Raw genomic sequence first — 55,286 nt, forward strand, 5'->3', positions numbered from 1 at the left:
TCCGCAAACCGCTCTCGGCTGATGTCACTCGCGTAGGCTTTTCTCGTCGGCATCCCCGCATTTTCAGGGCAGTCGGGATCGTGAACACGCTCTCATTGAGCCGACAATGCAATTGCATTACCATTCGGAACACCTCAGGCCTGACCGGAGTCCACGATGCCCACCGTGCTCGAAACCGAATCCACGCTCACCGACCGCTACCAGACCACCGTCCCGGAAGCCGTCCGGCGCACCCTCAAGCTGGGCAAGCGCGACAAGCTCCACTACACGATCCGCGCCAACGGCGAAGTCGTGCTGACGCGCGCGACCGGCGCGGAGGGCGATGACCCGGCGCTGGGGGCCTTCCTGGGTTTCCTGGCCGCCGACATCACCCGCCACCCGGAGCGCCTGCAAGCCATCGACGCCAGCCTGGTGGCACGCGTCCAGTCGCTGACCGAAGGCGTCGAGGTCGATCTGGATGCGCCGCTGTCGGCGGACGATGAATGAGCGGCGGCGCGACCGCCCCGGCCTTGCAGGTCAACGGCTGGACCGTGTTTGCCCACCCGCTGTTTCTGGCCCAGCTGGAAACGCTGACCTCACAGGTTGAAGCCCTGCGGCGCAAAGATCCCACCGGTTATCTGAAGAAGAACGCCACCAGGCGGCTGGCGGCGATCCGGCAACTGGCCTTCGAGGTCATCCCGCAAGACCCGACACGGCCGGAATACCGCCAGGGCAACACCCTGGGCGACCAGCACCGGCACTGGTTCCGGGCCAAGTTCTTCCAGCAGTACCGGCTGTTCTTCCGCTACCACGCGACCGCCAAGGTGATCGTGTTCGCCTGGGTCAACGACGAGAGCACCAAGCGCGCCTACGAGAGCAGCGACGAGGCCTACCGGGTGTTCCGCAAGATGCTGGACGGCGGGCATCCGCCGGATGACTGGGAGACGTTGCTGGCGGAGGCGCAGGCGGAATAGATCTACCGTTTGCAGCACGGTTTTGAGGCTTGAACGGGCGGGGGATCAGCCCTCAGCACTGACAGCGCGTCAGATCGCCTCAACCTTGCGCCCCCGCGCCTCTAGGCACAGCGCCGTGCTGCCATAGCCGATCGCCAGCCCCTCCAGCTGGGCACTTCTCGAAACTTACCCTGCAGCCCTGAACCCGGCCTACGCCTGCACAAATCCAGCGCGGGCGAGCAGTTGATGTCGGCAGCGCGCCGCTGTCCCCACCGTCGCGGTACCCCGCGACGGGTTTTTTCCCCTCACGCGGGCTGTGCGGACGCACCTGCGCTCTTGACCAGCCACGCCAGCCGGCGCGCGTTGTAGGCCACGCACTGCAGCGTGATGGCCAGCGCATTGCGCGCCAGCGTCATCGCCCGCACGCACTTGCCGCCCTGCTGGCGCAGCGCCGCAAAGACGTGCTCGACCCGCGCCCGCGTGCGGTTGATCGTCTTGTTGCGCTGCTTGAGCCGAACCTTGGCCGTCTGCCCGGGCTTGGCGCGACGCGCAATGCCGTCGGCCAGTCCGTGCCGCTGCAGCACCTAGCGGTTGGCCGCGCTGTCGTAGCCCCGGTCAGCCAGCAGTCGATTGCGCGTGTTCGCCCCCTGCAGCACGTCGGGCAGTTGCTGCCCGTCGTCCGCATTGGCTGCCGTGATCTTCATCTGGCGGATCAGCTTGTAGCGCGCATCCACGTTGCCGTGCAGCTTGTAGCCGTAGTACGACTTGCCGTGCTTGATCGTCCAGCGCGCGTCCCGGTCGGTGTGCGCCAGACGCTTCTTGCTCCAGCCTTCGGGCGCTTCCCCCTTGTTCAGCGCCTCGCGCTCCCGGGCGTTGGCTTGCGTGATCGGCGCCTGCACGATGCTGGCGTCCACGATCTGCCCGCCCCTCGGGATGAAGCCGTGCCGCTGCAACTGCTGGCTCAAGCTCTCGAAGATCGCCCGGCCGCCCAGCCCGCCCGCGGCCAGTCGCTGCCGGAAGCTCCACAGCGTGCGTGCGTCCGGAATGTTCAGCGCGCCCTCCAGCCGGCAGAACCGCTGGAAGCTCAGCCGGTCGAGCACCTGGTGCTCGCACTGCTCGTCCGACAAGTTGTACAGCCCTTGCAGGAACACCATGCGCACCAGCGCCTCGGTCGGGTACGGTGGGCGTCCGCCCTTGCTGCGGTCCGCACGAGGGCAGGCCTTGTCCACCGCCGCAGCCATCCCCGCGAAGTCGATCAGTTCGTCCATCGCCGCCAGCGTCTGCACGTAGCCCTCCAGCTTAGCCTTGCGCTGCTGCGCCACGAACAGGTCGTCCGCGGCCTCTTCAGGAAAGAAGCTCGATGGCTTGATGCGGGGCGTGATCATGGGGCGCCATCTTGCCGCAGTCCGCAGTCCTCGGTTCAGGTGGTGGTCAGGGCCGGTTTCGAGAAGTGCCCCCATGGGATGCGACAATTATTAAACCGGCAATTATCTACATGACATGAATCCACCCAGCTTAACAAACACCTCTCATCGAGAATATTTCATATTAAGACCCATTTTATATAATTGACCAACACGCCACCATCCTGCATAGCCAGGTCTATTCTCGAACATCCGAATTGACTTCATGCGCTGCAAAGACTCTCTAACTGATTTTTCATTAAATTTTGTCTTTTCACACAATTTATCAACCAAGGCCTCATAATCAAAAGGTGTACTTAACCCATCAAATGCAGCAATAAACTTGGCAACTTTCTCCTGATCAGTCTCATGCTCACCAATGCCATGATCTTTATATTCCAAAAACAGAAGATGCAACAATTCCTGCTTTGTTTCACTAATAAACTCCCCTGAAGCATCATCGTATGCCTGATTCAAGAGAGATGAAATAATTCTACCCTCAGAATCCACAGGTTTGCTTGTGATAGCCGCCAAATCATCCAACTTTTTCAGGAAAGACAAGTACAACCGAGGATAAAATGTGGCCTTATTTGTATCATCACCACCAGCATCAGAGAAATAAAGTCTCAAGAATGTGGCTGTAGACAAGTTATTGCGCCTCAGTCGCTGAGGAAATATTCTCAAAAGAAGTTCCGTAGCACTTTGCTCCGACATTGCGCCACGCTCCACCAAACCCCATTGACGATCAATATCTTCACAAACCTCAGGGAATTTAATTTTAATCCAATTCAGAGTTGGAATGCGGGAAATTGCGAAATTTAAAATGGAAACGGCACTCCATTTTAATATAACTTTTCTCCCCTCCATCTGCTGCTCGACATTCTGCAAAGAATCAGAAGCCAAATCCTCCCGAACAAATACTCTGATAGTAATTTTACTCGAGAGAGCGCCATCATTCTGCACAGCCCCCATTAAATCAAAGAGTGCTCCGACAAATCTTTTAATATTAACCGCCGGGACCAATGTCTCAAGACCATCAACAAGAAAAACCTGTGGCTCAGGCAAGCTCACTATCAAAGACTTGATCTTCAATCGATCCGCCAATTCGCTCGGCTCAATGCCTTTCGATATATATTCAGATATTAGTTGCGCAATAGAAACCCCCGCGGGGCGCGCAAGAGCCACACGGAGAAGAGACCACCAAAAAGTGGGCGCATCAAATTTGCATTTTTCTAGCCATGCTTGCGCCTCAATAGATTGACTTTGAAGTGCCAACGATGCTTCTGCATCCGCAGCAACCAAAAGTGGAAGTCCAAGGCGTCGCGCGTACAACTCCCTAACGATCCGAGTCTTTCCTGTACCTTTCCGTCCAAGTACATAAGAATAGGGATTTCCAGAAATAAATAATCTTTCTACTTCTGGAGTATGGATAAATTTACCAAAATCCTTTGCGCCCGACACAGAGGCTATATCATTACTCGGAGAATCAATAACTATAGGGCTAGCTGCTCCTGCTAGATTTCTGCGGCGCCCTAATGGCAATGCGAGAACTTCCCGCAACAAATTCAGTGACCTGATATTGTCAGCCTGAAGTTTTGAAACAATTGGCAAAGATGGCTCAAGCAGCGCGCGATCTAGGTACCAATCAATCCAGTTGAGCGAAAGATCCTCGGCAGTCGCCCCGTCATTCGACGTCTGTATTGCGGCGGCAAGCTCACTCAATAGCTCCTCACGCATGCGAGCCTCGGTTGGCGAGGCGGCCGCAGTTGCCGCCCTGTTGGGGTCAAGCGAAAAGCTGCAAAAAACACCGGGCACAACAGATGTATTCGAAAATATCGAGCGAACCACGTATCGCAATTCCGATGGAATAGCTGCTGTGTTAAAGTCAGTACGTGCAAATATTACCGCCCCCCCTGGCAAACTGCTTATGAGAGGTAATACAGATGAAGCCATGCCAGTCCTGTGATCGACAAGAACAACATCATACTCATCAGTCCTGCTCGCCAAACTTTCTTTTAGCTTGCCCGCCGCACTTTCGAACAATCGAGTATCCAGAGGGGCATTTGCAGCAAGCAGTGCAAAATCAAGGTCAGCTCCAACAACTCTTGGTCGGCATGGCACCAAATCGATACGTCCTTGTGATACTCCTGTATAAGCTCCAGCAATAGGAGAAAGTGATTCAGCCCAACCACAAAGCCCCATCAATGTTTGTGAGAACTGATCGGCAGACACGCCAAACAATAAGTCCAATGACGGGGCCTCGATATCTGCATCGACCAAGAGCACTCGATATCCATCATCTGCCAATGCCTTCGCAAGCATTGCAAGAACGGTTGAACGACCTTGTCCACCTTTGTAGCCATAGAAGTGAACAAATTGTGGCTTACACTGCTGCGACAGATTTTCGTGCTTAGCCACGTCACCAAGAAATGAAGAAACCCATGTTGAATTACGGCCCAATCTTACCCATTTGCTTTTAGCCTCTGCCTCCTCTCGCGTCAGTGCATTTATCGAAATTGGCAGTCTTGATATAAGTCTCTCCAAAAAAACAGGAGAGCCATTATTCTCAATGGCAAGCAATTTCTCCAATTCACCTATTCGAGCCTCAATATCAATGTCATCAAATATGGCACTCACCGCATCGATATGAAGTATAGGAGGAACAAATACAACCTTAACCTCATCCAGCACAGCACCTGCATCATTCAAATTAGGTTTTGTGAGCGACTTCAATAATTCAATTATTCTGGAAATTGACATCACAAATGAACTCCAATAGTAGAACCATGAGTAGTGAGCAGCCCAAGCAAATTATTGCAGGTCACCTCAAGCCCCGATATCAAAGCAGGCGAGGTTTCATTGACCCCGCCCCAATCACCAGAATGCCTACTATACCGGATGTAAGGATAGCTATACGGCGGCACATTACCGACTGCTCCACCCTTTTCTTGGCAAGTAATAGACGCAAGATCCCTCCTCAATTGCAACGAAATTGATTTCAATGCCCCAGAAATGCTAGGCGCCCCAGAGATACTATCAGCCACATTATCTAACATTGTGGGCACATCATGCCCTCCGCGCCCCGCAGGAACGGCAGCATCTTTTAATGCAAGCTCAATTGCCACGAGTATACAATATGTTTTCAACAAGGGGGCCGGGGACGCAAAATTTAAAAATGTTCTTTTGTTAGTCGAAAACGCCATGCTGGAGAACCTCCTATTTTCATTCAACTTGCCATTGAAAAGTAAAAATCATCAACATCAGGGACATCCTTGGGCCGCCCAACGCTTGGCCTGCACATAGACCTTTTCTAGGCCGAGCCGGTCCAGAGAGATGATTCTGTCGATGCCCGCGTCGCCCGAGCCGCCCACGCGCTGCAGATCCGCCCGGTTGGCGCCGTAGCCCATGCGGTGCAGCAGGTCGAGCACCAGGGTTTCAAAAAAGGCCGGCGTCACGGTGGCCAGCGTGTCCAGCAGTTCGGCGGCGACCGAGCGACGGATTTCCTCCAGCGCCAGGCCCAGCCGCTCTTCGGGGCTGGCCACCGGCTGCGCGGCGGCGGTTTCGTCCTCGCCGACATCGACGGCCACCGCGCGCAGGCGCGCATCCAGATGCGACATCGCCAGCGTGCCGACCTGATCGCGGGTCAGCGGCTCGGGATGCTCGGCCACGAAACGCCGGCCGGCCTCGGTCAGTTGCCACCAGCCGCGCCGCGGGCTGTCCGACAGCCCGGCGCGCTTGAGCCGGTCATGCGCCCAGCCGGCGCGGTTCTTGTAGATGAGCTGCGCGCCGCTGGGCACGAGCTGCTGGCGCGCCGCGGCGTCCAGCCCGAGCGCGTCGGCCGCCGCCTCGTGCGCCTCGCGGGCGGGCGCGCCCTCCGGCCGGCCGGCGAGAAAGCGCAGCAGCGGCTCGATGAAGCGGTCGTAGGTCGGCAGCGTGGCCGGTGTTGTCGTCGTCAAGCCGCATCTCTCCCTGCTGGTGCGGTCGCGTCCATTCCCACGGCGTCTTTGTGCGTCAGCCGCAGCGCATCCAGGGCGCGGGCTGCGGGATTCTTCGATCCCGGTGAAGGATCCAGTCTAGGCAGCGGACGGGCACGCGGGGGAAGCGTGACGGCTTGAAATGAGAAATAAGCGGGGATTTCCGGGGCTGTTTTCCCGGGGATGGGGATGGGCGTGGGTGCCCGCCTGCGCGGGCATGACGAGGTGGGAGGGGGACGGGGGTGCGCCCGCCTGCGCGGGCATGACGGGGCGGGCGCGGGGCGGGACGGGGACCTGCGTGGGCGCGGCGTGACGGGCGGGCCGTCAGTCGGGCTTGCGGGGGGGCGGGGAGGCCTGCAGGGCGCGGCGGGCTTTCAGCTCGATCAGGCGCTGCACCAGCAGGCAGACGGCGCGGGCCTGGGTGTGGTCGATGTCGACGTTCTCGATGATCGAGCGCTTGAAGACGATGCCGTTGATGATGCCGCTGTGCTCGACGAAACCCAGCGTCAGCGTGCGGTTCAGCAAGTAGTAGAGCAGCGAGACCAGCAGCGCCAGCACCAGCCCGCCGATCATCGCGGTGAAGGCGTCGCCGGCCTGGCCGGACTGCGACAGGCGCAGACCCAGCGCCAGCCCGCCCGCCAGCACCAGCACGAACAGCAGCAGCGCCCGCTTCCAGGGCTTGTGATAGCCGTAGTAGCTCGAGCAGATGCCCTCGAGCGGAATGACGCGCGACTCGGTGCCGGCCAGCGAGGACTGCGTGAAGACCATCCGCTCCAGCCCGACGGTGATCGTCGTGCTCGGATCGATGCGCAGCCTCGCCAGCAGCCAGGAGACCAGGCCGCCCTGCCGTCCCTCGATCAGCACATGGTTGCGGTCGTCGTCCACCGGCGCCGAGCCGGCTTTCCAGCGCTTGAGAACGAGCGGCCCCATCGCCTCACTTCTCCGTCAGCTTGATCGTCACGATCTCTGCACCGCCCAGGCCGAGCAGCGTCGGGTTGGTGATGGTGAGCTGCCCCTTGCTGCTCATCGTGCAGGTCTGCACGTAGGTCTTGATGTTGCTGACCGCGCTGCAGTTGCCGCCGACCCACTGGATGTTCACGCCGTTGTTCGACGCGGTGATCTCGGCCTGATAGGTGCCGGCGTCCAGCGCATACGAAACATAGCTGCCGTCCGCGATCGTCTCGCTGGTGTCGAGCACGACGTTGTCGTCGCTGGCACCGCAGGCTCCGAGCACGGCGGCCAGCGCAAGGCCGCCCAGCAGGCGCAAGGAAGAAAGGCGGGGAAAGGAGGAAAGGCTCATGATCGTCGGTCCCTGTGTGTATCTCCGCGGCATCCAGACCGATCCGGCGCCGCGGAGCTCAGGCGACGGACCTCGCAAGATCGGTCAAGCTCCGTCGGGAACGACGCATGCACACACGGCCGCCTGCGCTCGACGCGCAGCCGACCCGCGCACCGTGCCTCGGCACGACTGCGCTCCCTCCCTGGATTGGCTTGCTGGCTCTTGTAAATCTGCGATCGAGCTTATCCAAGCCATAGCCAAAAGTGAACAATCCGCCGGCCGCCGCCCCATGAACAAGGGGGCGGCGGTGCCTCCATCGGCCGTGCCGGCGTCAGTTCACCCGGACCATCTTGTCGCGCAGCGCCGCCGGCACGTCCTGCAGCAGCACGATCGAGATGCTGCCGTCGGTGGCGCGGTTGTTGTGGCTCTGCGCGGTGCTGGCGCTCATCTGCGCGGAGATGGCGTCCGGCGACAGCGTGTACATGCTGCCGCTCAGCGGGTCGACGACGAACCAGCCGATCAGGCCGCCGAACAGGAAGTTGCCCGCCAGATACCAGCCGTTGGGCGCCGAAGTGACCGGGATGGTCTGGGTCTGATAGCCGTCCTTCGTGATCACGACCTTGAAGCTCTTGCCGCCCCAGTAGCGGCCGGTGCTCTTGGGCAGCGTCACCGAGGTCGGGGTGCGGCCGCGGAAGATCTCGGTGCCGCCCTCGTCGGTGATCGAGATCGAGGCGTCGCTGGGCGTGCTGGCGATCGGGACGAGCTGGGTCGGCTGGCCCATGATGGTGGCGCAGGCCGACAGCGACAGGGCCAGCGCGATGGCCGACAGGGTGCGCAGGGGGGACGAGATCATGTGATGCAGGCGTGAAGTCAATGCGTTTCTCCGCGATCGATCCGCAGCCGACGACGCGGCCACCGCGGAGCCCGGCAGCCGGCATCGCAAGCCCGCCAGGATCGCCGGCCCGCACGCACGCCGCGCAGGCCCCACGCCACCGCCCGCGCGCAGACACGCCGGCGGCCTTCATGCCGGCGGGGCGCCGGCATGTCCTCCCTGATGGACTTGTTATCTTCTGGAATCAGCGATCGAGCTTAGCCATTCGATAGCTGAACGTAAACAATCGTGAAGCGTCGTCCCCCATGAACGCGGGGACGCGCAGTGGCTGCGCGACCTCAGCCCTGCAACTGCACCGCCCGGCCGACGTACAGGATCGGCCCGGTCGGGCGGCCGATCGGCGAGCCGCCCTCGGGCTCGAGGGTGATCTCGAAGAGCTGTTCGGGGCGCAGGTCGGGCAGGCGCTCGAGCGGCAGCTCGATGGCGCCGCCCGCGTCGGTGCGCACCAGGCCCAGCGAGCTGGGGCCGGCGGCGCCGGGGGCCTTGGTCCAGAACTGCAGCGTGCGGCCCGGCGGCGGCGCCTGGGGCGGCACGACCGGGCGCAGCCGCAGCCGGCCCTGCCCCGCCGCGTCGACCCGCACCTCGACCACCCAGCCGTTGCCGCCGCCCTGCGGCGCCTGCAGCACCGCGACGAACTGCTGCTGCGCGGCCGGCGGCGCCATCAGCCGCGGCACCAGCCCCGAGCCCAGCAGCACGCAGCCGGCCAGCGCCAGCCCGCTGAGCGACTGCCACAGGCCCAGGCGCTGCCACCAGGGCGGCGTCGCGGCCGGGGCACGCGCGGCGGCGGCCCCCGGCGACAGGCGCGCCTCGATGCGCCGCCACAGCCCGGCCGAGGGCTCGGCCGGCGCCACCCGGGCGCTTAGCGCCAGGAAGCGGTCCTGCCAGTGCGCGACCTCGGCGCGCAGCGCGGCGTCACCGCCGAGCGCCCGCTCGAAGGCCTCGCGCTCGTCCGGCGCCAGCGTGCCCAGCACGTATTCGCCCGCGGCGGCGCTGCGGTCCTCGGGGGTCTGCAGATTCAGCATGGGGACAGGCACTCCCTCAGCGCCAGCAGGCTGCGGCGGATCCACGACTTGACCGAACCCAGCGGCGCCCCCAGCCGGGTGGCGATCTGCTCGTGGGTGTAGCCATCGACATAGGCATGCACGACGCAGGCGCGCGGGCGCTCCTCCAGCCGGTCGAGGCAGCGCTCGAGGCCGGCGGTGTCGAGGCCGCGGTCCTCGCCGTCGGGTGCGGTGGCGGACTGCAGGCGGTCCGACAGGCCGGCCAGATCCTCCGGATCGACCGCGACCGTCTCGACGCCACGGCCGCCGCGCACCGCGCGCAGCGCCTGGTGGCGCACCACGGTGTAGATCCAGCCCCGGCCGGAGCCCAGCGCCGCATCGAAGGTGGCAGCGCGCTGCCAGACCTGCAGGAAGGCGTCCTGCAGCACGTCCTCGGCCAGCGCGTCGTCGCGCACGATGCGCCGCACCACGCCGAGCAGCCAGCGGCCCTCGTGCTCGTAGAGCATGCGCAGCGCGAAGCGCTCGCCGCGGGCGCAGGCCTGCAGCGCGGCATCATGGTCGAGGGTCGGGGCGGCGGCAGCGGAGGCGGCGGCAGGGGGCAAGGGCGGTCCTTTCGATCTCGGCAGCGGCGTCGGACCATTCTGCGAGAGGGGACGACCCAGGACACCGGGCCACGGCCGCCGGCCGTCAGCCGCCTGGGGGCATTCGCCCGGCTCAGGCGCCCGGCTTCCAGAAGATGTAGTCGGCCTGGTACTGCACCACCTGGCGCTGGCCGGTCTGGCCCTCGCCGCAGGCCATCGCCGGCGCCACGCCGCCGCGGGTGGCCACGCGCTGGATGTAGCTCACGCCCTCGAGCACGCCGCGGCCGGTGGCCGGATTGGCCTTGACGAGCTGCAGCGGGATGTTGCCGGCCGCGGCGGGCACCAGCCCGACCTGCGTGCCGGTCAGCGCCGAGCCGTCGTCCGAGGCCCAGGTCGCCGGCGGGCCGAAGTAGCGGCCCAGCTTCATGCCGCTGCGGCTGCGCAGCTCGGCGTCCGGGCCGACGAAGACCCACTCGAACGCGCCCGGCGTGCCGGCCTTGGCGCGGCATTCGTAGGTGATCTGGCCGACGCCGACGGTTTCCCAGGCGACGCGGTGGCCGGCGGGCACCTGCACCGGCGTCGGCAGCCCGGCCTGCGAGGCGGCGGTCATCGAGGTGGTCGCGCTGGCGGTCATCGGCGCGGAGGTCGACGAGCAGGCGGCCAGGCCGGCGCTCAGCAGCACGGCAGCGGCAAAGGCAAGGCGGCGGGCATCGGCGGGGTGACGGTTGGCGTTCATGGCAGGGCTCCCGGAGGCGAGTGGATGGATCGGAGAGCCGTCGGCGCCGGGCTGGCGACGATCGTCTCTTCTTCCACTAGCCCGGCCGGCGCCGGACGGATGCAGCCGGAGGCAAGGCATATGAAACAATATGTGTCCTTGGTCGCATCCCGACTTCTGGCGAACCCGGTGGTGCGACGCCGGACGGCGTCCTAGCATCGGCGCACCGCCGGCTCGCACGGGGCGGCCGGCCTGTCTGCCCGCAGGAGATCCGCACCATGGCTCATGTCGCACATGTCACCGGTCACCTTCCGCGTCACGCCCATGAGGCGAGCGACGCACCCGCCGTCCGCAGCGTCGCGGTCGGGCAGCCGCTGCGATGGCTGCGCCGCGGCTGGGAGGACCTGTCGCATCACCCGGCCGCCAGCCTCGCCGGCGGCCTGGCGGTCGGGGCGCTCGGCGCGGTGCTGCTGGTGGCCAGCCGCAGCACGCCGCACCTGGCGCCGGCGCTGGTCGGCGGCTTCCTGCTGATCGCGCCGCTGGCGGCGCTGCCGTTCCACGCGCTGTCGCGCCAGCGTCTGGCCGGCCAGCGACCCGACCTGGGCGAGGCGCTGGCCGACGGCGGACGCAATGCCGGCTCGCTGGCACTGTTCGGACTGCTGCTGGCGATCGCCTTCCTGGCCTGGGAGCGGGTCGGCGCGGTGAGCTTCGCGCTGCTCTACGGCGGCCTGGTGCCGGACCTGTCGAACCTGCTGTTCGACGTGCTGCTGTCGGGCCGCTACGCCGCGCTGGCCGTCGCCTTCGTCGGCATCGGCGCGCTGTTCGCGGCCGGGGTGTTCGCGATCGGGGTGGTGTCGGTGCCGATGCTGCTCGACCGCGAGGACAGCGACCTGGTCGGCGCGATCGCCACCAGCGTGCGCGCCTGCCGCGCCAGCCCGGCGGCGATGCTGCTGTGGGCGGCGCTGATCGTCGCGCTGATGGCGATCGGCTACGCGACCGCGCTGCTCGGGCTGGTCGTGATCTTCCCGCTGCTCGGCCACGCGAGCTGGCACGCCTACCGCGATCTGGTGGAGTGAGGGCCCGAAAGGACAGAAGGCCGTGCAGTGCACGGCCTTCTGGTCGCGCCCGGACCACGCCGGGCGACAGGGGAGCAGTCGCTCAGTAGCTGCTGCGACGGTTGCCGCCGCCGAAGCCGCCGCCACCGAAGCCGCCGGCCGGACGGGCTTCGCGGGGGCGAGCCTCGTTGACGACCAGGGCGCGGCCGCCGAAGGACTGGCCGTGCATGCCGGTGATGGCGCTGCGGGCTTCCTCGCCCGAGCCCATCTCGACAAAGCCGAAGCCCTTGGAGCGGCCCGTCTCGCGGTCGGTCATGACCTTGGCCGATGCGACATCGCCGAAGCGCGCGAAATGCTCGCGCAGATCTTCGTCGCGCATCGTGTAGGGCAGATTGCCGACGTAGAGCTTGTTGTCCATGATGGACCCTTTCAGAAACGCCGCGGGATGTCTCGACCTGCCGCGGCAGCCAGGTCATTCACGACCGTCTCCAGCGCCAGCCGGAGCTCGGGTCGTTGTTCAGAAGCGCCGGCGCGGAGCGGACGGCGCGCCACCGGAGCGCTGCTCCAGGTGACGGAAGGTGATGCGACCCTTGTTCAGGTCGTAGGGCGACAGCTCGAGCGAGACCTTGTCGCCCGCCAGGATGCGGATGTGGTGCTTGCGCATCTTGCCGCCGGTGTAGGCGATGAGGCTGTGCCCGTTCTCGAGCTTCACGCGGAAACGCGAGTCGGGCAGCACTTCCTCGACCTCGCCGCGCATTTCGATGAGTTCTTCCTTGGCCATGAGCAGAATTCCTGTGCAGTGGCGCCCCGTCCTGAATCGTTCAGGCCGGCAGCGCGGGTTGGTGGAGGTATCCCAGGCCCTGGTCCATCGCGTACTGCGAGGCGGCCTCGGATGTCGGGAACAGCGGGACGAAGCGGAAGACCCGGTCGTGGGTCTCGCTGCCGTGGCCGCTGCGAATGGAAAGCGATGCCGCGAACCGGCCGCAGTCGGTCGGTCTGGAGGAGGGGGACAGAACGAACCGGCCCACCGTGCGGAGATCAGAAGAAGATGGAATCAAGAAACGGGCGCAGCAGCGGTGCTGCCTGCGCGAGGACTGCCTGGAACGTTCGGCAGGACTGCCCGACGAGGGGCAGATCAGGGTCCCGAGTCACGCCCTCTGCATCAGCCGGGGACGACAGGAGTCGGGATCGATGTACCAGACGGAGCTTGCCTGGAGGGGCCGCACGACCCGGAACCGGGACGGTGCCGCCGAGGACGCAAGGCCCATGCGGGCCCGCAGTGCGACAGAATGCTGCTGAGGTAAGCGGAACGGCAACAATCAGCTCGCACTATAGCACGAGGCGTGCCCGATGCACGCCCCGTGACCGGATGACCCTGAAACAGGATCCCGGAAACGATCGATCCGCACGCCGGACGGCCGGTCGCGCGGCAGCAATCAGACGTTGAACAGGAAGTTCATCACGTCGCCGTCCTTGACGACGTATTCCTTGCCTTCGGCGCGCATCTTGCCGGCGTCCTTGGCGCCCTGCTCGCCGCCGAACTTGATGAAGTCCTCGTAGGCGATGGTCTGGGCGCGGATGAAGCCGCGCTCGAAGTCGCCGTGGATGACGCCGGCAGCCTGCGGCGCGGTGTCGCCGACGCGGATGGTCCAGGCGCGCACTTCCTTCACGCCCGCGGTGAAGTAGGTCTGCAGGCCCAGCAGCTTGAAGCCGGCGCGGATCAGGCGGTTCAGGCCCGGCTCGTCCTGGCCCATCTCGGCCAGGAACATCGCGCGGTCCTCGTCCTCCATCTCGGCCAGCTCGCTCTCGGTCTTGGCGCAGATGGCCACGACCTCGCCCTTCTGGGCGGCGGCGTATTCCTTCAGGCGGTCCAGGAAGGGGTTGTTCTCGAAGCCGGTCTCGGAGACGTTGCCGACGAACATCGCCGGCTTGGCGGTGATCAGGCACAGCGGCTTGAGCAGCACCAGCTCTTCCTTGCTGAAGTCGATCGAGCGCACCGGGCGGGCCTGGTCCAGCGCGGCCTGGCACTTCTCGAGCACCTTGACCAGCGCGGCGGCGTCCTTGTCGTTGCCCGAGCGCGCGGCCTTCAGCGAACGCTGCAGCGTCTTCTCGACGGTGCCCAGGTCGGCCAGGCACAGCTCGGTCTGGATCACCTCGATGTCGGCGATCGGGTCGACCCGGCCGGCGACGTGGATGACGTTGTCGTCCTCGAAGCAGCGCACGACGTTGACGATCGCGTCGGTCTCGCGGATGTGGCTGAGGAACTGGTTGCCCAGGCCTTCACCCTTGGACGCGCCCGCCACCAGGCCGGCGATGTCCACGAACTCGACGATGGCCGGCAGGATGCGCTCGGGCTTGACCACCTCGGCCAGCTTCGCCAGACGCGGATCGGGCACCTCGACCACGCCGACATTGGGCTCGATGGTGCAGAACGGATAGTTCTCGGCGGCGATGCCGGCCTTGGTCAGGGCGTTGAAGAGGGTGGACTTGCCGACGTTGGGCAGACCGACGATGCCGCACTTGAGGCTCATGTGGATTTCCTTGTGGATCAGGGACTTGCTGCACCATCGAGCCGAACGTCGGCATCACCGGGGTGCGCGTTCGGGTGAACGGGCCGGGGCGGGGACGGGAGGTCCGCCGGCAGGCAGTCTCAGTCGCGGATTGTAATGACCCGGGCCCCCGGCGAAGCCAGCGCGGCGACCAGATCGGCCTGCGTCAGCATGCCCATCAGCCGGTTGCCCGGACCGATGATCGGCAGGTGGTGATGGCCGCCGGCCGAGAACAGCGGCACCAGATCGGCCAGCGGCCGCTCGGCGCTGACCACGCGCACCTTGCGCGTCATGATCTGGCCGACGACCTCGGGCTTGTCCGAGCGCGGCCCCGGCGTGGGCTGCAGCAGGCGCTTGAGCCGGCCCTCGATGCCGTCGAGGCCGCCCGGGCGGTCGTCGAGCCCGGCATGGCGCAGGAAGTCGGCCTGCGTGACGATGCCGACCAGATGGCGGTAGCGGTCCACCACCGGCAGCGCCTTGATGCGGTGGCGGCGCATCAGCGCCCAGGCCTCCTGCAGCGAGGTGCCGAACTCGACGGCGTGCGGATCGGGCGTCATCAGGTCGCGGCAGCGCAGGGTCTGCATGCGACGGCGATGGGCCTGTTCCTGCGCCGCGCGGACCAGTTCGCCCAGATCGTCGCGCGGCACGTCGAGCACCTGGTTGTAGCGGGCCAGCACCGCGTCGAGATCGGCCTCGGCGAAGGTCTCCAGCGTCGACGGCGGGGCCGCGGCCGGCGTCGCCACATGCGGATAGCGCCGCCCGGTGGCGGTGTTGTAGATCACGCCCGCGGCCACCAGCAGGACCGAGTTCAGCGCCACCGGCGCCAGCACCACGCGCCAGTCGGACGCCCCGACCAGCACCATCAGCAACGCCGCGGCCCCGCCCGGCGGGTGCAGGCTGCGCGTGAGCAGCATCAGCGCGATCGCCCCGGCCACCGCCAGCGCCGCGGCCAGTTCGGGCTGGTGCGGCAGGGCCCGCACGCAGGCCACGCCGAAGGCCGCCGACACGGTGTTGCCGACGACCACCGCCCACGGCTGCGCCAGCGGACTGGCCGGCACCGCGAAGATCAGCACGGTGCTGGCCCCGATCGGGGCCACCAGCCAGGGCCAGGGCGCGCCCCAGGGCGCCAGCAGATGGCTGAGCCAGGCCGCCAGCCCCAGGCCCAGCCCGGCGCCGCACACCACCCGCAGACGCTCGCGCCGGTCGATGGCCATGCCGACGGGGCGCCACAGCCCGGGAAGCCGCTCGCGCAGCACGCGCTTCATGTCGATCCGCATGGAGAGTAGCGACTCGTGCCGGAACTCAGAAACGCACCGTGCCCCGGCCGCCCTGCCCCACCGCCAGCCGCCGGCCGACGCCCTCGACGATGACCGCGTTCATGCCGAAGGTGATCGCGCCGCCCACGCGCGGATCGGCCCGGTAGCCCGCCAGCGTGTCGCCGGGCTCGTGGCCGGGCACGGCGGAGTCGGGATCGATGTTCGGGATCGGGCAGCGCGGGCAGGGCTTGACCAGGCGCAACACCACCGGGCCGTCGGGCGTGGCGATGTGCAGCTCGTCGAGGTGGTCCTCGGCATGCGCGTCCAGGCCGGCCAGCACCAGATTGGGCCGGAAGCGCTGCATCGTCACCGGCGCGGCACCGCGCGCGGCCAGGCGGCGGTTGAGCTCGTCCAGCGCGGCCTCGGACACCACCAGCACCGGATAGCCGTCGGAAAAGGCGTTCTCGGCCTCGAGGTCGCCTGTCCACTTGCGGCTGGAGAGCCGGCGCTGCCCTGCGGCGAAATGCACCAGCCGCACCGGCTCGCCCAGCCAGGCCGACAGACGGCGGTCGGCCTCGGGGCTGGGCGCGCGTGCATCGACCTCGTCGTCCCAGATGCGCACCCGCAGCCGGTCGCCCGACTCGGGCGACGGCGCCAGCGCCAGCGGCGCCTGTGCGTCGGGCAGCGCCAGCGCCCAGCCGCCCCCGGGCTGCGGCCGCGGCCGGATCAGCGCCATGCGCGGGTGCTCGCGCTGCGAGACGAACTCGCCCGCCGCGTCGACCAGCATCCACTCGCGGTCGCCGGCCAGGCCGGTGGCGGCCAGCCGGGCCTCGGGCACGCTCAGGCCGGCGCAGGACTTGACCGGATGCAGATGCAGCGCGGCCACGGTGAAGGCGCTGCTGCCGTCGTCAGCGTCGTCAGCATCGAAGGGGGCGGAGGTGTCGGGGAAAGGCATCGTCGGGATCTCGGTCGGGCTGTTCCTACAATCTTGCCCCATCATGCTCGTGCCTCCCTTCGCCTCCAGTCCGGCCGGCTCCGGATCCTCCTCCGCCTCGACGCTCGACGTGCTGATCCGCGGCGGCGGCCCGGTCGGCACCAGCCTGGCGCTGGCGCTGTCGCGCGAGGGCCTGAAGGTCGGCCTGCTGGCCGCCCCGCCCCGGCGCGACGCCGCGCCCGACGTGCGCACCTACGCGCTCAATGCCGGCGCGGTGGCGCTGCTGCGCGAGCTGCGCGTCTGGGACGCGCTGCCCGAGGACGCGCGCACCGCGGTGAGCGACATGCAGATCCGCGGCGACGACGGCGGCACGCTGGAATTCAGCGCCTGGCAGCAGGGCACCGGCGAGCTGGCCTGGATCGTCGACGCCGCCGCGCTCGAGCAGGTGCTCGGCGAGGCGCTGCGCTTCGCGCCGCATGTGCAGCGGCTGACGCAGCCCGCGCCGGCGGCGCTGACCGCCATCTGCGAGGGCCGCGACTCCGTCACCCGCGAGGCGCTGGGCGCCGGCTTCGAGGCCTTCGCCTACGGCCACCTGGGCGTGGCGGCGCGCGTGGTGAGCGACCAGCCGCACCACGGCGTGGCGCGGCAGTGGTTCCGCCATCCGGACATCCTGGCGCTGCTGCCCTTCGACCGGCCGCAGGCCGGCCACGGCTACGGCCTGGTCTGGTCGCTGCCGCAGGCCGAGGCCGAGCAGGTGATGGCGCTGTCCGACGCCGACTTCGCCGCCCGGCTGCAGGAGGCCACCGGCGGCGCCGCCGGCCGGCTCGAGCCGGTCTCGCCGCGCGCGGCCTGGCCGCTGCGGGTCGGACAGGCCGCGCGCTGGTGCGGCCCCGGCTGGGTGCTGCTGGGCGACGCGGCGCATGCGGTGCATCCGCTGGCCGGCCAGGGCCTGAACCTGGGCCTGGCCGACGTGCGGGTGCTGGCGCAGGTGCTGGTCGAGGCGCGGCGCACCGCGCCGTGGCGCCCGCTCGGCGACGAGCGCCTGCTGCGCCGCTACGCCCGCGAGCGCAGCGTGCCGACGCTGGCGATGAGCCGGCTGACCGACGGACTGCTGCACCTGTTCGCTCAACCCGCACCGCCGCTGAGGGAACTGCGCAACCACGGAATGACTCTGGTCCATCATCTCGGTCCGCTCAAGCGCTGGCTGACCGCCCGGGCACTCGACGCCTGAGCGGCCCGAGTCCCGACCCATTCCGGATCACCAAGGAAGCCCATGATGTTCCCGCGTCTCGCCCCGTCCGCCCTCGCCGCCTGCGTCGCGGCCCTCGGCCTGCTGGCCGCCACCGCCGTGCGCGCCGACGAGGCCGACATCCGCAAGACCTTCGCGGAGCGCTTCCAGAACCTGCCGAAGATCGACGAGATCCGCCCGGCGCCGGTCGCCGGCCTGTGGGAGGTGCGCATCGGCACCGAGGTGATGTACACCGACGCCAAGGGCAGCTACCTGATCCAGGGCTCGATCATCGACACCGCCACCCGCAAGGACCTGACGCAGGAGCGCATCGACAAGCTCACCGCGATCGACTTCGCCTCGCTGCCGCTGAAGGACGCCATCGTCTGGAAGAACGGCAACGGCAAGCGCCGCATCGCCGTCTTCGCCGATCCGAACTGCGGCTACTGCAAGCGCCTCGAGAAGGATCTGGTCAACGTCAAGGACGTGACCGTCTACACCTTCGTGATCCCGATCCTGGGCGGCGACTCGCCGGAGAAGTCGCGCTCGATCTGGTGCGCCAAGGACAACACCACCACCTGGCGCAGCTGGATGATCGACGGCGTGGCGCCGCAGCGCGCGATGGGCCAGTGCGACACCACGGCGATCGAGCGCAACGCGGCGCTGGCGCGCAAGCACAAGGTCAACGGCACGCCGGCGATCGTCTTCGAGGACGGCACGCGCGCGCCCGGCGCGATTCCCGCCGCCGAGATCGAGAAGCGGCTGGCCGCGCAGGCCAGGTCCTGAAGCCGACTCAGCCGAGCCGGTACTGGCAGATCCAGACCTGGTCGAGCGCCGGGCACACCAGCCGCGCGCAGCCGACCTCGCGCGCCGCCGGCGCCACCAGCTGCTGGTAGTGGCTGCAGACCCGGCCGGTGCGGCACTGGTGCGTTTCGGGGTCGAGATCGGCGCCCTGCTGCGCCCACTGGTCGACGACGTAGACCGGATCGAGCGGCTGCAGCGCGGTGCGGCCGTCCTTCCAGCGGTAGGCGCTGGACCAGTACATGTTCTCGCCGATGTGCAGGTCCGGGCTGGGCTGGGCGTCGCAGGGCCGGCCGCGGCCGCGCTCGAGCCGCAGCGCCCACTGGCCGGCCGACCGCGCCATCTCGTCGGACCAGGCCAGCGGCGCCACGCCGGCATGCAGGCGCCATTCGTTGTGGCGCTGCAGCATCTGCTCGCGTGCCTCGGACGGCAGCACGGTGCGCGTGTCCCCGCCGCCGCCACCACCGGCCACCGGCGCGGCGACGGCGCATGACAGGCCGGCGGCCAGCAGCACGAGAACAGGCAGGAACAGACGACGCGACAGCACGGCAGACCCCGATATGGAAGATTCGCAAACGATGCGGCCGCCACTATAGTGACGAATTTCTCGTTTCGATCCCCTGAAAAGCAGGGTACCGGGGCGCCCGTCTGTCCGGCGTCAAGGCCGCGTCAATGCGGCATCAGCGGTGGGTGAAGTTCGGCGCGCGCTTCTCGAGGAAGGCGCCCATGCCTTCCTTCTGGTCGGCGCTGGAGAACAGCGCGTGGAACAGCCGGCGCTCGAACAGCAGACCCTCGGCCAGCGGCGACTCGAAGGCGCGGTTGACGCTCTCCTTGGTCGCCAGCAGCGCCAGCAGCGAGTAGCCGCACATCGCGTCGGCGGCCTTCGCGGCCTCGGCATGCAGCTCGGCCAGCGGCACGACGCGCGAGACCAGCCCGGCGCGCTCGGCTTCGGTGGCGTCCATCATGCGCCCGGTCAGCGCCAGGTCCATCGCCTTGCTTTTTCCCACCGCGCGCGGCAGGCGCTGCGTGCCACCGGCGCCGGGAATGATGCCCAGCTTGATCTCGGGCTGACCGAACTTCGCGTTGTCGGCCGCGATGATGAAGTCGCAGGCCATCGCCACCTCGCAGCCGCCGCCCAGCGCGAAGCCCGAGACCGCCGCGATGATCGGCTTGCGCACCTGGCGGATGGTGTCCCAGTTGCGCGAGATCAGGCCCTTGCGGAAGGCGTTCGGGAAGTCGAACGGATGCATGACCGAGATGTCGGCGCCGGCGGCGAAGGCCTTCTCGCTGCCGGTGACCACCACGCAGGCGATCGAGTCGTCGGCGTCGAAGGCCAGCAGCGCCTCGCCGAGCTCGTCCATCAGGCCGTCGTTGAGCGCGTTGAGCGCCTTGGGCCGGTTCAGCGTGATCCAGCCATAGGACAGCGCGTTGGCGCCGGTGCCCGGGCGGGTCTCGACAAGGATGTTCTCGTAGGTGCGTTCGGTCATGGAGGGGGATCCTGAGCGAGGGAGGACGGGGAACGGTACAGCACCATGCTGCGCCGCAGCAGCCGGGACTATAGAACGATCGTTCTATTTTGTCGCTGCGGACGAACCCGCCTGGGTGCCCGTCCCGGTCGGCACGGCCGCGCCGGCCTGCTGAGGCACCTCCGACAGCAGCAGGTCGACCCAGGTCTCGGTGTCCTGCTCCAGGCGGATGCGCACCGGCAGCATCTGCAGCGTCGGCGCATACCAGATCTGCGCGCTGAGAATGCTGCCGCCGCGGCGCACCGCCTCGGCGCCCGCCTCCGGCAGCGCGGTGGTGATCGGCACCGGGCGGACATGGAAGGTCTCCAGCGGCCCCAGCGGCGTGCTGACCGGCACCTTCTCGCCGACCTCGTAGACCCAGCGGCGCACCCGGTGCGGCAGCGCGAGGTCGAACTCGACGCGGCTGCCGGTGCGGCGCAGCTCCGGCCGGGTCGAGAACAGCCAGACCATCTGGATGAACTGGCTGGCGCTGTCCTGCACGTCGGCGCTGGCGGGCATCTGGCGGCCGTCGGGCAGGCGCACGCCCTCCTCGACGAAGCTCATCTGCTGCAGCCGGGTGCGGCCGACGAGCTGGCGCGTCTCCTGCTCGTAGCGCTGCGGCCGCAGGCCCTCGGGCGTGATGCGGCCCTCGCTGCTCATCCGGCGCGACATCAGCGGCGCCACGCTCGGGCCGATCGCGACCTCGAGGTGGACCTGGTAGCGCTCGCCGGCGCGCAGCCACTCGACCTGGGCCGAGCCGGTCACCGGACCCTGGTACCAGCCGTTGAGCTCGTAGCGCAGCCGCGTCGACAGCGGCCAGTCGAAGGCCGGACCCGGCGCGGCCACCGCCGCAGCGGTGGCAGGCGTGGCAGAAGCGGCCGCGACAGCGGACGACGCCGACGCGCCGGGACCGATCGCGCCGGCGACCGTTCCCGGTGCGGCGCTCGGGTCGAAGTCGGGCGGCTGCGGCACCGGCGCCTCGCCGGACACGGTGATCTCGACCGCGCCGTCGGCCGGCTCGGAGGCCGGGAGCGGCGCGTCGGAAGCCGCCGGCCGCGGCTGCAGCGCCCGCGCCGGGGCCGATCGCGGCGGACCTGCACGCGCCCCGCCCGGCGCGGCCGCGGGAGCCGCCGGCGGCGCGGTCGGCGCCAGCATGCGGGTGTAGACCGCCTCCAGGCGCTCCATCGCCGGGGCCGGCGGCAGGCGCAGCAGCTCGCCCAGCCAGCCCAGCAGCCACCCGTGCACCAGCAGCACCGCCGCGACCAGCAGCGCCAGCGCCGGCAGCGGCCGCAGCGCGCGTGCCGGCTTCAGCGCGCCAGCCATGCCTCGCGGCGACGCCGCACGGCCGCGGCAGGCTTGCCCTGCAGCGACAGCGCGACCGCGCCCTCGACCTCGCCGGCCGCCGGCAGCGTCAGGCGCAGCAGCCGGCGGTCACGCGCCACCAGCAGCGGCAGCGGCTGCTCGAAGGCGCCGTAGAGCGTCAGGTCCTCGGGCTTGACGATGCGCCAGTCGCCCAGCGCCAGGATCTCGTCCCCCGCAGACAGGCCGGCGGCCTCGGCCAGCCCGCCCGCCAGCACCGCCTGCACCTTCAGCCCGGCGGTCGATTCGTTGAGCCGCGCGCCCAGACGCTGCTGCAGCAGCGGGCGCTCGCGGCGCAGGTCGACGCCCAGCGCGGGCAGCAGATCGGTCAGCGGCAGATCGTCCGTGCCGTGCACCCAGGCGGCGATCTCGGGCGCGAAGTCGCGCCGGCCCACGCGGCGCAGCGCCGCCAGGATGTCGTCCTCGCCGATGGGGCCGCCGCCGCTGGCGCGCCAGAGCTCGCGCATCACCTCGTCGAGCGAGCCGCGCCCGGCCGCGCGCAGCCTCAGATCCAGGCACAGCGCGATCTGCGCGCCCTTGGTGTAGTAGCTGACGGTGGCGTTGGCGCTGTTCTCGTCCGGGCGGTAGTACTTGACCCAGGCGTCGAAGCTGGCCGCCGCGGCGCTCTGCACCCGCCGGCCCGGCGTGCCCAGCACCTGGTTGACGGTGCGCGCGACCAGGCGCAGATAGCGCGCCTCGTCGATCAGGCCGGTGCGCACCAGGAACAGGTCGTCGTAGTAGCTGGTGAAGCCCTCGAAGAACCACAGCAGCCGCGTGTAGTTCTCGTGCTGCAGCTCGTAGGCGGCGAACTCGCGCGGCTTCAGGCGCTTGACGTTCCAGGTGTGGAAATACTCGTGGCTGATCAGCCCGAGCAGCGTGACATAGCCGTCGGAGCTGCCGGCGTCGCCGCGGCGCGGCAGGTCGCGGCGGGTGCAGATCAGCGCGGTGCTGTTGCGATGCTCCAGGCCGCCGTAGCCGTCGTCGGTGGCGTTGAGCATGAAGACATAGCGCTCGAAGGGCGGCGGGTCGCACCCGTCGTCGCGGCCATGCCAGAAGCGGATCTGCGCCTCGCAGATCTTCTTCGTGTCGGCCAGCAGCCGCTCGCCGTCGAAGCCGGGCAGCGCGCCGGCGACGACGAACTCATGCTCGGTGCCGCAGGCGGTGAAGCGACCGCGCCAGAAGGCGCCCAGCTCGAAGGGATGGTCGATCAACGCGTCGTAGTCGGGCGCCGACCACTCGCCCGGGGCCACCTCGGGCAGGCCGGTGGCGACCTGCCAGCCCTCGGGCAGGGCGCCCAGCGTGACCCGGTGCTCGTCGGCCTCGCGGCCCTCGGCACGCAGGAAGACGCCGGTGCCGTTGAAGAAGCCGCGCTGCGCGTCCAGCCAGGCGCAGCGCACCGAGTTGTCGAAGGCGTAGACCCGCCAGCTCAGCGTCAGCGCGCCGCGGCCGCTGCAGCCGGCCTCCCAGGTGTGCTTGTCGATCTGGGTCAGCGCCACCTCGCGGCGGCCCTGGCTGGCCTTCAGATCGCTCAGGTGGCGGGCGAACTCGCGCACCAGATAGCTGCCCGGAATCCACGCCGGCAGCGACAGGCGCTGGCGCGGAGCCGGATGCGGCAGCGTCATCGTGACGCGGTAATGGTGGCTGCGGAGATCGTCGATCTCCAGGTGAAGTCGGATCATGCGGGCGCGTTCGGTTCGGAAGGAAGGAGCACGCCGGTGCTCCGCAGGAATCAGGCCTGGGCCGCCGCCAGGAAGCAGCTCAGCGCGGACACGCCGGAGAGCCGGAAGCGCAGCGTCAGCCACTTCGACAGGCCGGCCTCGGCATAGGCGTGGCGGTCGACCAGGTAGCAGGCCACCAGCAGCACGCCCTGCACCACCAGCCCGGCACGCGGCGGCATCATCACCGACACCCATCCGAACAGCGGCACGATGACCGCCGTCCACAGCCGGCGGTGCTGCGGCGCCGGCGCCAGCATCGCCAGCCCCCAGTGGATGCCGCCCAGGAAGGACACGATCACGCCGGCATAGACCGACATCGACAGCAGCACGTAGGGCTGCACGTCGGCGCGCACCAGCATCGCCAGCAGCGCGCCGGCCCCGAAGGGAATCAGCCCGGCATACCCCAGGCGCAGCGCCAGCGCATCGGGGGCTGCGGGACGGGCCGACGGCATCGGCGGGACGGCGGAAGACAGGGAGGCGGACACGGCGACGGATCTCGACTGGACGACACGCAAAGGGCGTGACGCGTCGATTGTCGCCGCTGCGCCGCTTCCTCGCACGCGGCCCGGTACCAGATCAGGGGACGCACCACCTCGCCGCCATCTCGGCGTCGCGGCAATCGAACACCGCGCGGCGATGACCGCCGGCGGCCAGCTCCAGCCAGTCCATCTCCAGCACCTGCAGGCGCATCACCGCGAAATGCGCGCGCACCTCGCCGGCGGACATCGCGCCGGCCGGATCCGCGGGTGCGGCCAGCCACAGCGGCGTGCCCGGCGCCTGCGGCGAGAGGTAGTCCTGCGCCGACGGGGTGTGCCGCAGCCGCGCCCAGCGCGAGGACACGTCCAGCCCGTCGGCGCGGACCTCGACGCGGCAGCGCAGCCGCAGCTGCCAGCCCAGCGCCCGCGACCAGCACACCAGCTGCGCACGCGGATCGGCACGCAGCTGCGCGACCTTGGGCGAGCGGGTGTCGGTGTAGACCAGCAGCGTGCGGGTGCGCTCCTCGACCTCGCGCAGCACGACGGTGCGCGCCTGCGGCCCGTCGACCGCGCAGACGGTGGCCAGCGTGGCCTGGCGCCATTCATGCCGGGGCTCCTGACTGGCCCGCACCAGCTCCTGCCACAGCAGCGGCCCCAGTTCGACGAGATCCGCCACGGATCCCGATACGGATGCATTCATCATGTTGACTCCCCGTGACTCCCCGGTCTTGCGGACACCTGCTCCCGCCCTGGCGTGCACACGCCAGTGTGACCCGCGATGGAGCAGGTGTATGTGCAGGAAATCCAAAAATGGCACACTCAATTATTTATATTGAAGGATTAATCATAATAAATTAATCCAAATAATTCATTTTTATTAATTCAATCCTGTTGCAGCAATACATGGAAACAGGACTGCGCGATCTCCGACAGCGCGAGACGCCCTGAGCCGATACCGGGCCGGCGACGCGCCGAGCACATTGGACGCATGGACGGAGCCGGTCACACATCCCGGCATCACCCGCCCAGCAGACTGCCTTCAACCGATGTGACTCAGGAATCCGGAACATGAAGATCTCCAAGACCCTCCATGCCCTGCTGGCCATGATCGCTGCGGCCACGGTGTCGACCGCAGCCTTCGCCGGAGAAAGCCCGAAGGGCTTCGCTCATGAGAGCGTCGGCCCGGCCAAGACCCGCGCCGAGGTGATGTCCGAGCTGGAACAGGCCCGCAAGGACGGCACGCTGCACGCGCTGTGGAAGGACGGCACCGTCGGCACCGCGCGCAGCACGCCCGGCGTGACACGCGAGGAGGTCCGTGCCGAGCTCGCCGAAGCCCGCACCACCGGCGAATACGCGATGCTGCGCGCCGACGAGCCCGCACGCGTCCAGGTGACGCCGGAAGCCTCCGCCCCGGCAGTGAACTGATCCGGCGCCGCCGGGCTCAGCCGCCGGGCGGGGCCAGACGGCGGCGACGGAACAGTTCGAGCACCGCACCGTCGTCATGCTCGCCCAGACCGGACGAGCAGGCGGTGCGGAAGACCGACAGCGCCGCCTCGCCGAAAGGAGAGCGCTCGCCGGCGCCCTGCAGCATCTGCAGCGCCAGCGTCAGGTCCTTCGTCAGGATCTGCATGTGCGCACGCGGCGCGTGGTCGCCCTCGAGCGCACGCGGCATGCGGTCGTCGGTGATCCAGGCCTGGCCGGAGCTGGCGGAAATCACCTGCTGCAGCAGATGGATGTCCAGGCCCATGCGCTCGCCGGTGGCCAGCGCCGCGGCGCCTGCGACCAGGTGCACGCCGGCGAGCAGGTTGTTGATCAGCTTGACCCGCGCGGCGTCGCCCGGCCTGTCGCTGACCAGGAAGGTGCGGCCGGCCAGATCGGCCAGCACCGCCGAATGGCGGGTGCGCGCGGCCTCGACGGCGGCGAGCATCAGGCTGATCGTGCCGTTGCGCGCCTTGGCCGGACCGCCGGAGACCGGCGCGTCGAGCAGCTCGGCGCCGCGCGCGCGCACCAGCCGCGCAAAGCGCTCGACCTCGGCCGGCGCGAGGGTGCTGCAGATCATCACGTCGACCGGCGGCGCCGACAGCACGCCGCCCGGGCCGCACAGCACCTCGTCGACCTGCGCCGCGTCGACCACCGCGATGATCAGCAGCTCGCAGGACTCGGCCACCGCCGCCGGCGTCGGCAGCACCCGCGCGCCCGACTTCGCGGCGATGCGCTCGGGCACCTTGCGCAGGTCGCGCACGTTGACGCCGTGGCCGCGGTCGATCAGGCGCTGCGCCAGCCCCAGACCGATGTTGCCGATGCCGATGACGCCGATGTCCACGCGACTCAGCCCTCGCGGCGCAGCGCCGGGAACAGGATCACGTCGCGGATGCTGGGCGAGTCGGTCAGCAGCATGATCAGGCGGTCGATGCCGATGCCGCAGCCGCCGGCCGGCGGCATGCCGTATTCCAGCGCGCGGATGAAGTCGGCGTCGTAATACATCGCCTCGTCGTCGCCGGCCTCCTTGTTGGCGACCTGCGACTGGAAGCGCGCGGCCTGGTCCTCGGCGTCGTTCAGCTCGGAGAAGCCGTTGCCGTACTCGCGGCCGGTGATGAACAGCTCGAAGCGCTCGGTGATCGCCGGATTGGTGTCCGACGCCCGCGCCAGCGGCGAGACCTCGACCGGATAGTCGATGATGAAGGTCGGCTGCCAGAGCTTCTCCTCGACCGCCGCCTCGAACAGGCCGAACTGCAGCTGCGACAGGCCCCAGTGCTTCGGCGGCTCCTCGCCGAGCGACTTCAGCTTGGCGTGGATCGCGTCGGCATCGTCGGCCTCGGCTTGCGAGAGGCCGGCGTGCACCACCAGCGAGTCGCGCACCGACAGGCGCGCGAAGGGCTCGTCCAGATGGACTTCCTTTCCGGCGTAGGTCACGCGGGCCGCGCCGGTGGCGGCGATCGCCGCCTGGCGCAGCAGGTTCTCGGTGAAGTCCATCAGGTCATGATGGTTCCAGTACGCCGCATAGAACTCCATCATCGTGAATTCCGGGTTGTGCCGGACCGAGATGCCTTCGTTGCGGAAGTTGCGGTTGATCTCGAACACGCGTTCGAAGCCGCCCACCAGCAGGCGCTTCAGATACAGCTCCGGCGCGATGCGCAGGAACATCTCCTGGTCGAGCGCGTTGTGGTGCGTGATGAAGGGCTTGGCGTTGGCGCCGCCCGGGATCGGATGCAGCATCGGCGTCTCGACCTCGAGGAAGCCGTTGTCGATCATGAACTCGCGGATGCTCGACACCGCCTTGGAGCGGGCGCGGAAGCGCGCGCGTGCGGCGTCGTCGGTGATCAGGTCGACGTAGCGCTGGCGGTACTTCTGCTCCTGGTCGGTCATGCCGTGGAACTTGTCGGGCAGCGGGCGCAGCGCCTTGGTCAGCAGACGGATCGAGGTGACCTTGATCGACAGCTCGCCGGTCTTGGTGCGGAAGAGCGTGCCTTCGGCGCCGAGGATGTCGCCCAGGTCCCAGCGCTTGAAGTCGGCCAGCTTCTCGGGGCCGACATTGTCCTGGGTGACGTAGAGCTGGATGCGACCGGTGCCGTCCTGCAGCGTGGCGAAGCAGGCCTTGCCCATGACGCGCTTGAGCATCATGCGGCCACCGATGCAGGCCGCGATCGGCGCGGCCTCGAGCGCCTCGTTGTCCTTGCCTTCGGCCGCGGCCAGCAGGTCGGCGGCGTGGTCGCGCGGCTTGAAGTCGTTCGGGAAGGCGACGCCCTGGGCGCGGATCTGGCTGAGTTTCTCGCGGCGTTCGGCGATCAGCTGGTTGTCGTCGGCGGGAACGGGAGTGGGGGCGGCGTGGCTCATCGTCGGCTCGGCTCGGCCCGGCCGCGGCGGGCGCGGCAGGCGGGTGTCGTGTGGAGGGAAGGATTTCGCGGCGATTCTAGGCCTGCTCGCCCCCCGCCTAAAATCGATCGACCGTCCCGCCGCCCCATCGCGGCCCCTCTGCCGCCCGTTTTGCCACCATGACCGTCGCCTTCCCCATCACCGACCGCAAGATCCGCTTCGCCCTGGTGGGCTGCGGCCGCATCGCGAAGAACCATTTCGGCGCGCTGGCGCAGCATGCCGACCGCGCCGAGCTGGTGGCCGTCTGCGACAAGGTGCCCGAGCGCGCCGCGGCCGCCGCCGCGCAGACCGGCGCACGCGCCTTCACCTCGCTGGAAGCGATGCTGGCTGAAGTCGATGCCGACATCGTCGTGCTCACCACGCCCAGCGGCCTGCACCCTCAGCAGGCGATCCGCGCCGCGCGCGCCGGCCGCCATGTGCTCTCCGAGAAGCCGATGGCCACCAAGTGGGACGAGGGCATGGCGATGGTGCGCGAGTGCCGCGATGCCGGCGTCAAGCTCTTCGTCGTCAAGCAGAACCGCCTGAACGCGACGATGCAGCTGCTGAAGAAGGCGATCGACGAGAAGCGCTTCGGCCGCATCCACATGGTGACGGTCAACGTCTTCTGGACCCGGCCGCAGAGCTACTACGACGAGGCGCCGTGGCGCGGCCGCTGGGACATGGACGGCGGCGCCTTCATGAACCAGGCCAGCCACTACGTCGACATGGTCGACTGGCTGGTCGGCCCGGTCGACAACGTGCATGCCTACACCGCGACGCAGGGCCGCGACATCGAGGCCGAGGACTCGGGCGTGATGAGCCTGCGCCTGCGCGCCGGGGGGCTCGCCAGCATCAACGTGACGATGCTGACCTACCCGAAGAACCTCGAAGGCTCGATCACCGTGCTGGGCGAGCGCGGCACGGTGCGCATCGGCGGCGTGGCGGTGAACGACATCCAGCACTGGGAATTCGACGCGCCCCGCCCCGAAGACGAGCAGATCAAGGCCGCCAGCTACGCCACCACCTCGGTCTACGGCTTCGGCCATCCGCTCTACTACGCCAACGTCATCGACACGCTGCGCGGCGAGGCCCATGCCGAGGTCGACGGCTACAGCGGCCTGCGCTCGCTGGAAGTGCTGATCGCCGGCTACCGCTCGGCGCGCGACGGCGTGCGTGTCGGCCTGCCGCTGGTGTTCTGAGCCGAGCCCCCTCAACCCGGAGAACCGACATGGACACGCCCGCCTGGCACCACGACAGCGCGATCATCGACGACGGCGCCCAGCTCGGGCCCGGCACCAAGGTCTGGCATTTCAGCCATGTCTGCGCCGGCGCGCGCATCGGCGCGGGCTGCTCGCTCGGCCAGAACGTCTTCGTCGGCAACGACGTGGTGATCGGCTCGGGCGTGAAGATCCAGAACAACGTCTCGGTCTATGACGCGGTGACGCTGGAGGACGACGTCTTCTGCGGCCCCAGCGTCGTCTTCACCAATGTCTACAACCCGCGCGCGGCGGTGTCGCGCAAGCACGAATACCTGCGCACCGTCGTGAAGCGCGGCGCCACGCTGGGCGCCAACTGCACCCTCGTCTGCGGCACCACGGTGGGCGAGCACGCCTTCGTCGGCGCCGGCAGCGTGGTCAACCGCGACGTGCCGGCCTTCGCGCTGATGGTGGGCGTGCCGGCCAGGCGCATCGGCTGGATGAGCCGCCACGGCGAGCGCCTGGGCCTGCCGGTGCGCGGCGAGGGCGAGGCGACGTGTCCGGCGACGGGGGAGCGGTATCGGCTCGTCGGCGACGTGGTGATCATGGTGGAGTGACGGATGACGAACGACTCCCTAAACCCACAAGCAGCGCCTGCCATCACGAGCAAGCGGGCTCGCGTCACCAGACCGGCGGCCGCTCCTCGCCTGCAAATCGAGCATCTTGGGCCGATCCTGTCGGCCGATGTGACCTTCGGCGACCTGACCGTGATCGTCGGCCCGCAGGCTACTGGCAAAAGCATCTTTCTACAAACACTCAAGCTGCTGATCGACCGCGATCACATCCACGATACCTTCCGCCATCACAACGTCAATGTGGCAGGACGGGCCGAAGCCTTCTTGGAAGGCTATTTTGGCGGCGGCATGGCCGGGGCCTGGAACACGGAAACCTCCGCGCTGACTTGGAACGGCAAGAAGATCAACCTGCCGGACTATGCCTCGCCCGGAAAGGCACCCAAGAGTCGCATCAAGCACGAACGGCTTTTCTATATTCCTGCGCAGCGCGTCATGAGTCTGCCAGGCGGCGTGTCTCAGAATTTCGGGCAGTTCAATTACGGCGATCCCTACACCCTTCGCGTTTTTAGCGATGCCGTGCATGACCTGATCCAGAACGAATTCGGTGCCCAGGGAGAACTGTTCCCCTCCCCGCGGAAGCTCAACAAGAGTCTGCGCACCCCGATCCACCAGCATCTTTTTGGTGGTGGCAAGCTACTGATCGACGAGTCGAACTTCACGAAGCGTCTGGCGCTGCAGCTGGATGGCCAGTCCAAAGCGCTAGGCTTCTTGTCTTGGTCTGCCGGTCAGCGCGAATTCACGCCGCTGCTGATGGGCCTATACTGGCTGTGCCAAGTCCCCAACCCTCAGCGCATGTCAGGCGCAAGCCAGGACGAGGTGATCGAATGGGTGGTGCTCGAAGAGCCGGAAATGGGCCTGCACCCCCAAGGCATCTCCGCCGTGCTGCTGCTGGTTCTGGAATTGATGCGGCGAGGCTATCGGGTCGTCATTTCGACCCATTCGCCGGTCGTGCTGGAAATGATCTGGGCTATACAGGAGTTCAAGCAGCTTGGAGCCACGGAAAAAGACATCCGCGACCTGTTCAGCCTGAAGGCAGAGGACTCCGCCAAGAAACTGGCTCAAGCCGCCCTGTCGAAGGATTACCGTGTCTACTTCTTCGACCGCCAGAGTCCAGTCCGGGACATCTCGGCGCTGGACCCGGGAGCGCTGGAGCAGGCCGAATCCGAATGGGGCGGCATCACCGGCTTCTCATCGCGCGTGAACGCCACCATCGCCACCGCCGTGAACCGCGCAGCAGTCCGCACCGGAACCTCGATCTGATGGCCACCCGTCGCCAAGCCAGCGCTCGATCCGGGCAAGCCCCGTCCGACTTCGAGCACGCCTGCCACCATGCGGAACTGGAGCCGCAACCCGGGCTGAGCGCCGTCAAGGGTGAATACCGTCCGGGCGTGGCGCTGAAGCCAGGCCACCGCCACACGGCAAGCGTCGATCTGGATGCCTGCCTTCTGGCCAGCGAGCCCACGGCAGCCCGGTGGGACTACGGCATCGGCGTGCGCGGTGAGTCGGGCCAGGAAAGTCTGTTCTGGCTGGAAGCCCACCCGGCATCCAGCACAGGAGAAGTGCAGAAGATGCTCGACAAGTTGGCCTGGCTGAAAGACAAGCTGAACCAGCCCGCCTTCGAGCATTTGCGCAGTCTCGAACACAAGGTCTCAGCCTACCGCTGGCTGGCCATGACCGGGGCCATCCGTATCCTGCCCCACAGCGCGGAAGCCAAGCGACTCGCCAAGGCGGGACTGTCTTCTCCTCAGCGGCGAGTCGAGCTGCCCTGACGCCATGCCCTTTGCCACCGCGTTCCGCCCATGGCGCCTGCTCCTGGTCCTGGCGGCCGCCCTGGCGCTGGCCTTCTGGACACAGGCCCAGCTCGCGCTGGCCGGGCAGCGCTGGCACCGCGAGCGGCTTCACCAGTTCGTCGGCAGCCCCTTTCCCTCGGCAGACGAGCTGCAGGCGATGGACTGGGGCACGCCGCTGCTGCTGGCGCTGCTGCCCTGGGTCGTGGCGCTGCTCGGGCTCGGGGTGCGCCGCTGGTGGCGCCGGCGAGCCGCCTGAGCGGGTCGGATCGGGGCGCTCTGCAACAATCCGGCCACCATGCAATTCATCGACCTCAAGACCCCCTACGCCGCGCTGAAGACCGACATCGACGCGGCGATCCATCGCGTGCTCGATCACGGCCAGTACATCATGGGGCCGGAGGTGAAGGCGCTCGAGGCCGCGCTGGCGACGTTTGCCGGCACGAAGCACTGCGTGACCGTCTCCAGCGGCACCGAGGCGCTGCTGATCGCGCTGATGGCGCTGGGCGTGAAGGCGGGCGACGAGGTCATCACCACGCCCTTCACCTTCGCCGCGACCGCCGAGGTGATCGCGCTGCTGGGCGCGCGGCCGGTCTTCGTCGACATCGAGCCCGACACCTGCAACATCGATCCTCGCCTGATCGAGGCGGCGATCACGCCGAAGACACGCGCGATCATGCCGGTGAGCCTCTACGGCCAGGTCGCCGACATGGCCGAGATCAACGCGATCGCCGCGCGCCACGGCCTGCCGGTGGTGGAGGACGCGGCGCAGAGCTTCGGCGCCACCTACCAGGGCCGGCGCAGCGGCGCCACCAGCACGATCGGCTGCACCAGCTTCTTCCCGAGCAAGCCGCTGGGCTGCTACGGCGACGGCGGCGCGCTCTTCACCGACGACGACGCGCTGGCGCAGGCCGCGCGCGAGATCCGCGTGCACGGCCAGAGCGCGCGCTACACGCACACCCGCGTCGGCGTGGGCGGGCGCATGGACACGATCCAGTGCGCGGTCGTGCTGGCCAAGCTGCCGCGCTTCGAGTGGGAACTGCAGCGCCGGCGCGAGCTGGGCGCGCGCTACCACGCGCTGCTGGCGCCGCTGGCCGCACGCCATCCCGGCTTCGGCCTGCTGACCGTGCGGCCGGACCGCGACTGCGTCTGGGGCCAGTACACCGTGTTCGTGCCGGAGCGGGCCAAGGTGCAGGCCGCGCTGCAGGCCGCCGGCATCCCGACCGCCGTGCACTACCCGAAACCGCTGCACCACCAGACGGCCTATGCCGACGCGGTCGCCACCGGCGGCTGCCCGAACAGCGTCGCCGCCGCCGCCCGCGTGATGAGCCTGCCGATGAGCCCGGACCTGACCGAGGCCGACCAGGACCGCGTCGTGGCGGCGCTGGCCGAGGCGCTGGCCGGACTGGCCGCGGACGCCTGAGTTGCTGCGCGCGACGCTGACGCTGCTGGCCGGCGGCGCGCTGGCGCAGGCGCTGCCGCTGCTGCTCGGGCCGCTGCTGACGCGGCTGTACACGCCGGACGAGTTCGGCGCCTTCCACCTGTTCGCCGCGGTGGCGACGAATCTGGGCGTCGTCGCCTGCGGGCGCTACGAATTCGCGCTGCCGCTGGCGCGCGACGCGGGCGAGGCGGCGGCGCTGTGGCGCCTGGCGCTGCGGCTGGCGGCCGGGCTGGGCGTGCTGGCCGGGCTGGGCGGCATCGGCTGGGCGCTGCAGGCCGGCGCCGGCTGGGCGCTGTGGCTCGGGCCGGCGGTGGCCGTCGGCGGCCTGCTGTCGCTGGCGACGATGTGGGCGACCCGCCACGAGCGCTTCCGGGCGCTGGCCCTTGCGCGCGTGCTGCAGTACGGCGGCGCGGCGCTGGCGCAGGCGCTGGCCGGCGTGCTGCACGGCGGCGTGGCCGGGCTGGTGATCGCGCCGGTGCTGGCGCAGGCGCTGGCCGCGCTGACGCTGCTGGCGGTCTCGCCGCGTCCCGGCCGCGAGGCCACGGCGCCCGGGCTCGGCGAGGTCGCACGCCGCCACCGCGACTTCCCGCTGCTGAACACGCCGCACGCCTTTCTCGGCGCACTGCAGGACACCGTCTCGCTGGCGCTGATCGCGGCCGCGCTCGGTCCGGCGGCGGCCGGCTTCTGGGGTCTGTCGCTGCGCTATCTGAAGGCGCCCGCCTCGCTGGTCGGGGGTGCGGTGTCGCAGGCACTCTACCCGCGCCTGACCGCGGACGGCGCCGGCCCCAACCCGGCCGGGCGTGATGCGGTGCGCCGGATCATGGCGCTGCTGGGCGCGGCGGCGCTGGCGCTCGCGGCCGCGCTCGGCCTGGCCGGGCCGTGGCTGTTCGCGACGCTGTTCGGGCCGGGCTGGCGCGAGGCCGGCGAGCTCGCGCGCGTGCTGGCGCCCTACATCGGCGCGCATTTCGTCGCCGCCCCGCTGGCGGTGGTGACCATGGCCTGGCAGGCGCAGGGCTGGGCGCTGCGCCTGGCGCTGTGGGGCCAGGGCGCCTTCGTCGGCGCCCTGGCGCTCGGGCTGCATCTGGGCGGGCTTCAGGGCGCGGGCCTGGCGGTGTCGCTGGCGATGCTGCTCTACTTCGGCTTCTACTTCTGGCGGCTGGCCACCTGGCCGGTCGGGGAGACCCCGCGATGAACACCCTGGCGCTGCGCGCCGCCGTCAACCGCTGGCGCCGCCGCCTGCTGCGGCCGCTGCTGTTTCGCGTGCTGTTCGGCGAACGCTCGCAAGGCCGCGACCTGCCGCACACCCGCATCGCGCCGTCGACCTGCATCGAGCACGAGGACGGCCTGCGCCTGGGCGACCATGTCTTCATCGGCCACTTCAACCTGATCGAGGCCAGCGGCGGCGTGACGATCGGCGACGGCGTGCAGATCACCAGCCACTGCGCCATCGTCACCCACAGCTCGCACCGCAGCCTGCGCCTGCTCGGACCCGCCTTCGCCACCTGGGCCGGCCCGGGCCCGCGTCCGGGCTGGATCGCCGGGCCGGTCGAGATCGGCCCCTGGAGCTACATCGGTCCGCACTGCGTGATCGAGGCCGGAACCCGCCTGGGCCGCGGCACGATCGTCAAGGCGGGCACCCGGGTGAGGGGTACGTTTCCGGATTTCGCAATCCTGGAGGGATCGCCCGCGAAAGTGGTCGGCGACAGCCGCGACGGGGATGAGACACTGCTGCAACGACATCCGCAATGCAGGGAGCAGCATGCCGCCTGGGCCGCCTCGCCGGCGCCCGGAGCGGCCGATGACAACGAGCCCCGCTGACATGGCCCGACGACTGATCCGCGACCTTCCCGAAGCCCTGCCAGAGACCGATCCCCCCGCCTACGGCCGCTGGCGCCATGTGCTGATCGGCGACGCCGAGAGCCCGCACCTGCTGAAATGGGCGCGCGCGCTGGCGCCGCAGGTCGACCTGTGGGTGGCCTCCAGCCGCGGCTTCGCGCCGGGCTTCGACGCGCTGGTGCCCGAGCGCTGCCGCTTCGCGCTCGGCGAGGACACGCGCCACGGCGGCGGCAATGTCGGCGTGCTGCGCCGGCTGCCCGAGCTGGGCCGCTGGCTGCAGCGGGTCGACGCCGACTGGCTGCATCCGCACTACCTGACCTCGCACGGCACGCTGACGGTGGCGGCGAAGAAGGGCTGGAAGCTGCGCGGGCACATCTGCGCCTCGGCCTGGGGCAGCGACATCCTGGTCACGCCGCAGCGCGGGCCGCACTACCGCTGGATCACCTCGCAGGTGCTGCGCGCCAGCACGCTGACCACCAGCGACTCCGAGCACATGGCCGCGCAGATGCGCCAGCTCGGCGCCGCCGAGGTGCAGGTCTTTCCCTTCGGCCTGGAGCGCATGCCGCCGGTGCCGGTGCGCAAGGCGCCGTGGACCTTCTTCGCCAACCGTGGCCTGGAGCCGATCTACCGCCCGGAGCGCGTGATCGCCGCCTTCGCGACCCTGGCCAGCGCCTTCCCCGAGGCGCGGCTGACGGTGGCCAACGACGGCTCGCTGCGCGGCGCGCTCGAGGCGCGCGTGGCCGAGCTGGGCCTGTCGCGCCATGTGGAGTTCGTCGGCCGGCTGGACGCGGTAACGCAGCAGCGCCACTACGAGCAGGCGCAGTGGTACCTCAGCCTGCCCTCGAGCGACTCGGTGGCGGTGTCGGTGCTGGAGGCGATGGCCAGCGGCTGCATTCCGATCCTGTCGGACCTGCCGGCCAACCACGAGCTGGTGCGCTCCGGCCACAACGGCCTGATCCTGACCGACACCCCGATCGAGCTGATGAACCTGCCGATGCAGCTCGCGCCGCTGCTGCCGCAGGCGCTGGAGATCGGCCGCGACAATCACGAATGGGTGCGGCTGCACGGCCAGTTCGCCCCGGCGGTGGTCGGCCTGCTCGACCGCATGGCCGAGCTGATGTGAGGCGCCGTCCCCGAGCCCGATGAATCTCCTCTACCTGAACCACTATGCCGGCACGCCCGCGCTCGGCATGGAATTCCGCCCCTACTACCTCGCGCGCGAATGGGTGCGCCTGGGCCACCGGGTGCAGATGGTGGCCTGCGCGACCTCGCATGTGCGCGCCACCGCACCCACGCCCCGCGGTCGCCCGGTCGAGCAGCCCGAGCACCAGGACATCGACGGCATCGACTACCTGTGGTTTCCCGGCCCGCCCTACCAGGGCAACGGCCTGGGCCGGGTCAAGAACATCTGGGCCTTCCTGAGCCAGGTCTGGCGTGCGGCGCCGGGCATCGCCACGCATTTCCGCCCCGACGTGGTGATCGCCTCGAGCACCTACCCGATGGACATCTGGGTGGCGCGCCGCCTGGCCCGGCTGGCCGGTGCGAAGCTGGTCTTCGAGGTGCACGACCTCTGGCCGCTGTCGCCGATCGAGCTCGGCGGCATGTCGCCGCGCCATCCCTTCATCCTGATGTGCCAGAAGGCCGAGGACGATGCCTACCGCGACGCCGACGTGGTCGTGTCGATGCTGCCGAAGGTGCACGAGCACATGGCCGGGCGCGGCCTGGACCTGCGCAAGCTGCACATCGTGCCCAACGGCATCACGCTCGACGAATGGGACGGCGCGCCCGAGCCGCTGCGCGAGGATGTCGCCGGTGCGGTCGCGGCGGCGCGGGCCGCCGGGCGCACGGTGGTGGGCTACGCCGGCTCGATGGGCCTGCCCAACGCGCTCGACACGCTGCTGGACGCGGCCAAGCGGCTGCGCGATGCCGGCGCCGCGATCGCCTTCGTGATGGTCGGCGGCGGCCACGAGCGCGATCGCCTGGCCGAGCGGGTGCGCACCGAGGGCCTGGAGGCCAGCGTCACGATGCTCGCGCCGATCCCCAAGCGCCAGATCCCGAGCTTCCTGGCCGGCATCGACATCGCCTACATCGGCTGGCAGCGCGTGCCCATCTACCGCTTCGGCATCGCGCCGAACAAGCTGATGGACTACATGATGGCCGGCTGCGCGGTGCTGCACTCGGTCGAGGCCGGCAACGACCCGGTCGCGGAGGCCGGCTGCGGCCTGACGGTGGCGCCGGAGTCTCCGGACGCGGTGGCCGAGGGGCTGCGCCGGCTCGCCGCGCTGCCCGCGGCCGAGCGCCGCGCGATGGGCGAGCGCGGCCGCGCCTTCGTGATGGCGAACCACACCTATCCGGTGCTGGCCCGGCGCTTCCTCCAGGCCTGCACCGGCTGACGTCCAGCCCCGGCCGTGGCAGCATCTCCGCCCATGGCCCACCCTCCTTCCCGCGACGACGAGACCGCCCGCATCGAGCAGCGCTACGCCCGCCGGGCCGCCGCCGGGCTGGCGGACCGCTACAGCCTGCTGCAGCCCGATGTCTGGCAGACCGTGCAGGAGCGCCAGCGCGCGATGCTCGGGCTGTTCGCCCGCCACGGCTGGCACGATCTGGCACGGCGCCAGATCGTCGAGGTCGGCTGCGGCGCCGGGGGCAACCTGCTCGAGCTGCTGCGTGCCGGCGTGCGCCCGGACCACCTGTGCGGCATCGAGCTGATGGCCGATCGCCATGCCGAGGCGCGCGCGGTGCTGCCGGCCGACGTGGTGCTGCATCTGGGCGACGCCTGCACCGCGCCGCTGGCCGAGGCCAGCGCCGATCTGGTGCTGCAGTCGACCGTCTTCTCCTCGCTGCTGGACGACGCCTTCCAGCAGCGCCTGGCCGACACGATGTGGCGCTGGGTGCGCCCCGGCGGTGCGGTGCTCTGGTACGACTTCACCTGGAACAACCCGCGCAACCGCGACGTGCGCGGCGTGACGCTGGCGCGGGTGCGCGAGCTCTTTCCGCACGGCCGCATCGAGGCGCGCCGCCTGACGCTGGCCCCGCCGCTGGCGCGCGCGGCCTGCCGCCTCTCGCCGGCGCTCTATCCGCTGCTGGGCGCGCTGCCGCCGCTGCGCACGCATGTGCTGGCGTGGATCGGCAAGCCCGGACGCGCGGACTGACGCGGCCGACGGCTCACGGCCCCGGCCGCTGCGCCAGCGCCGGCAGCCCGTGCGCCGCACGCGCCTTCAGGCAGTGCGCGTCGCCGGGCTCGACCTCGCGGCAGGGCGAGGGCCGCTGCGGGTAGACGCTGCAGCCGACCTCGCGGCCGATCTCGCCCTGGAGCGCGATGCAGCGCAGGCCGGCGCGCCGGCCGGTGCCCTTCATGCAGGCATGCCAGGGATCGACCGGCTCGGTCAGCCCGGCGGGCAGGCCGAGGGACTCGGCCTCGGCCCAGTAGAAGGAAACGCGGAAATGGGCGCAGCAGGCGCCGCAGCTCTGGCAGGGATTGAAGTCGGCCATGGGACGCGAACTTAGCACCGTCCGGAACTGCATTAGCATCGGCGGTTCCCGCCGCCTCCCCCGAAGCCCTGCCGCCGATGTCCTCGCCCACCGCCCCGTCCGATCCGACCCCACTGCCCTTCCTGCCCTTCGCGCTGCCCGAGATCGGCGAGGACGAGATCGCCGAGGTGGTCGACACGCTGCGCCACGGCTGGGTGACCACCGGCCCGAAGGCGCGCCGCTTCGAGCAGGACTTCGCCGCCTTCCTGGACGGCGCCGATGCCGCGCCGGGCCTGGAGGCGATCGCGGTCAACTCGGCCACCGCCGGGCTGCACCTGGCGCTCGAGGCCGTCGGCGTCGGCCCCGGCGACGAGGTCATCACCACCACGCACACCTTCACCGCCAGCGCGGAGGTGGCGCGCTATCTTGGAGCCGACGTGCGCCTGGTCGACATCGACCCGGCCACGCTGTGCATCGACCCGGCCGCCATCGAGGCCGCGATCACGCCGCGCACCCGGGCGATCGTGCCGGTGCACTTCGCCGGTCGCGCCGCCGAGATGGGCGAGATCCTGGCGATCGCGCGCCGCCACGGCCTGAAGGTGGTCGAGGACGCCGCGCACGCGCTGCCGACCACGCACGCCGGTCAGATGATCGGCACGCTGGCCAGCGACGTCACCGTCTTCAGCTTCTACGCCAACAAGACCATCACCACCGGCGAGGGCGGCATGGCGGTCACGCGCGATGCGCAGCTTGCCGCGCGCATGAAGGTCATGCGCCTGCACGGCATCAACCGCGACGCCTTCGACCGCTTCACCGCCAAGGTGCCGAGCTGGTACTACGAGATCGTCGCGCCCGGCTTCAAGTACAACCTGACCGACATCGCCGCGGCGCTGGGCATCCATCAGCTGAAACGTGCGCGCGAATTCCGCGACGCGCGCGCCCGCATCGCCGCGCACTACGACGCGCTGCTGGCCGACCTGCCGCTCGTCCTGCCGCCGCAGCCCGCTGGCGGCGACCTGCATTCCTGGCACATCTACGTGCTGCGCCTGCGGGATGACGCGCCGGTCGGGCGCGACGCGGTGATCGAGGCGCTGTTCGCCGCCGGCATCGGCAGCAGCGTGCACTACATCCCGCTGCACCAGCAGCCCTACTGGCGCGAGCGCTACGGCCTGCGCGCCGAGGACTTCCCGCACAGCCAGAAGGCCTACGAGGCCACCTTCAGCCTGCCGCTGTACTCGCGCATGACGCTGGCCGACGCCGAACGGGTGGCCGCGGTGCTGCGCGGCGTGCTGGCGCGCTGAGCGGTCGGGCGGTCTGCGGACGACATGGCCAAGCGCCTGCTCGACCTGCTGCTGGCCGGCTGCGGCCTGATCGTGCTCTCGCCGCTGCTGGCGCTGATCGCGCTGGCGGTGCGGCTGGACTCGCCCGGGCCGGTCTTCTTCCGCCAGGTGCGCGTCGGGCGCCACGGCCGCGAGTTCCGCATCCACAAGTTCCGCACGATGACGCACGCGCCGCAGGACCGCGGCCCGCAGCTCACCGTGGGGCAGGATGCGCGCATCACCCGCGTCGGCGCGCTGCTGCGCCGCACCAAGCTCGACGAGCTGGCGCAGCTCTTCGACGTGCTCGCAGGCACGATGAGCCTGGTCGGCCCGCGGCCCGAGGTGCCGCGCTACGTGGCGCTCTACCCCGCCGGGCTGCGCGAGAAGGTGCTGTCGGTGCGCCCCGGCATCACCGACTTCGCCTCGATCGAGTACCGCGACGAGAGCACGCTGCTGGCGCGCAGCACCGACCCGGAGCGCACCTACCGCGAGGTGGTCCTGCCGGCCAAGCTGGCGCTGCAGGCACGCTACGTCGACGAGGCGGGCGTGCTGACCGACCTGAGGCTGATCCTGCGCACGCTGCGCGCGATCCTCGAACGATGAGCTGGCACACCCTCGACACCCTGCTGACCCGCATCCGGCCGCACCGCGAGCCGCTGGCCCTGGCGATCGACGCCGCGGTCATCGCCGCGTGCTGGAACATCACCTACCTGTTCCGCCTCGGCTTCGAGCGCTGGTGGAACGCGCGGCCGTCCTACGACGGCTGGGTGCTGGCCGGGCTGCTGGCGCTGTACGTGGCGGTGTTCGCCGCGCTGAAGGTGCCCAAGGGCATGTGGCGCTTCTCCGGCTTCGGCGAGGTGCAGCGGCTGACCTTCGCCTGCGCGATCGCCGGGCTGCTCGGGGCGGTCGGCGTGCTGATGGCGCAGCTGGTGCAGGTGCCGCGCGCGGTGCTGGCGCTGCATCCGGTCGTCAGCCTGATGGGGCTGGCGATGGTGCGCATCGGCTACCGCATGCTCTACGAGCACATGCGCGGCCGGATTTCCGGCTCGATGCACGAGACGCGCCGTGCGCTCGTGCTGGGCGCCGGCGACGCCGCCAAGCTGCTGATGGCCGGCATCCAGCACCACGGCTGGGTGGTGGTCGGCCTGCTCGACGACAACCCGCGCAAGCTGGGCGCGCGCATCGGCGGCGTGCCGGTGCTGGGCGATCTGGAGAGCGCGCCGCGCTGGGCCGAGGTGCACGGCATCACGCACCTGATCGTCGCGATGCCGTCGGCCACCGCGGTGCAGCGCCGCCGCGCGCTCGACCTGGCGGCCGCCACCGGCCTGCCGGTGGTGACGGTGCCGACCGCCGCCGAGCTGCGCGAGGGCCAGGCGGTGGCGCAGGTGCGCGACATCGAGCCCGAGGACCTGCTCGGGCGCGTGCCGGTGCAGCTCGACGAGGGCGGCATCAGCGAGTGCCTGTCGGGCAAGGTGGTGCTGATCACCGGCGCCGGCGGCTCGATCGGCTCGGAGCTGTGCCGGCAGGTGGCGCGCTACGGGCCGCTCAAGCTCGTGCTCTACGAGCTGAGCGAGTTCGCGCTCTACCGCATCGAGCAGGAGCTGGGCGAGCTGTTCCCGCACATCCCGCTGGTGCGGCTGGTCGGCGACGTGCGCGACCCCGAGCACCTGGCGGCCACCTTCACGCGGCTGCGCCCGCAGGTCGTCTTCCACGCCGCCGCCTACAAGCATGTGCCGCTGATGGAGGAGGACAACGCCTTCTCCGCGCTGCGCAACAACACGCTGGGCACCTGGCGCGCGGCCAGCGCGGCGGCGGCCGCCGGCGTCGAGCGCTTCGTGCTGATCTCGACCGACAAGGCGGTCAACCCGACCAACGTGATGGGCGCGACCAAGCGCGCCGCCGAGATGGCGATCTCGCGGCTGGCCGCGCGCATGGCCGCCGGCGAGGGCCGCACGCGCTTCATGGCGGTGCGCTTCGGCAACGTGCTCGGGTCGTCGGGCAGCGTGATCCCGAAGTTCAAGGAGCAGATCGCCCGCGGCGGCCCGGTCACGGTGACGCACCCGGACATCACCCGCTTCTTCATGACCATTCCCGAGGCCGCGCGGCTGGTGGTGCAGGCCGGCGCGATCGGCGAAGGCGGCCAGGTCTTCGTGCTCGACATGGGCGAGCCGGTGCGCATCGTCGACCTGGCCCGCGACCTGATCCGCATGAGCGGCCACACGCTGGCGGAGATCCCGATCGCCTTCAGCGGGCTGCGCCCGGGCGAGAAGCTGTTCGAGGAGCTGCTGGCCGACGCCGACGCGACGCTGCCGACGCGCTTCGAGCGGCTGCGCATCGCGCGTCTGGACGCGTCGGCCAGCTCGCTCGACGAGGTGCAGCTGCTGCTGGACTGGGCCGCCGCCCGCTCGAGCGCGCCCGACGACGAGGTGCGCGAGCGCCTGGCGCGGCTGGTGCCCGAATACCGTCCGGCGCGGATCAGGCCGGCAGGCTGAGCGGCGCGGCGCCTGCGTGCGCCCCCATGCGGCGCACCAGCTCGGCCGACTCGACCGCACGGCCCGACAGGTGGCCCTGCATCAGCTCGCAGCCGCAGGCGCGCAGGGCCTCGCGCTGCGCGGCGGTCTCGACGCCCTCGGCCAGCGTGCCCATGCCGGTGGTGCGGCCGAGCTGGACGATCAGGCCGACGATGGCCTCGGCCTGCGCCGAGCGCTCGCCGGCCGCGCCCAGGCCGGCGACGAAGCTGCGGTCGATCTTCAGCAGGTCGACCGGCAGCGCCGCCAGCTGCGCCAGCGAGGAATGCCCGGTGCCGAAGTCGTCGAGCGCGATCGACACGCCCAGCGCCCGCAGCGCGCGCAGCTGCTCGCGCGCTCGGCGCGAGTCCTGCATCAGCGCCGTCTCGGTGATCTCGAGCTCCAGCCGATCGGCCGGCAGGCCGGCGCCGGCCAGCGCCGAGCGCACCATGTCGACCAGCCCGTCGCCGCGCAGCTGCACCGCCGAGAGGTTGACCGCCAGCCGCAGCGGCGTCGGCCAGCCGGCCGCCTCCTGGCAGGCCCGGTGCAGCACCCATTCGCCCAGCCGCACGATCAGGCCGTTCTCCTCGGCCAGCGGCACGAACTCGGCCGGCGAGATCCAGCCGCGCAGCGGATGCTGCCAGCGCAGCAGCGCCTCGGCGCCGACCAGATGCCCGCTCCCCAGCGCGAACTGCGGCTGGTAGTGCAGCGTCATGCGGCCGGCCAGCAGGTGCTCGCCGTCCGGCGCCGTCAGCAGCTGGCCGAGATCGCGGATCAGGCCGTGGCGGCGCATCAGCCGCGCCCGCATCGGTGCGTCGGACACCCGCACCGTGTCGCGCCCGGCCGCCTTGGCCTCGTACAGCGCCAGATCGGCGTCCTGGAACAGCCGGTCGGTCTCCTCGTGCGGCGGCTCCCAGGAGGCCGCGCCCAGGCTGGCGCGCACCTCGATCGCCAGCCCCTCCTGCGACCAGGCCGCGCGCAGCGCCTCGAGCATCGCCGCCAGCAGCCGGTCGCGCTCGTCGACGCCATGCGGCCGATCGATCAGCAGCGCGAACTCGTCGCCGCCCAGGCGGGCCAGCACCAGCGAGCGCGGATCGCCGAATCCGGCGATGCAGGCCGACAGCCGCCGCGCGATCTCGCACAGCAGCCGGTCGCCGGCGGCATGGCCCAGCGTGTCGTTGACCTCCTTGAAGTGGTCCAGGTCGATCAGGCACAGCGTCAGCGGCAGCAGCGCGTCCGGCCCCGCCCCCGGCGACGCCGTCGTCGACGTGGCAGCCAGGCGGCAGCGCGCCACCGCCTCGGCGCAGCGGCGCTGCAGCACATGGCGGTTGGCCAGGCCGGTCAGCACGTCGGTGTGCGCGAGCCGGCGCAGCTCGCGCGACTGCTCGTGCAGCAGCGTGACGTCGCGCACCACGCCACGCCAGCTCAGGATGCGCCCGACGGCATCGAGCACCGGCACGCCGCCGAGCAGCCAGCGCTGCCGGGCGGTCTGCAGCAGATGGCGCGAGGGCAGATGCAGCTCCAGCGCGCGGAAGGGCAGCGGCTCGGAGAGATGGCGCGCCAGCGCGTCGATCCCGTCGGCATCGCGCAGCAGCTCGGTCAGGCGCCGCCCGATCAGCAGCCCGGCATCGCTGACGCCGAGCGACTGCGCCATGCGCGCCGGCAGGCGCCGCAGCCGGCCCTGCGCGTCGCTCTCCCAGAGCCAGTCGTCGGCATGGCGCTCGAAGTCGCGCAGCAGCAGGTCGAGCGCATCGCGATCGCGCCGCGCCTCGAGCTCGGCCTGCAGGCGCTGGCGCACGCTGCGCGAGATCGCGCCCAGCGTCGTCAGCACCAGCACGTCCATCACCACGATCAGCGGCACCGTCACGTCGCGCACCAGCCCGTCGAGCTGCAGCACGCCCAGCAGCATGCCGGCCGAGGTGATCAGCGTCCAGGCCACGCCACCCCAGCGCAGCGGCGCCCCCAGCATCGCGCCGACCGGCACGACGCCGCTGGCGATCACGGCCAGCAGATGGCGCCGGTCAGAGTCGACGGCCGGGAACAGCGTCACCGCGATGCCGGCGAACATCAGCCCGGCCAGCACGGAATGGACGACGAAGCGCCAGCGCACCGCCGGCCGCGCCAGCCGCTCCGTCGGCCCGCGCAGGCTCAGGTGCGCATCGACCAGCTGCACCAGCGCACCCGCCGACAGGCCGACGGGCCACAGCAGCCGCGCATCGATCCCGGTCACCGGCAGCAGCAGCCACAGCACCAGCAGGCCGAGGCCGACGTCGACCAGCGCGCCGAGCCGGGCCAGGCGCAGCACCGTGCGCACCAGCCGGCCCTGCAGCAGCAGGCGCCCGCCATCGTCCGGCCAGCATGACGGCGCCGCGTCGTGGCGACCGTCCAGGGCGGCGCGGATCATGGAAGAAGTCGGGCGGGCATCGGTGGCGGGGTCCGGGATGATTTGATCATTATCAGGTTCCAGACGGAACCAGGCCAGCGGATCGCACGCCCCGCGCGTGCGGCTGCCACGAACGCACCCGCTGCGCGGCCGTCCTGGCGTCCAGCGCCGCCGCGAACAGATAGCCCTGCACCTGGTCGCAGCCGTGACGGCGCAGCACGTCGAGCTGGCCGTCGGTCTCGACGCCCTCGGCCAGCGTCTTCATGCCCAGCGCCTGGCCGAGCTGGACGATGGTCTGCAGGATCATGTCGGCCTGGCCGCCGTCGACCAGCGCGGTGATGAAGCTGCGGTCGATCTTGAGCGTCGAGATCGGATAGGTGCGCAGCGACGACAGCGAGGAATGCCCGGTGCCGAAGTCGTCCAGGCCCAGGCGCACGCCCAGCGCGCGCAGCGACTGCATGCGCACCCGCGCCGCGGCCGGGTCGACCAGCACCGCGGTCTCGGTGATCTCCAGCTCGAGGCGGTGCGGCGCCAGCCCGGTCTCGGCCAGCACCTCGGCGACGGTGCGCACCAGATGGCGGCCGGCGAACTGCACGCCCGAGACATTGACCGCGATCTTGGTGTCGCCGCCCCAGGCCGCGGCATCGTGGCAGGCCTGGCGCAGCACCCATTCGCCCAGCGCCACGACCAGGCCGGTCTCCTCGGACACCGGGATGAAATGGGCCGGCGAGATCCAGCCGCGCTCCGGATGGCGCCAGCGCACCAGCGCCTCGAAGCCGGTCAGCCGGCCGTCGCCGACATCGTGCTGCGGCTGGTAGTGCACGCTCAGCCGGCCGCAGGGCGGATCGGGCCGGTCCTGGCCGCCGGGCTGCAGCCGGCGGCGTGCCGCCTCCAGCGCCTGGCCGAGCTCGTGGATGACCAGATGGCGCTCGGCCATGCGCTCGCCCATCGTCGCGTCGAACATGCGCACCGTGTCGCGCCCGGCCGACTTGGCCTCGTACAGCGCGATGTCGGCCTGCTGCAGCAGCCGCGCGGCGCTCATGCCCGGCCCGTCCCAGGCCGCCACGCCCAGGCTGGCGCGGATCTCGACGCACAGCGCCTCGTCCTGCCAGGGCTCGCGCAGCACCGCGAGCAGCTCCAGCGCCAGCGCCTCGCGCTCGACCGCGCGGGTCGGGCGCTCGACCAGCAGCGCGAACTCGTCGCCGCCGAGCCGGGCCAGCACGATGCGCGAGGCCTCGACCGGCCCGCGGCGCACGCACTCGCGCAGCCGCAGCGCGACCTCCTGCAGCAGCCGGTCGCCGACCAGGTGGCCGAAGTGGTCGTTGACGGTCTTGAAGTTGTCCAGGTCGAGCAGCAGCAGCGCCACCGGACTGGCGCCGTCCTCGGCGGGCGGATCGTGGCTCAGCAGCGCGGCCAGCGCCGTCTCGCTGCGCTGCTGCAGCACATGGCGGTTGGCCAGCCCGGTCAGCGTGTCGGTGCGGGCCAGCCGCTCGAGCTCGCCGGACTGCTCGCGCAGCAGCGTCACGTCGCGCACGATGCCGCGCCAGCCGACATGCAGGCCGGTCTGGTCGGTCACCGGCGCGCCGCTGACCGACCACCAGCGCGGCGAGCGCCCCGGCCGGCTGACCGCGACCTCGATGCCGCGAAAGGGCTGGTCGGACTGCAGCGCCGCGATCAGGCGCAGCAGCTCGGGCTCCAGGCGCGCATCGGTGCGCCCCCGGAAGCCCTGGCGCATCGCCAGCGAGGCCCCGCCCTCGCCGCTGCGCAGCACCTGCACCAGATCCTGGCCGAGCAGCGCCTGCGGCGCATCGAAGCCGAGCTCGGCGGCCATGCGCGGCACGACCGTCGTCAGCCGTCCGCGCTCGTCGCTGCCCCAGCTCCAGGCGTCGGACTGCATCTCGAAGTCGCGCAGCAGCAGCGCGATCGTCTGCTCGCCCTGCGCGGCAGCCTGCTGCGCCTGCATGCGCGCCAGCAGCAGGCGCGAGGTGCCGCGCACCGACGCGCTGACCAGCACCGCCAGCAGCACCAGCATCGCGAAGGCCGCCGAGAAGACCGGCATGCCCACGGCCAGCAGCGCCAGCACCGCGCCGGCCCCGAGCGTGCCGCCCCACAGCGCCGACAGCACCGGCAGCGCCGCCAGCTCGATCGCGCCGGCGAACAGCGCGCCGCCCAGCATCACGCCGACCAGGAACTGCCACTCGCGCGCCATGTTCGGGAAGGCCGCCACCGCCAGCCCGGCCAGCGCGATGCCGGCCAGGCCGACCGGCAGCCCCAGCCGCAGCATCACCCGGCGCGACAGCAGCCGCGCGTCGTCGCGCCGCGACAGCCGCTTCGTGTCGGTCCACCACAGCAGCACCAGCAGCGTCTGCAGCCCGGCCCAGGCCGCGACCGGCCCCGGCTCCAGCGCCGGCGAGCACAGCCACACCGAGATGGCCGTGAGCAGCAGCAGCGAGGCCGTCAGCCGCGGCGCGGCCTGCAGCACGCTGCGCACCTGCTGCGCTCGCCACGGGATGACCGGGTCGAGGGGGGCGGCGGGAGTCGACATCGGGGGTTCGGCAGTCATGGAACGGAAATTCTCGATTCGCACGCCGCGATCGCCCTAGGGCGGAATGCGCGAGCCTGACCCGTGCCCCCTGCAGACGCGGGGGAGGCCGGATCCCCGGAAAAGTACCGCTTTTCCGGCGGTGGCGCCTGAATGTCCCGTCAAGACCGTGGGCCCGCGCACCGACAGCACGGAATGCGAGCGGCTGCAGTTGCGGGTCCGAGTCCGCCCGCGCCCCTCCATCCAACCGGCGAGCCGACCGTGAGACACACCGAGAGCATCGACAGCACCGAGGTCCTGAAGCAGGCCGTGCAGCTCATGAGACGCCACGGGACATCGATGCATCCCGTGCACTACGCGATCTGGTACGAGTACGCGCGCGGCGAGAACCTCGACCTGCGCAACGCGATCGACCGCTACCTGTCGCAGCACCTGCACCTCGACGATGCAGTGGCCGAGGCGCTGCACAAGCGCCATGTCGTTGGCTCCGGCACCGATCCGGCGATGCTGCGGCGCATGAGCGACAGCGTCTCCTCGGTGCTGGGCCAGATCGCCGACAGCGCGGCGCGCGCCGGCGACCAGACCGCCGCCTACGGCAGCTCGCTGTCGCGCTTCCAGGACGGCCTGAACGGGCGCGAGCCCCTGCCCGGCCTGGAGGAGATCGTCGCGACCACCCGCCAGATGCACTCGGCGATCCAGGATCTGCAGCGCCGGCTCGCCGACAGCCGCGACGAGATCGGCCAGCTGCGCGACGAGCTCGACCGGGTGCGGCTGGAGACGCTGACCGACATGCTGACCGGACTGGCCAACCGGCGCGCCTTCGAGCAGCGCCTAGCCGCCTGCGTGACGCTGGCGGCCAGCGCGGGCCTGCACAGCCATGCGCCCTGCCTGCTGATGGCCGATCTCGACCATTTCAAGCGCATCAACGACACCTACGGCCACGGCACCGGCGACCAGGTGCTGTGCGCGGTCGCCGCGGCGCTGAAGGCCGGCACGCCCGAACAGGGCCTGGCCGCGCGCATCGGCGGCGAGGAATTCGTGCTGCTGCTGCCGGCGATGCAGCTGCCGGCGGCACGCATGCTGGCCGAGCAGCTGCGCCACGCGGTCGCGCAGCTGCGCGTGCCGGCGCGCACGCCGACCGGCGGCGAGACGGCGATCCAGGTCACGCTGTCGATGGGGCTGACGACGCTGCAGCGCGGCGAGACCGGCCGGCAGCTGATCGAGCGCGCCGACCAGGCGCTCTACCAGTCCAAGAGCGGCGGCCGCGACCGCGTCACCGTCAAGGCCGGCTGAACGCACGACGGAGCGATCTGCACGGCGCGGCCGGACCTCAGGTTTGCCCACCAGCCGCCGATCCCCAGCATTCCACCCCAGCCCCGATGCGGAGACACCCGATGATGATGAAAAAGCGGATCCTGTCGATCTCGATCGCCCTGGCCGGCCTGATGAGCCTGGGCGCCGCCCAGGCCGGAGCCGGCGGCTCGCACTGGACCTACGACGGCAAGGAAGGGCCGGAACACTGGGGCGAGCTCTCGCCGGAATTCGCCTCGTGCAGCAAGGGCCGCAACCAGTCGCCGGTCAACCTGACGGGCGCGATCAAGGGCCAGCTGCCGATGCTGGAGTTCGACTACCGCGCCGGCGGCCGCGAGGTCATCAACAACGGCCACACCATCCAGGTGAACTACGCGCCCGGCAGCACGATGCGCGTCAACGGCGACACCTACGAGCTCAAGCAGTTCCACTTCCACACGCCGAGCGAGAACACCATCGAGGGCAAGTCCTTCCCGATGGAGGTCCACTTCGTGCACGCCAACCGCGACGGCCAGCTCGCGGTGGTGGCGGTGATGTTCGAGCCGGGCGACACGAATGCCGAGCTGGAGAAGGCCTGGAGCGTCATGCCCCAGGATGCCGGCGGCAAGCAGGCGCTGAACAACCCGGTCGACGCCCGCATGCTGCTGCCGCGCGAGCGGGCCTACTACTGGTTCAGCGGCTCGCTGACCACGCCGCCGTGCTCCGAGGGCGTGCACTGGTTCGTCATGAAGGCCTCCGACGTCGCGTCCAAGGCCCAGGTGCAGGCCTTCACGCAGGCCATCCACCAGAAGAACAACCGCCCGGTGCAGCCGCTCAACGCCCGCCTGATCCTGCAGTGACGGCCGGAGCCGCGAGCAGCGGCTTCAGGAACCGCCCGGTGTGGCTGGCCGCGCACGCGGCGATGTCCTCGGGCGTGCCGGCCGCCAGCAGCGTGCCGCCGCCCGAGCCGCCTTCCGGGCCCATGTCGAGCAGCCAGTCGGCGGTCTTGATGACGTCCAGGTTGTGCTCGATCACCACCACCGTGTTGCCGGCCTCGCAGAGCTGGTGCAGCACCCGCAGCAGCAGCTCGATGTCGGCGAAGTGCAGGCCGGTGGTCGGCTCGTCGAGGATGTAGAGCGTGCGGCCGGTGTCGCGCTTGGACAGCTCCAGCGCCAGCTTCACCCGCTGCGCCTCGCCGCCCGACAGCGTGGTCGCCGACTGGCCCAGGCGGATGTAGCCCAGGCCGACGTCCATCAGCGTCTGCAGCTTGCGCGCGATCGAGGGCACCGCCGAGAAGAACTCGCGCGCGTCCTCCACCGTCAGCTCCAGCACCTCGGTGATGTTGCGGCCCTTGTAGAGCACCTCCAGCGTCTCGCGGTTGTAGCGCTTGCCCAGGCAGGTGTCGCAGGGCACGTAGACGTCGGGCAGGAAGTGCATCTCCACCTTGATGACGCCGTCGCCCTGGCAGGCCTCGCAGCGCCCGCCGGCGACGTTGAAGCTGAAGCGCCCGGCGCCGTAGCCGCGCTCGCGCGCGGTCGGCACCTCGGCGAAGAGTTCGCGGATCGGGGTGAACAGGCCGGTGTAGGTGGCCGGATTGGAGCGCGGCGTGCGCCCGATCGGGCTCTGGTCGACGTTGATGACCTTGTCGAAGTGGCCCAGGCCCTCGATCTCGTCGTGCGCCTCGGGCTCCTGGTGGCTCTGGTAGAGCTGACGCGAGACGGCGGCGTAGAGCGTGTCGTTGATCAGCGTGCTCTTGCCCGAGCCGGACACGCCGGTCACGCAGGTCATCAGCCCGACCGGGATCTCGACCGTCACGCCCTTGAGGTTGTTGCCGCGGGCGTTGCGGATGCGCAGCACGCGAGGCGCGCCCTCCGCGTCCTTCAGGAAGGGCCGGCGCCGCTGCGGCACCTCGATGCGCAGCACCTGCGCCAGGTAGCGGCCGGTGGGCGAGTCCGGCGAGGCGGCGACCTGCTCCGGCGTGCCCTGCGCCATCACCTGCCCGCCGTGCACGCCGGCGCCCGGCCCCATGTCGACCACATGGTCGGCGGCGCGGATCATGTCCTCGTCATGCTCGACCACCAGCACCGAGTTGCCCAGGTCGCGCAGATGCTTCAGCGTGCCGATCAGGCGCTCGTTGTCGCGCTGGTGCAGGCCGATGGAGGGCTCGTCGAGCACGTACATCACGCCGGTCAGGCCCGAGCCGATCTGGCTGGCCAGGCGGATGCGCTGCGCCTCGCCGCCGGAGAGCGTGTCGGCGCTGCGGTCCAGGCTCAGGTAGTTCAGGCCGACGTCGTTGAGGAAGCGCAGCCGCGCGCGGATCTCGCGCACCACCTTGTCGGCGATCTCGGCCTTGGCGCCCTGCAGCCGCAGCGCGTCGAAATAGCGCTGGCACTCGGCCAGCGTCGCGTGCTCGACCTCGTAGATGGCGCGCGCGGGCTGGCCGTCGGCGTCGACCAGCAGCACATGGCGCGCCTCGCGCCGCAGCCGCGAGCCGCCGCAGTCCGGGCAGGCCTTGTTCGCCATGAAGCGCGCCAGTTCCTCGCGCACCGCCGACGAGTCGGTCTCGCGGTAGCGGCGCTGCAGATTGGGCAGGATGCCCTCGAAGGGATGCGAGCGCCTGACGCTGCGCTTCTTGCCGGCCGCGCCCTCGGCGGCGTAGGTGAAGCTGATCTCCTCCTCGCCGGAGCCGTGCAGCACCACCTGGCGGTGCTCGGGCGCCAGATCCTCGAAGGCGTCCTCCAGGTCGAAGCCGTAGTGGGCCGCGACGCTCTCCAGCATCGAGAAGGTGTAGGCGTTGCGGCGGTCCCAGCCCTTGATCGCGCCGCTGGCCAGGCTGAGCGACGGGAAGGCCACCACCCGCTCGGGGTCGAACACGTCGACATGGCCCAGGCCGTCGCAGCTCGGGCAGGCGCCCACCGGCGAGTTGAACGAGAACAGCCGCGGCTCCAGCTCGGCCAGCGAATAGCTGCAGACCGGGCAGGCGAACCTGGCCGAGAACAGATGCTCGGCGCCGGTGTCCATCTCCAGCGCCAGCGCGCGGCCGTCGGCGATGCGCAGCGCCGCCTCGAAGCTCTCGGCCAGGCGCTGCTGGGCGTCGGGACGCACCTTCAGGCGGTCGAGCACCACGTCGATGTCGTGCTTCTCGGTCTTCTTCAGCGCCAGCGCCGGCACGTCGGCTGCCTCGACGATGCGCCCGTCGATGCGGAATCGCACATAGCCCTGCGCCTGCATCGACTCGAACAGCTCGACGAACTCGCCCTTGCGGTCGCGCACCACCGGCGCGAGCACCATCAGCTTCGTCTCCTCGGGCAGCGCCAGCACCGCGTCGACCATCTGGCTGACGCTCTGCGCCTGCAGCGGCAGGCCGTGGTCCGGGCAGTGCGGCGTGCCGGCGCGGGCAAAGAGCAGGCGCAGGTAGTCGTGGATCTCGGTGATCGTGCCCACCGTCGAGCGCGGGTTGTGGCTGGTGGCCTTCTGCTCGATCGAGATCGCCGGCGACAGGCCCTCGATCACGTCGACGTCGGGCTTGTCCATCAGCTGCAGGAACTGGCGCGCGTAGGCCGAGAGGCTCTCGACGTAGCGGCGCTGCCCCTCGGCATAGAGCGTGTCGAAGGCCAGGCTGGACTTGCCCGAGCCCGACAGCCCGGTGATGACGACCAGCGCGTTCTTCGGCAGGTCGAGGTCGATGTTCTTCAGGTTGTGGGTGCGGGCACCGCGCACCGAGATCAGCGACGTGCGGGCGGGCGGAAACGGAGGGTCGAGCGGCATGGGGCGGAGCGGGAAGCCAACCGGACATGATAGCGAGGCCGGGATCACCCGGAGATCCCCCTGCCCGTCCTGCCCTGTGCGACCCATCGAAGAATGGGCGGGCGCAGAACGCGCGATACTCCAACCCGTACGCAGCCCCACCCCGAACCCGGAAAGACCGCAGCGACCATGGGACACCCCATTCCGATTGCCGTGACGAGCACGCAGGCCGCCGGCACGTACAACCCGCAGGCGCAGGTGTGCGCCTCGTGCAGCGTGCGCCAGTTCGCGCTGTTCGGCGCGCTCGACGAGGCGGCGCTGGCGCAGATCCACTACCGCATCGCCGACATCCGCCTGGAGCCGGGGCAGACGCTCTATTCGGCGCAGGACAGCGGCAGCGCGGTCTTCACCGTGCGCCGCGGCGTGCTGCGCATGGAGCGCAGCAGCGATGCGGGCGAGCGGCGCATCCTGCGCCTGGCCGGGCGCACCGACCTGATCGGGCTGGAGGCGATCCTGCACCAGACCTACGCGGCCGACGCGGTGGCCTGCACCGAGGTCGAGGTCTGCCGCATCCCGCGGGTGCTGATCGACGAGCTGTCGGTGGCGCACCCCGGCCTGACGCGCGACCTGATGAAGCGCTGGCAGCGCGCGCTCGACGACGCAGACGAATGGCTGACCGAGCTGGCCCGCGGCCCGGCGCGCCACCGCATGCTGCGGCTGCTGCTCAAGCTCAGCGAATACGGCGAGGACGACGGCCGGCTGTGGCTGCCCACCCGCCAGGAAATGGGCGCGATGCTCGACATGACCTTCGAGACGGCCAGCCGGCTGGTGTCGGCGCTGCGCCGCGAAGGCGTGCTGAAGTCCGTCGACGGCCGCCAGGCCCGGCTGGACATGGACGCGCTGATGGCGGCGCTGAAGGAAGACGGGGAGCGCTGAGGGCGCCGTCGCGGCCAGGGCTCAGAGCCCGAGCCACGCCCACCACGACAGCGCGGCCAGCTCCGCCGCCACCGTCAGGTGGAAGGCGACGCGGAAGGACGGCTTGACCGACTTGTGGCGCAGCAGGTGATGCGCGGCGATGGCGCCGGGCCAGCCGCCGATCAGGCCGGCCGTCAGCAGGGTCGATTCCGGGGTGCGCCAGCGGCCGGCCTGGGCGGCGGACTTGTCGGCGGCGTAGAGCGCGAAGCACAGCAGGCTGGCCGCGGCGTGCCAGGCCCAGATCCAGCCGGGCAGGCGATGCGTGGCGGTCGCGGCGGTCAGCACCAGCAGCAGCGCGGCGATCGACAGGCCGGCCACCAGCGGCGACGGGCCGCCGCGCCGCGGCCCAGAGGAGCGGGCGCCGTGTCGTCGCATGGGGACTTCAGCGCGGCGTCACCGGCGGCTCGACGTATTTCTCGACCATCGCGCCGTCGACGGTGTAGCCGCTGACGCCCATGTCGGTGTCGCGGCGCTCGGTGTGCATCGTGCCGGTGATCCAGACGGTGTCCATGCTGCGCAGGCCCTTGGCGGGAAGGGCCGCCTTGACGTGGACGATCTGGTTGGCCGGCGGCGGCGGCGAGTGGATGCAGGCGCCGAAATACGGCACCAGCAGGAACTCCTTCCACTCGCCCGCCTGGCCCTCCAGCGGCACCAGGTAGCCGGGCAGGCGCACCTTCTGGCCGTCGAGCTCGGGGCGGGTCGGCGCGGCGTCCCAGACCTCGCGGACCTCGCGCAGCATCGCGCTGGCCTTGGCATCGCCGTCCTGCAGCCGGCTCAGGTCGCCGCGGCCCTTCAGGATCTTCACCGGGTCCCAGCCCGACGGGACCATCTCTTCCCACTTGAGCTGGCGCACCGCGGACGCGGGCGCCGCTTTCGCGGCAGCAGGCTTCGGATCGGCCGCGCGCGCCGGGGCCGCGCCCAGCAGCGCCACGCCCGCGACCAGCGCCAGCATCGCGGCCTTCGTTGTCGTCCTTGTCGTCGATCGCATCACAGCAGTTCTCCTGTCGATTCCCGAAGTGTCGGCGGGGACGGGCATCGCCCGCTCTAGGCGCGCGGCGACAGCCCGTCGGCCAGCGACAGCCGGTAGGCGCGCCAGCCCGGCACCAGGCTGGCCAGCCAGCCGCCCAGCAGCAGCGCGCCCATCAGGCGCAGCTCGTCCGGGCCCGGCCAGCGCGCATGCAGCACCAGCCCCCAGCGGGCCTGGGCGAGGTCGCCCAGCAGCGCGATCGCGCCGGCCGAGGCCAGCGCGCCCAGCAGCACGCCGCACAGCGTGACCAGCGCGCCCTCCACCGCCAGCAGCGCCAGCACCTGACGCGGGCCGGCGCCGACCGAGCGCAGGATCGCCAGCTCGCGCCGGCGCGCATCCAGCCCGGCCAGGATCACCGCGACCAGCCCGGCCAGGCTGACCACCGCCACCAGCACGCTGACCGCCTGCAGCGCACGCTCGCCCGCGCCCAGCACCTCCCACAGCTCGTCGAGCGCCACGCCCGGCAGCACCGCCATCAGCGGCTCGTCGCCGTAGCCGCGCACCCAGCGCTGCACCGCGAACACCGCCGCGCGGCTCTTCAGCCCGACCAGCACCGCGGTCACCGTGCGCGGCGTCAGGTCCTGCGCGGCGGCGGCCTCGGCCGAGATGCGGGCGCCGGGCATCGGCGTGCCGGCGATCCAGTCGATGTGGATGGCCTCGATGCCGGAGAGCGGGATGTGCACCGAGCGGTCGACCGGCGTGCCGGTGCGCGCCAGGATGCCGACCACGGTGAAGGGCTTGTCGGCATGGTCGTTGGCCGCGAAGGCGCCGTCGCCGTGGCTCAGCACCAGGCGCTGGCCCAGGCGGTAGCCCAGCCGCTCGGCCACCTCGGCGCCGATCACCGCCTCGAAGACATGGCCCGCGCCGTCGCCGAAGGCGCGCCCGGCCGCCAGCGCCAGCGGCTGCTGCTCGCCGTAGCGGAAGTGCTCGAAATAGGCCGGCGTCGTGCCGACGACCGCAAAGCCGCGGTGGCTGTCGCCCAGCGCGATCGGCACCGTCCAGGCCACCTGGCGCTGCGCGGCCAGCGCCTGCACGCTGTCCCAGCCGATGTTGTTGGTCGCGCTGCCGACGCGGAAGACCGCGTAGAGCATCAGCTGCACCGCGCCGGTGCGCGGACCGACGATCAGGTCGGTGCCGGAGACCGCCTGGGCGAAGTTCTGCCGCACGTCCTGCCTCAGGCGCTCGATGCCCAGCAGCAGGAAGGTCGACAGCGCGATCGACACGACGATCAGCGCCAGCACGAAGCGCCGGCTCCAGGCGCTGCGCGCGGCCAGTCCGAGCAGCGCGCTCATCGCTCGGCTCCGGGCCGGGCGGCGCGGTTCAGCGCCGGCAGGTCGATCTGGCGCGCGAAATGCCCGGCCAGCCGCGCGTCATGGCTGACCAGCACCAGCGCGCTGGCGGCTTCGCGGCAGCTCGACAGCAGCGCGTCGACGAAGCGGTCGCGCGTGTCCTCGTCCAGCGCCGAGGTGGGCTCGTCGGCGATCACCAGCTCGGGCCGCCCGGCCAGCGCCCGCGCGCAGGCCACGCGCTGCTGCTGCCCCACCGAGAGCTGCGCCGCCGGACGCTTCCACAGCGAGGCGTCCAGCCCGAGCCGCGCCAGCCACTGTTCGGGCTCGTCGG

At 70.1% G+C, this 55,286-nt stretch carries 53 protein-coding genes and 1 pseudogene (1 of these 54 running past the window's edge); 23 read left to right on the forward strand and 31 right to left on the reverse strand.

What is annotated here, in order from left to right:
• Positions 1-156: 156 nt before the first annotated feature.
• Together HNQ01_RS19445 and HNQ01_RS19450 are read left to right on the forward strand one after the other, a co-directional pair.
• Positions 157-486, forward strand: a complete 330-nt coding sequence (locus HNQ01_RS19445; protein WP_173807163.1) for a type II toxin-antitoxin system PrlF family antitoxin — start codon at positions 157-159, stop codon at positions 484-486.
• Positions 483-953 carry a type II toxin-antitoxin system YhaV family toxin gene (locus HNQ01_RS19450; RefSeq protein WP_173807164.1) on the forward strand — a complete coding sequence of 157 codons (471 nt, stop codon included), beginning with the start codon at positions 483-485 and terminating at the stop codon, positions 951-953. The genes HNQ01_RS19445 and HNQ01_RS19450 overlap by 4 nt, the downstream gene beginning before the upstream one ends.
• Before the next feature lie 284 nt (positions 954-1,237).
• Here the strand turns inward: HNQ01_RS19450 and HNQ01_RS19455 are convergent.
• The 10 genes and pseudogenes from HNQ01_RS19455 to HNQ01_RS19500 all read right to left on the reverse strand — a co-directional run bounded on the left by HNQ01_RS19455 (position 1,238) and on the right by HNQ01_RS19500 (position 10,798).
• A pseudogene (locus HNQ01_RS19455) lies at positions 1,238-2,392 on the reverse strand (IS5 family transposase).
• A gap of 69 nt (positions 2,393-2,461) precedes the next feature.
• Entirely contained in the window at positions 2,462-5,095 is a 2,634-nt protein-coding gene (locus HNQ01_RS19460) for a tyrosine-protein kinase family protein (protein WP_217427624.1), read from the reverse strand.
• Positions 5,095-5,538, reverse strand: coding sequence for a hypothetical protein (locus tag HNQ01_RS19465; protein WP_173807166.1), 444 nt, complete (start codon positions 5,536-5,538; stop codon positions 5,095-5,097). Before HNQ01_RS19465 ends, HNQ01_RS19460 begins: the two co-directional genes overlap by 1 nt.
• A 57-nt stretch (positions 5,539-5,595) precedes the next feature.
• Positions 5,596-6,291: a restriction endonuclease gene (locus tag HNQ01_RS19470; protein ID WP_173807167.1), complete on the reverse strand. Its 696-nt coding sequence runs from the start codon at positions 6,289-6,291 to the stop codon at positions 5,596-5,598.
• A 342-nt stretch (positions 6,292-6,633) separates the two neighbouring features.
• Complete coding sequence (locus tag HNQ01_RS19475) at positions 6,634-7,239, reverse strand: hypothetical protein (protein WP_173807168.1); 606 nt, start codon at positions 7,237-7,239, stop codon at positions 6,634-6,636.
• Positions 7,240-7,243: 4 nt separating this feature from the next.
• On the reverse strand, positions 7,244-7,609 hold the full coding sequence (locus HNQ01_RS19480) for a hypothetical protein (RefSeq protein WP_173807169.1): 366 nt from the start codon (positions 7,607-7,609) through the stop codon (positions 7,244-7,246).
• A 310-nt stretch (positions 7,610-7,919) separates the two neighbouring features.
• Complete coding sequence (locus HNQ01_RS19485) at positions 7,920-8,441, reverse strand: hypothetical protein (RefSeq protein ID WP_173807170.1); 522 nt, start codon at positions 8,439-8,441, stop codon at positions 7,920-7,922.
• A gap of 317 nt (positions 8,442-8,758) precedes the next feature.
• Positions 8,759-9,502, reverse strand: a complete 744-nt coding sequence (locus tag HNQ01_RS19490; RefSeq protein ID WP_173807171.1) for an anti-sigma factor — start codon at positions 9,500-9,502, stop codon at positions 8,759-8,761.
• On the reverse strand, positions 9,496-10,083 hold the full coding sequence (locus HNQ01_RS19495) for a sigma-70 family RNA polymerase sigma factor (protein ID WP_173807172.1): 588 nt from the start codon (positions 10,081-10,083) through the stop codon (positions 9,496-9,498). The genes HNQ01_RS19490 and HNQ01_RS19495 overlap by 7 nt, the downstream gene beginning before the upstream one ends.
• A gap of 112 nt (positions 10,084-10,195) precedes the next feature.
• Entirely contained in the window at positions 10,196-10,798 is a 603-nt protein-coding gene (locus HNQ01_RS19500; protein WP_173807173.1) for a DUF3455 domain-containing protein, read from the reverse strand.
• A 257-nt stretch (positions 10,799-11,055) separates the two neighbouring features.
• On the opposite strand from HNQ01_RS19500, the gene HNQ01_RS19505 reads away from it, so the two are divergent.
• On the forward strand, positions 11,056-11,853 hold the full coding sequence (locus HNQ01_RS19505) for a DUF2189 domain-containing protein (protein ID WP_173807174.1): 798 nt from the start codon (positions 11,056-11,058) through the stop codon (positions 11,851-11,853).
• A gap of 82 nt (positions 11,854-11,935) precedes the next feature.
• Here HNQ01_RS19505 and HNQ01_RS19510 read toward each other — a convergent pair whose 3' ends face one another.
• The 5 genes from HNQ01_RS19510 to HNQ01_RS19530 all read right to left on the reverse strand — a co-directional run bounded on the left by HNQ01_RS19510 (position 11,936) and on the right by HNQ01_RS19530 (position 16,592).
• Complete coding sequence (locus tag HNQ01_RS19510) at positions 11,936-12,250, reverse strand: RNA recognition motif domain-containing protein (RefSeq protein WP_173807175.1); 315 nt, start codon at positions 12,248-12,250, stop codon at positions 11,936-11,938.
• 99 nt (positions 12,251-12,349) lie between these two features.
• A complete protein-coding gene (gene infA / locus HNQ01_RS19515) occupies positions 12,350-12,613 on the reverse strand; it encodes a translation initiation factor IF-1 (protein WP_173807176.1) in 264 nt (87 codons plus the stop codon).
• Between the two features lie 655 nt (positions 12,614-13,268).
• Positions 13,269-14,363 (reverse strand): redox-regulated ATPase YchF, encoded by a 1,095-nt coding sequence (gene ychF / locus HNQ01_RS19520; RefSeq protein ID WP_173807177.1) that lies wholly within the window; start codon positions 14,361-14,363, stop codon positions 13,269-13,271.
• A 119-nt stretch (positions 14,364-14,482) separates the two neighbouring features.
• A complete protein-coding gene (locus HNQ01_RS19525; protein WP_286180998.1) occupies positions 14,483-15,658 on the reverse strand; it encodes an HPP family protein in 1,176 nt (391 codons plus the stop codon).
• 25 nt (positions 15,659-15,683) lie between these two features.
• Positions 15,684-16,592 carry an MOSC domain-containing protein gene (locus HNQ01_RS19530; protein WP_173807178.1) on the reverse strand — a complete coding sequence of 303 codons (909 nt, stop codon included), beginning with the start codon at positions 16,590-16,592 and terminating at the stop codon, positions 15,684-15,686.
• Positions 16,593-16,635: 43 nt separating this feature from the next.
• On the opposite strand from HNQ01_RS19530, the gene HNQ01_RS19535 reads away from it, so the two are divergent.
• Together HNQ01_RS19535 and HNQ01_RS19540 are read left to right on the forward strand one after the other, a co-directional pair.
• A complete protein-coding gene (locus HNQ01_RS19535) occupies positions 16,636-17,802 on the forward strand; it encodes an FAD-dependent monooxygenase (protein WP_173807179.1) in 1,167 nt (388 codons plus the stop codon).
• A gap of 45 nt (positions 17,803-17,847) precedes the next feature.
• Positions 17,848-18,585 carry a DsbC family protein gene (locus HNQ01_RS19540; protein ID WP_173807180.1) on the forward strand — a complete coding sequence of 246 codons (738 nt, stop codon included), beginning with the start codon at positions 17,848-17,850 and terminating at the stop codon, positions 18,583-18,585.
• 7 nt (positions 18,586-18,592) lie between these two features.
• Here the strand turns inward: HNQ01_RS19540 and HNQ01_RS19545 are convergent, their stop codons facing one another.
• From HNQ01_RS19545 to HNQ01_RS19570, 6 genes are all read right to left on the reverse strand, one after another.
• On the reverse strand, positions 18,593-19,147 hold the full coding sequence (locus HNQ01_RS19545) for a CAP domain-containing protein (protein WP_173807181.1): 555 nt from the start codon (positions 19,145-19,147) through the stop codon (positions 18,593-18,595).
• A 133-nt stretch (positions 19,148-19,280) separates the two neighbouring features.
• Positions 19,281-20,087 (reverse strand): enoyl-CoA hydratase, encoded by an 807-nt coding sequence (locus HNQ01_RS19550; protein ID WP_173807182.1) that lies wholly within the window; start codon positions 20,085-20,087, stop codon positions 19,281-19,283.
• Between the two features lie 84 nt (positions 20,088-20,171).
• On the reverse strand, positions 20,172-21,428 hold the full coding sequence (locus tag HNQ01_RS19555; RefSeq protein ID WP_173807183.1) for a DUF3108 domain-containing protein: 1,257 nt from the start codon (positions 21,426-21,428) through the stop codon (positions 20,172-20,174).
• A complete protein-coding gene (locus tag HNQ01_RS19560; protein WP_173807185.1) occupies positions 21,413-23,143 on the reverse strand; it encodes a M61 family metallopeptidase in 1,731 nt (576 codons plus the stop codon). The genes HNQ01_RS19555 and HNQ01_RS19560 overlap by 16 nt, the downstream gene beginning before the upstream one ends.
• Positions 23,144-23,193: 50 nt before the next feature.
• The gene (locus HNQ01_RS19565) at positions 23,194-23,634 is read right to left on the reverse strand and encodes a DUF3429 domain-containing protein (protein WP_173807187.1); all 441 of its coding nucleotides are present in this window, start codon (positions 23,632-23,634) and stop codon (positions 23,194-23,196) included.
• A 124-nt stretch (positions 23,635-23,758) separates the two neighbouring features.
• Entirely contained in the window at positions 23,759-24,358 is a 600-nt protein-coding gene (locus HNQ01_RS19570) for a pyridoxamine 5'-phosphate oxidase family protein (protein ID WP_173807188.1), read from the reverse strand.
• A gap of 368 nt (positions 24,359-24,726) precedes the next feature.
• Here HNQ01_RS19570 and HNQ01_RS19575 point away from each other — a divergent pair, with 368 nt between their 5' ends.
• Positions 24,727-25,083 carry a DUF4148 domain-containing protein gene (locus tag HNQ01_RS19575; RefSeq protein WP_173807190.1) on the forward strand — a complete coding sequence of 119 codons (357 nt, stop codon included), beginning with the start codon at positions 24,727-24,729 and terminating at the stop codon, positions 25,081-25,083.
• Between the two features lie 16 nt (positions 25,084-25,099).
• Here the strand turns inward: HNQ01_RS19575 and HNQ01_RS19580 are convergent, their stop codons facing one another.
• Both HNQ01_RS19580 and lysS read right to left on the reverse strand, forming a co-directional pair.
• The gene (locus HNQ01_RS19580; protein WP_173807192.1) at positions 25,100-25,981 is read right to left on the reverse strand and encodes an NAD(P)-dependent oxidoreductase; all 882 of its coding nucleotides are present in this window, start codon (positions 25,979-25,981) and stop codon (positions 25,100-25,102) included.
• A gap of 5 nt (positions 25,982-25,986) precedes the next feature.
• Positions 25,987-27,492: a lysine--tRNA ligase gene (gene lysS, locus HNQ01_RS19585; protein WP_173807194.1), complete on the reverse strand. Its 1,506-nt coding sequence runs from the start codon at positions 27,490-27,492 to the stop codon at positions 25,987-25,989.
• A 158-nt stretch (positions 27,493-27,650) separates the two neighbouring features.
• On the opposite strand from lysS, the gene HNQ01_RS19590 reads away from it, so the two are divergent.
• The 11 genes from HNQ01_RS19590 to HNQ01_RS19640 are packed head-to-tail and all read left to right on the forward strand — an operon-like array spanning position 27,651 to position 37,557.
• A complete protein-coding gene (locus HNQ01_RS19590) occupies positions 27,651-28,709 on the forward strand; it encodes a Gfo/Idh/MocA family protein (protein ID WP_173807195.1) in 1,059 nt (352 codons plus the stop codon).
• 29 nt (positions 28,710-28,738) lie between these two features.
• Positions 28,739-29,323 (forward strand): acyltransferase, encoded by a 585-nt coding sequence (locus HNQ01_RS19595; protein ID WP_173807196.1) that lies wholly within the window; start codon positions 28,739-28,741, stop codon positions 29,321-29,323.
• Between the two features lie 3 nt (positions 29,324-29,326).
• Positions 29,327-30,601 (forward strand): AAA family ATPase, encoded by a 1,275-nt coding sequence (locus HNQ01_RS19600; RefSeq protein WP_173807197.1) that lies wholly within the window; start codon positions 29,327-29,329, stop codon positions 30,599-30,601.
• Positions 30,601-31,110, forward strand: coding sequence for a hypothetical protein (locus tag HNQ01_RS19605; protein WP_173807199.1), 510 nt, complete (start codon positions 30,601-30,603; stop codon positions 31,108-31,110). Before HNQ01_RS19600 ends, HNQ01_RS19605 begins: the two co-directional genes overlap by 1 nt.
• 4 nt (positions 31,111-31,114) lie before the next feature.
• The gene (locus HNQ01_RS19610) at positions 31,115-31,387 is read left to right on the forward strand and encodes a hypothetical protein (RefSeq protein WP_173807201.1); all 273 of its coding nucleotides are present in this window, start codon (positions 31,115-31,117) and stop codon (positions 31,385-31,387) included.
• 39 nt (positions 31,388-31,426) lie between these two features.
• On the forward strand, positions 31,427-32,551 hold the full coding sequence (locus HNQ01_RS19615) for a DegT/DnrJ/EryC1/StrS family aminotransferase (RefSeq protein WP_173807202.1): 1,125 nt from the start codon (positions 31,427-31,429) through the stop codon (positions 32,549-32,551).
• Between the two features lies 1 nt (position 32,552).
• The gene (locus HNQ01_RS19620; RefSeq protein WP_286180999.1) at positions 32,553-33,761 is read left to right on the forward strand and encodes an oligosaccharide flippase family protein; all 1,209 of its coding nucleotides are present in this window, start codon (positions 32,553-32,555) and stop codon (positions 33,759-33,761) included.
• Positions 33,758-34,387, forward strand: coding sequence for an acyltransferase (locus HNQ01_RS19625; protein WP_286181000.1), 630 nt, complete (start codon positions 33,758-33,760; stop codon positions 34,385-34,387). Before HNQ01_RS19620 ends, HNQ01_RS19625 begins: the two co-directional genes overlap by 4 nt.
• Position 34,388: 1 nt before the next feature.
• A complete protein-coding gene (locus tag HNQ01_RS19630; protein WP_173807204.1) occupies positions 34,389-35,528 on the forward strand; it encodes a glycosyltransferase in 1,140 nt (379 codons plus the stop codon).
• 19 nt (positions 35,529-35,547) lie between these two features.
• Positions 35,548-36,798 (forward strand): glycosyltransferase family 4 protein, encoded by a 1,251-nt coding sequence (locus tag HNQ01_RS19635; protein ID WP_173807205.1) that lies wholly within the window; start codon positions 35,548-35,550, stop codon positions 36,796-36,798.
• Positions 36,799-36,831: 33 nt separating this feature from the next.
• Positions 36,832-37,557: a class I SAM-dependent methyltransferase gene (locus HNQ01_RS19640; protein WP_173807206.1), complete on the forward strand. Its 726-nt coding sequence runs from the start codon at positions 36,832-36,834 to the stop codon at positions 37,555-37,557.
• Positions 37,558-37,570: 13 nt separating this feature from the next.
• On the opposite strand, the gene HNQ01_RS19645 is transcribed toward HNQ01_RS19640, so the two are convergent.
• Entirely contained in the window at positions 37,571-37,897 is a 327-nt protein-coding gene (locus tag HNQ01_RS19645) for a YkgJ family cysteine cluster protein (RefSeq protein ID WP_173807207.1), read from the reverse strand.
• A gap of 77 nt (positions 37,898-37,974) precedes the next feature.
• Here HNQ01_RS19645 and HNQ01_RS19650 point away from each other — a divergent pair, with 77 nt between their 5' ends.
• Genes HNQ01_RS19650 through HNQ01_RS19660 form a run of 3 tightly spaced genes read left to right on the forward strand, consistent with a single transcriptional unit; the run spans position 37,975 to position 41,687 of the window.
• Entirely contained in the window at positions 37,975-39,177 is a 1,203-nt protein-coding gene (locus HNQ01_RS19650; RefSeq protein ID WP_173807208.1) for a DegT/DnrJ/EryC1/StrS family aminotransferase, read from the forward strand.
• A 24-nt stretch (positions 39,178-39,201) separates the two neighbouring features.
• Positions 39,202-39,798 (forward strand): sugar transferase, encoded by a 597-nt coding sequence (locus HNQ01_RS19655; RefSeq protein ID WP_173807209.1) that lies wholly within the window; start codon positions 39,202-39,204, stop codon positions 39,796-39,798.
• On the forward strand, positions 39,795-41,687 hold the full coding sequence (locus HNQ01_RS19660) for a polysaccharide biosynthesis protein (RefSeq protein WP_173807211.1): 1,893 nt from the start codon (positions 39,795-39,797) through the stop codon (positions 41,685-41,687). Before HNQ01_RS19655 ends, HNQ01_RS19660 begins: the two co-directional genes overlap by 4 nt.
• On the opposite strand, the gene HNQ01_RS19665 is transcribed toward HNQ01_RS19660, so the two are convergent.
• On the reverse strand, positions 41,671-44,106 hold the full coding sequence (locus HNQ01_RS19665) for a putative bifunctional diguanylate cyclase/phosphodiesterase (protein ID WP_173807213.1): 2,436 nt from the start codon (positions 44,104-44,106) through the stop codon (positions 41,671-41,673). The two genes, HNQ01_RS19660 and HNQ01_RS19665, sit on opposite strands and share 17 nt — an antisense overlap.
• 52 nt (positions 44,107-44,158) lie before the next feature.
• A complete protein-coding gene (locus HNQ01_RS19670) occupies positions 44,159-46,630 on the reverse strand; it encodes a putative bifunctional diguanylate cyclase/phosphodiesterase (RefSeq protein ID WP_173807214.1) in 2,472 nt (823 codons plus the stop codon).
• A gap of 258 nt (positions 46,631-46,888) precedes the next feature.
• Here HNQ01_RS19670 and HNQ01_RS22640 point away from each other — a divergent pair, with 258 nt between their 5' ends.
• Complete coding sequence (locus tag HNQ01_RS22640; RefSeq protein WP_173807215.1) at positions 46,889-47,920, forward strand: GGDEF domain-containing protein; 1,032 nt, start codon at positions 46,889-46,891, stop codon at positions 47,918-47,920.
• Between the two features lie 107 nt (positions 47,921-48,027).
• Positions 48,028-48,777 carry a carbonic anhydrase gene (locus tag HNQ01_RS19680; RefSeq protein ID WP_173807240.1) on the forward strand — a complete coding sequence of 250 codons (750 nt, stop codon included), beginning with the start codon at positions 48,028-48,030 and terminating at the stop codon, positions 48,775-48,777.
• Here HNQ01_RS19680 and uvrA read toward each other — a convergent pair.
• Entirely contained in the window at positions 48,752-51,685 is a 2,934-nt protein-coding gene (gene uvrA, locus HNQ01_RS19685; protein WP_173807216.1) for an excinuclease ABC subunit UvrA, read from the reverse strand. The two genes, HNQ01_RS19680 and uvrA, sit on opposite strands and share 26 nt — an antisense overlap.
• 192 nt (positions 51,686-51,877) lie before the next feature.
• Between uvrA and HNQ01_RS19690 the strand changes: the two genes are divergently transcribed.
• Positions 51,878-52,600 (forward strand): Crp/Fnr family transcriptional regulator, encoded by a 723-nt coding sequence (locus tag HNQ01_RS19690; RefSeq protein WP_173807218.1) that lies wholly within the window; start codon positions 51,878-51,880, stop codon positions 52,598-52,600.
• Between the two features lie 21 nt (positions 52,601-52,621).
• On the opposite strand, the gene HNQ01_RS19695 is transcribed toward HNQ01_RS19690, so the two are convergent.
• The 4 genes in view from HNQ01_RS19695 to HNQ01_RS19710 are tightly spaced (at most 56 nt apart) and all read right to left on the reverse strand, a layout consistent with a single transcriptional unit that may run on beyond the window.
• Positions 52,622-53,014, reverse strand: coding sequence for a DUF1294 domain-containing protein (locus HNQ01_RS19695; RefSeq protein WP_173807220.1), 393 nt, complete (start codon positions 53,012-53,014; stop codon positions 52,622-52,624).
• Positions 53,015-53,021: 7 nt separating this feature from the next.
• Entirely contained in the window at positions 53,022-53,627 is a 606-nt protein-coding gene (locus HNQ01_RS19700) for a DUF3299 domain-containing protein (protein ID WP_173807222.1), read from the reverse strand.
• A gap of 56 nt (positions 53,628-53,683) precedes the next feature.
• Entirely contained in the window at positions 53,684-54,958 is a 1,275-nt protein-coding gene (locus tag HNQ01_RS19705; RefSeq protein ID WP_173807223.1) for an ABC transporter permease, read from the reverse strand.
• Positions 54,955-55,286, reverse strand: the 3' end of a protein-coding gene (locus tag HNQ01_RS19710; RefSeq protein WP_173807224.1) for an ABC transporter ATP-binding protein. Its footprint extends 364 nt past the window's final position; 332 of the gene's 696 nt are visible here — the last part of the coding sequence; the start codon falls outside the window, past its right edge; its stop codon occupies positions 54,955-54,957. The genes HNQ01_RS19705 and HNQ01_RS19710 overlap by 4 nt, the downstream gene beginning before the upstream one ends.

Source organism: Sphaerotilus uruguayifluvii (assembly GCF_013294065.1).
GTDB lineage: Bacteria > Pseudomonadota > Gammaproteobacteria > Burkholderiales > Burkholderiaceae_C > Sphaerotilus > Sphaerotilus uruguayifluvii.

Excerpts from the sequence above, each read along its gene's own strand:
- HNQ01_RS19540 (WP_173807180.1), top strand. The coding sequence starts at position 17,848 with ATGTTCCCGCGTCTCGCCCCGTCCGCCCTCGCCGCCTGCGTCGCGGCC.
- HNQ01_RS19655 (WP_173807209.1), top strand. The coding sequence starts at position 39,202 with ATGGCCAAGCGCCTGCTCGACCTGCTGCTGGCCGGCTGCGGCCTGATC.
- HNQ01_RS19635 (WP_173807205.1), top strand. The coding sequence starts at position 35,548 with ATGAATCTCCTCTACCTGAACCACTATGCCGGCACGCCCGCGCTCGGC.
- HNQ01_RS19570 (WP_173807188.1), bottom strand. The coding sequence starts at position 24,358 with ATGAATGCATCCGTATCGGGATCCGTGGCGGATCTCGTCGAACTGGGG.
- HNQ01_RS19500 (WP_173807173.1), bottom strand. The coding sequence starts at position 10,798 with ATGAACGCCAACCGTCACCCCGCCGATGCCCGCCGCCTTGCCTTTGCC.
- HNQ01_RS19605 (WP_173807199.1), top strand. The coding sequence starts at position 30,601 with ATGGCCACCCGTCGCCAAGCCAGCGCTCGATCCGGGCAAGCCCCGTCC.
- HNQ01_RS19590 (WP_173807195.1), top strand. The coding sequence starts at position 27,651 with ATGACCGTCGCCTTCCCCATCACCGACCGCAAGATCCGCTTCGCCCTG.
- uvrA (WP_173807216.1), bottom strand. The coding sequence starts at position 51,685 with ATGCCGCTCGACCCTCCGTTTCCGCCCGCCCGCACGTCGCTGATCTCG.
- HNQ01_RS19575 (WP_173807190.1), top strand. The coding sequence starts at position 24,727 with ATGAAGATCTCCAAGACCCTCCATGCCCTGCTGGCCATGATCGCTGCG.
- HNQ01_RS19630 (WP_173807204.1), top strand. The coding sequence starts at position 34,389 with ATGGCCCGACGACTGATCCGCGACCTTCCCGAAGCCCTGCCAGAGACC.
- HNQ01_RS19645 (WP_173807207.1), bottom strand. The coding sequence starts at position 37,897 with ATGGCCGACTTCAATCCCTGCCAGAGCTGCGGCGCCTGCTGCGCCCAT.
- HNQ01_RS19560 (WP_173807185.1), bottom strand. The coding sequence starts at position 23,143 with ATGATCCGACTTCACCTGGAGATCGACGATCTCCGCAGCCACCATTAC.
- HNQ01_RS19465 (WP_173807166.1), bottom strand. The coding sequence starts at position 5,538 with ATGGCGTTTTCGACTAACAAAAGAACATTTTTAAATTTTGCGTCCCCG.
- HNQ01_RS19595 (WP_173807196.1), top strand. The coding sequence starts at position 28,739 with ATGGACACGCCCGCCTGGCACCACGACAGCGCGATCATCGACGACGGC.
- HNQ01_RS19490 (WP_173807171.1), bottom strand. The coding sequence starts at position 9,502 with ATGCTGAATCTGCAGACCCCCGAGGACCGCAGCGCCGCCGCGGGCGAA.
- HNQ01_RS19530 (WP_173807178.1), bottom strand. The coding sequence starts at position 16,592 with ATGCCTTTCCCCGACACCTCCGCCCCCTTCGATGCTGACGACGCTGAC.
- lysS (WP_173807194.1), bottom strand. The coding sequence starts at position 27,492 with ATGAGCCACGCCGCCCCCACTCCCGTTCCCGCCGACGACAACCAGCTG.
- HNQ01_RS19660 (WP_173807211.1), top strand. The coding sequence starts at position 39,795 with ATGAGCTGGCACACCCTCGACACCCTGCTGACCCGCATCCGGCCGCAC.
- HNQ01_RS19615 (WP_173807202.1), top strand. The coding sequence starts at position 31,427 with ATGCAATTCATCGACCTCAAGACCCCCTACGCCGCGCTGAAGACCGAC.
- infA (WP_173807176.1), bottom strand. The coding sequence starts at position 12,613 with ATGGCCAAGGAAGAACTCATCGAAATGCGCGGCGAGGTCGAGGAAGTG.
- HNQ01_RS19705 (WP_173807223.1), bottom strand. The coding sequence starts at position 54,958 with ATGAGCGCGCTGCTCGGACTGGCCGCGCGCAGCGCCTGGAGCCGGCGC.
- HNQ01_RS19565 (WP_173807187.1), bottom strand. The coding sequence starts at position 23,634 with ATGCCGTCGGCCCGTCCCGCAGCCCCCGATGCGCTGGCGCTGCGCCTG.
- HNQ01_RS19505 (WP_173807174.1), top strand. The coding sequence starts at position 11,056 with ATGGCTCATGTCGCACATGTCACCGGTCACCTTCCGCGTCACGCCCAT.
- HNQ01_RS19600 (WP_173807197.1), top strand. The coding sequence starts at position 29,327 with ATGACGAACGACTCCCTAAACCCACAAGCAGCGCCTGCCATCACGAGC.
- HNQ01_RS19650 (WP_173807208.1), top strand. The coding sequence starts at position 37,975 with ATGTCCTCGCCCACCGCCCCGTCCGATCCGACCCCACTGCCCTTCCTG.
- HNQ01_RS19625 (WP_286181000.1), top strand. The coding sequence starts at position 33,758 with ATGAACACCCTGGCGCTGCGCGCCGCCGTCAACCGCTGGCGCCGCCGC.
- ychF (WP_173807177.1), bottom strand. The coding sequence starts at position 14,363 with ATGAGCCTCAAGTGCGGCATCGTCGGTCTGCCCAACGTCGGCAAGTCC.
- HNQ01_RS19670 (WP_173807214.1), bottom strand. The coding sequence starts at position 46,630 with ATGTCGACTCCCGCCGCCCCCCTCGACCCGGTCATCCCGTGGCGAGCG.
- HNQ01_RS19510 (WP_173807175.1), bottom strand. The coding sequence starts at position 12,250 with ATGGACAACAAGCTCTACGTCGGCAATCTGCCCTACACGATGCGCGAC.
- HNQ01_RS19525 (WP_286180998.1), bottom strand. The coding sequence starts at position 15,658 with ATGCGGATCGACATGAAGCGCGTGCTGCGCGAGCGGCTTCCCGGGCTG.
- HNQ01_RS19460 (WP_217427624.1), bottom strand. The coding sequence starts at position 5,095 with ATGTCAATTTCCAGAATAATTGAATTATTGAAGTCGCTCACAAAACCT.
- HNQ01_RS19680 (WP_173807240.1), top strand. The coding sequence starts at position 48,028 with ATGAAAAAGCGGATCCTGTCGATCTCGATCGCCCTGGCCGGCCTGATG.
- HNQ01_RS19700 (WP_173807222.1), bottom strand. The coding sequence starts at position 53,627 with ATGCGATCGACGACAAGGACGACAACGAAGGCCGCGATGCTGGCGCTG.
- HNQ01_RS19610 (WP_173807201.1), top strand. The coding sequence starts at position 31,115 with ATGCCCTTTGCCACCGCGTTCCGCCCATGGCGCCTGCTCCTGGTCCTG.
- HNQ01_RS19550 (WP_173807182.1), bottom strand. The coding sequence starts at position 20,087 with ATGACCGAACGCACCTACGAGAACATCCTTGTCGAGACCCGCCCGGGC.
- HNQ01_RS19480 (WP_173807169.1), bottom strand. The coding sequence starts at position 7,609 with ATGAGCCTTTCCTCCTTTCCCCGCCTTTCTTCCTTGCGCCTGCTGGGC.
- HNQ01_RS19640 (WP_173807206.1), top strand. The coding sequence starts at position 36,832 with ATGGCCCACCCTCCTTCCCGCGACGACGAGACCGCCCGCATCGAGCAG.
- HNQ01_RS19695 (WP_173807220.1), bottom strand. The coding sequence starts at position 53,014 with ATGCGACGACACGGCGCCCGCTCCTCTGGGCCGCGGCGCGGCGGCCCG.
- HNQ01_RS19535 (WP_173807179.1), top strand. The coding sequence starts at position 16,636 with ATGCTCGTGCCTCCCTTCGCCTCCAGTCCGGCCGGCTCCGGATCCTCC.
- HNQ01_RS19445 (WP_173807163.1), top strand. The coding sequence starts at position 157 with ATGCCCACCGTGCTCGAAACCGAATCCACGCTCACCGACCGCTACCAG.
- HNQ01_RS19485 (WP_173807170.1), bottom strand. The coding sequence starts at position 8,441 with ATGATCTCGTCCCCCCTGCGCACCCTGTCGGCCATCGCGCTGGCCCTG.
- HNQ01_RS19450 (WP_173807164.1), top strand. The coding sequence starts at position 483 with ATGAGCGGCGGCGCGACCGCCCCGGCCTTGCAGGTCAACGGCTGGACC.
- HNQ01_RS19665 (WP_173807213.1), bottom strand. The coding sequence starts at position 44,106 with ATGATCCGCGCCGCCCTGGACGGTCGCCACGACGCGGCGCCGTCATGC.
- HNQ01_RS19555 (WP_173807183.1), bottom strand. The coding sequence starts at position 21,428 with ATGGCTGGCGCGCTGAAGCCGGCACGCGCGCTGCGGCCGCTGCCGGCG.
- HNQ01_RS19475 (WP_173807168.1), bottom strand. The coding sequence starts at position 7,239 with ATGGGGCCGCTCGTTCTCAAGCGCTGGAAAGCCGGCTCGGCGCCGGTG.